Here is a 57,374-nt window from a genome sequence, read left to right as displayed (position 1 = left end):
AGACCCGAGACTTCGTCCAGTGCTTGTTCCGTGGCTGTAAGGCTGAGTTGAAGAATTTAAATTCGCGTTCGTGAAGTTTTTGAATTTCACTGGATAGTCCTGAAAAATTTTTAACTACTGTCTAATAACTCTAACTGGGTTCGAAAAAACTTTTGCTTTTTTCTTAACCGGCTAGTTTTTGTCGAGTAACTATTTCTTCAATTTTGTTAAGTGTTGGTCAGTCTTTTATAGTCACCACAAAATTGAATAGTTATATTTTTTTTGTATGCGGTTGATGCACCAATAGAGGTACTCCCCTTTGAATGCGTTTCGCTGGTCGAATTTTGTTGAAATCTACTAGACTAAAAATTATTATAAAGACTACGTAAGGCGCAACTACTTTTTTAATTATGACTCGACCGTAAAGAGTACCCTAATTAGCTCGTTGAGCGCCTTCTTCTCTTAAGTCTACTTAACTTATTAAATCTCTTCTTAGTTGAAGATGGCGAGTATGGCAATTGTGTGAGATTTAACGTTGTTGATTTGTTAAATAATGTCCTATTGGGTGTTGACGTAGTTAGACGTGACCTAAACTCAGCAGTTAAACTAAACCAACGATTGGTTAATTGATTTCCGAGTCCTTCATAGTAAAGAGATGCATTTCTTGAGTTATTAGAGTTTAACGTTAATGTTTTTTTAGTATAGCTCCATGTTTTGTTAGATCACTCAGAGAGCTTTGTTAAACTGTTGAACCTACGTTATTGTTCTTTTGATTTCCCCGTTAGTAATGACTGAAAAGTTGTTGAATAAAGTTGGTTAGCATACTAATACTAGTCAAACGGATAACCCTATGACAGCAATTGATAGTAACATCGCATGTAAAAAAATGTACGATAAAGGTTTAGTAACTTACGTAATTGATACCGTTACGTTTCCTAATGGTTTTTATTCCAGTCGAATTTTGTAGCAAATCTCTACTGAGGGATGTTACTAAACTTGCTCCAGCACTGTTCAAAATTATGGTACAGAGTTTCAGACGTGATATGTGTTCTCGTAAATGTGCTTAACCAACTTAGTTCTTGGTACCTCGACTTTTTACATTTAGTTTTAGACCTTTTCGACCACCAAGTTAATTTGCTTCGGTTCTTTCTAAGACTTCACCGTTTATTTCGGTTTAGACTTAAATAACGATTATGGTCGGTGCTTAATGCATGGGGTGAATTACGGTAGTATCCCATGACGCTTAATAACCTTCTTCTTTACCTTCTACGGCCGGTACTCTCAATAGACCTACTAGAGTTTTTTTATCTCAGAAGTCGTTTTGTAAACAACAGAGAATAGTTGCTATATAACCTAAATAGCTTCTACCTTCGCCCGTTCTACCTATAAAAAGACCTTCTACAGTTACAGGGGTTATACTAATTCCTAGACCTCCGATATTAACAAGGGAACCATTTATTCTTATACTTAAGTAAGTTTATGCTCTAGCTGGGGGTTCACTCATAGTACGTGTGTCTAGAGCATTTTCATTCCGTTACGGACAATTTAAATTAGTCGTTACGCCGATTTAAATGATTTCTTCCATGCTAATAAAATAGACACTTCGGCTATTACTCATTGCTATTTAGCATGTATGTTAAACGTCACTCACTATGTCCCTAGCCGGATTGTGCACTCGTTAATCCATGTAACAAGTTTCGCAAAAGAGTCCGCCTCAGCAGTTGTTGTGCAGCTAAGCCACCATGACCTAACCCAGAAATAAACTGGTTTTCGAAAAGATTTTATGACCCTCCTCTACAGTGATAACTCTCACTTATACCATTTCCAAGGTGCAAGTGGTAGTACAATGGTTACTAATCGTGGCACCCACAACTCTTTTATAGAGGCCTTTTTGATGGTGTTGACTTACGGTTTCTTTTTCGTCGTCAATTTTGTCAAGAGCACCAACTACTACTAGGACTTTAAGTATTTTATTACCTCTTTTCGGACTTACTTAGTCCATAGGCTCATAACGTGCGCAAGGTACCCCTTCTTACGGAAAGAAACCGTTCTTTTATGGTTGGACTGAACTAATGAGAACTACAATAATACGGGTACTACCTACCTACCCGGTGAAACAGCCGTAATTTTCGACTACGGTTAGAACACTTATAAGGGCACTAAAATCAAAGCTACGACGACCTTTTTCTGGACCCAAAACGAAATCCACGACAACTAATAGAGTTATTTGGCTAACTCGGATCCCGTGATTACCTATTTTAACTCGTGTATAATGGATTCCTACGTGAGTTCAGACATAATTAACACCTACTACTTCGCCTAAGTGCCGTCTAGTACCCTTCTCGGTAGTTTTTTAGGTTCACCTTGCACGACCTTCGATTTTTACCGGCACTACGCAATCGACAAAATCGCCTCGTTTGGGGAAGAGAATAGGAGGACCTAAATAATTACGGTCTCTACCTACCAAAACTACAATATGCGCTTAATGTTTTCGTACTCTTCACCCGAGTTTAAGGGCATTAATAACATTGACGTTTTCTTAACTGAGTCCTTCTTGCGCTAAAAGATTACTTAAGCTCGTTTCAACAAAATGTTTTTTTAAGAATATTAGCGGTTGTTGAATAACGTTGCTATTGCCTAGTCTAACCTGTTTATTAATTTTTAGCAATCCTCTATGACGATACCGCCATTTTTAGAACTAACACCTTCTATTACTTAACTTAGAACTATACAATAGTTCTGCAAACGTTGCATTTCCTATACCTCACTCGACGCGTCACCTACCTCTTTTTCCTCAATAGTACCGTTCTCTACTTGTAGGACTAGAATAAAATTACCTGAATTCGGACGGACAAAATCTACCGATACTTCGCTGCGCTGTTGAGTTTAGTCTAGGTTTATGGGTTAGGTAGGGATAATAACGAAATTGTCGTGTACGCTACCACCCGCTAGCCCTTTTTCGCCATCGTCGTCCAACGCTACTTATGCTTCACTTCGGATAACTCGAAGGGGCGGAAGAACTCTTCTAGCTTGCCAATCATTTTTTTCGACGTCTCATTTTCTCATAAAGTGAGCTATTCCCTTGTCTTAATTACTTAGAGTTATTTTTTCGTTTCGGCTTAGCATTGCATTGAGATTGTGCACTTGCTCTTCGAAATAAACGGTCGAATGCCTCACTCAAAAGGTGTGGAGAACTACATTAACAACCGATACGACTCTAAAATGAACTACTCGAACGTAAGATAGTGGAACTGTCCATGCTCCTACTAGAACTTTTCTAAAATGTTAGTCCTTTTGAGAACGTTGCGGCACAGCTACTTCAAAATTCGAAACCGAGCTAACTCTCTTTTGGTTTTCGCAAATTAAACTTTTGTAAATCATCACTAAACGTTAAATTAAATGAATGTGGTGAGTTAAGTCACTAACCGATAACACTCAACGAAAACCTACTTCTTAAGAGTTACCTCGTTCTTGTCAAATAAATACTATAACTTTTCTAAGAAAACCGACGTTTTAACAAATAACCTATGTAACTGCTTTAGTTATTTAACCGGGTTCACGTTACCTTCCCGAGACTAAATAATCGCGTTAAATTTTTCAGCTTGGACCATTAAGCACTACACTAATAGAGGTAAGGAGGCGAACTGTTCTTTTAATATAAAGTTGGATTTCGCATGTCTCCAAGATAAGAGCAACAACTTCTATTACTTTACCGTTCTCTAAATCATTATGCAGCTGAGTTCGTAATACCCAAATTACGTTGTGGAACGCCTCTACGAAGGTTTCACGAACTGCTTTATCTGTCTCCGTTAAAGCTAAATTATGAAAATAGTTAATAGTGTAGTCCCTATTCACCAAAACTGCAAAATTTTTCTTAATCCCCGGTGTCGGAAATAATAATGGAAGGACACTAACAGTAAAGAGGCGAGTTTCTTTAACTACGTCAACATGCAACAGAGCTTTACCCCCGACTACTAATAGAAGAATTTGGTAAATTAGGACAATAAAAATTTCGTGCGTAGCTTAGAAGGTATCTCTTTTTTTACGACTCCCTATTTCTTTTTGAGATAGAACGGGTTAATTTTCTTCGTTTCTTTTTTAGCCTACTAGATAACAACTCATAACACGGTTCACGATAACGTCTTGCAAACTTTGTCCCGCTTGTTTGTTAACAACTCGCTAAAAGAAGACAGTGTCGGTATAAATAGCTATAACAGTTAAAAAGCTTTAATCGTCTGTTTGACTGAGGTTCACTCAATTAACTCTACAACTTATAGTATAAAAGCCGATACCTACTTGAATGTCTAGTTAAGCCAGAACTTTTTTAATTTTGCTATCCACTAACGATATACCGCCACCGACCACGTGGTTAGTTTTTAGCTAGAGTGCGACTTACACAACGACTGAAACGTACATCACAGGAACTTTTCTATTTCTACCACTTACTTGTCAAAGAAAAAGGGTAAGTAGAAGCGTATCCCTAAGTATGACCTCGACATCACCCACCACAGTATCCTTTCTTTTTTAAACGAATACTAGACACCCCTTTTTGCTAGTTATAGCGCTCGGCATACCTCAGAGTGCCACTCGGCCTAGCTTAAGTACACTCACTTCTTTGAATAGTTGACGACTTTCGAGAAAAACATAAACTTTTTTCTCCCTGATAAAACCAATTTCCTTATCCGTTGTACGGTTGGATAAAAAATCATTTCGCTGACCAATTCAGGACTTAGGCAATAAAAATATTAAAGTACATTAATATTTAATTTCATGATTTTAATTAAATACGTATATTTTATGATGATTAATATACCTGTATTTAATGTTCGAGCGTTCTTCAAGTTAATAAAATTTTCTCATACACTTGTTCATACGAATATATCCTAATTCGTAACGCTAAACATCATATAATTAGCGAAGTGACCAACACAGAATAGTTTATTGGCCAAAACAGTTAGACTTACCGAAATAATTTCGTGTTTGTTGTTTAGGGCGATAAACCTAAGAGCTAGATTGGGGAAAAGAGAAACGAATAACCCCTGTTAGTAAAAAAGTACCTAACCACTTATGACGTCTTAGTGACCAACGTCTATTTTGGCTCCGTGAAGCTATGTTTTCATCGCTAGAGCTTAGTTTTGATTTTATATTTTCACTCGTACTAATAAAATGTGTCGACGGGTTACGAAAAGACAAATCGCTTGTTTAGTTTGTTCGGTAATTATTTTAACTCCTTAGCTTACTTAACCGCCAGTAATATAATTTCAATTTACTAAAATTTCAGTAAGTGCTGTTAAAGCCATTAAAATTACGGTTGTCACAAAATTAAGTCAAACAATTTTTTAATTTTCTATACAATCAATTAGGAAAATACAATGTCCGATGGTACCCTTATTTATGATAACGAGCGCAACTTTCGCTACTTAAACGAAATAATAATGGTTCTAACTTACTTGTTTAATTAATGTTATGGAACAACCTCCGGTAATAACTACGTTGATTAGAACTAGAATATCATCTACCTTAAGTACATTTATAGCCATGGTGACGACCCCGACACTAAATAGGAGCACTACCTCTCCTACTACAAAGTAATTATTCAGTACGTGCTTGCCGTCAGAAAGTACGTTCCTTCTTGTTTTATGGAAAACGATAAATATTAAGTTTGTACCTTCTCCTGAAATGATGGTTAGCTTAACACTACTTACGTAATTTCTTTAGGTATCTTTTAGTCCTCTACTTCGAGATAATAGTTGGAACACACCTCGACTTTTGGCCATCTTAATAACCCCGACTCCAGTACCAAGCAAAACATGTACTTGTCATACCTAATTAGTCAGACCTTTTTAAATACGGCGAATAGCTCTCTAGTTCAAATTGGGTCGTTAATTGTAGCAAGTACAATTATTTACAATGTTTTGTTAATCGCGAAACCGTGGTCCGACCTGTATTCTAAAAACGTAGTCAGTTAAATAGCCAAGTCCTACGTTAACTATTTTTTAATGGACTTAAACATCTCTTTAATGAATTACTTGTATTTTAACGGGGGCTCATAAATTGTAACCTTAAGTTACTCGCGCGAACAAATAGCCTAGTCCTTTTTAGTTATCTCCACAATTTAGTTAACTCGGCAAATCCACATTTCTATAGTTATGTACTAAAAACGTCACCGATAAGAAGAAAAGACATAAACCTTTTAGAGGGTTAGTTACTTTATTTTTAACTCTTTAGAGAATAAAACTTGTACTGATTTCTGTTCTTCTTTAGCTTTTACCAACTTCGATAACAATTTAACCGTGTTTGGAACCTAAATCTCCAAAACCGACTACCTCATTTTTTATTCCTTTAATTTCTAGTTGAGTTTGTTATACCAACATTTATACCTGTTCCTTGCATAAAGAGTTTGGTTGATTCAGGAATACTTAAATACCGAAACAACCTAAGTCCATATTCTACTATTCGCTAAACTTGTCCTGAACGCTTTTTGAGATTCCAACTCCGTTTTTTACAAAAATGACTCCCTCAATTCTATATGATTTACTGGCTTAATTTTTGTAAAAAATTGCTTCTCTAACCTCAAAAAGCATTCAAGACAACTTTACTTTCTCCTCCGAGAAAATGAGGAGGAGATTCTCAAAAGTAAGTAAATTAAATCAGCATTTAGGACCGAAGACCCCGAGTAAACAACTGCAACATGACCCAAGTCATGAACCTCATAATTTTTAAGGTTGAAAGGGATACCGTAACGAATTTCATACTTGCAGAAGTAATTATGACTCAACTCGTTCACGTGAACAAAGACCATAACCTTGGCTATGGAGACGGAACGATAATAACAGTAGACTCCCACCCATTCAAAATCTATCACAAAGAAACTAAGGACTAAACCAAACGTTTTACTGTGGCCAGTAAAGATAAAATAGACGCTTGAAATAGCGTGAAAGATGTATAAGCTGTAACGGGCTGAGATTTTAATCGACTTGAAGAAAAGGTCGCTTTTTAAATAAATTGCAGGGTAGTTTATTTTTCCCGCGATTTAGTAGGAAAAACACTCACGTATCTAAATTTAGCGGAGATATCCAATGAAATAGTTTTAGGGGTGATAAGAATTACCAACAATTATTAAGTTACTCAAAGAAAAAATGTAGCAATAATAGCATAACAAGTCCTTCTAGAGGAAGATCAAAAAAATTTAGAGGAACAAAATTCGGCAGGAAAAATTAATTGCATTTTGGTAATTTGCACCTAACCTTAAAGAGTACTATTGAACTTTAGTGCTCAAGAAACAAACCACACTAACGCATTCTCTATATTTAAAAACCCCTGTATTAGTATTGGAAGGCATAACTTAATTTATTCCGAGTGATATTAATAAATATTATATCTGATAAACAAGATAATACCACGATTTTAATCAGACCGACTCAGCCTTAGGTCCCTACGACGTTAACCGACTCCAGTATCGAGCAAAACATGTACGGGATTCTAAAGAGTAAGTAAATAAAATCACCATTTAGGACGAGAGCCCCAGAGTAAACAGCTGCAACATGACCCAAGTCATGAACCTCATAATTTTTAAGGGTGAAATGAGTTCCGTAGTGAATTTCGCTCTCCCAGTAATTATAAGTGTCATCTAACTCGTTCAAGTGGTCAGAGACCACGACCTTGTCCACAGAGTCTGCTTGAGAATAACCGTAAACTACCACCCATTCAAAATCTATCATGTAGAACCCTAGGACTAAACCAAACGTTTTACTGTGGTCAGTAAAGTTACAATAGGCGCTTGAAATATCGTGGAAGATGTATAAGCCATAAGCGACTGAGATTTTAATTGACTTGAAGAAAAGGTCGCTTTTTAAATAAATTGCAGGGTAGTTTATTTTTTCCACGATTTAGTAGGAAAAACACTCACGTATTTAAATTTAGCGGAGATATTCAATGAAATAGTTTTAGGGGTGATAAGAATTACCAACAATTATTAAGTTAGTCGAAGAAAAAATGTAGCAGTAACAGCATAACAAGTCCTTCGAGGGGGAGATCAAAAAAATTCAGAGGACCAAAATTTGGTAGAAAAAATTAATTTCGTTTTGGTAATTAGTACCTAACCTGAAAAAGTACTATTGAACTCTAGTGCTCAAGAAACAAACCCCACTAACGCATTCTCTATATTTAAAACCCCCTGTATTAGTATTGGAGAGTATAAATTATTTTATTCCGAGTTACATTAATAAATATTATATCTGATAAACAAGGTAATTTCATGCCTTTAGTCAGACCTCCTCAACCTTAGAACCCCACGACCTTAACTAAAGAATATTATACGTTATTTTTTTAGAAATCGGACGCTACCACGAAGTTTGGGGAATCTTAATGATGTAAATTCTGGGTGAGGCTATGAACGTAAAACATACGACATAAACGAAAGCAAATTTTAATTAAGACGCATTAGATTACTAAGATTTTGTACGAATATAAGTCGGACCCGAAGAAGTTTAAACTTTAATAACTCATTGGTGTTTGTTATTACTCTATCGCGTAGCCGGTTTTGGTATATTGGTATTGACGGTATTATGCCTTCGTATTCAAACGATAACCGCTATTCAAGAACCATTTCCGATATCCTTAGAAGTCGTGATCGAACAACATTAAATATCATTTACATAAGCAATATTGCAACTTAGCGTACTTGCCTTGGCACAGCTTAACGTTAAAACTAACTAAGGTAAAGTCTTTTAGGTTTTAGTCAAAAATACAAAAAAGAATAAAGAACGCTCTCTACTTTTTTTATTCGAGGAGCATGATTTAGTTTAACTAAATTAACACCAACACTTTTTTTGTAATAATTTCCATCTAAAAAAACGACCCGATTTCGCTGTGGTATCCGTGTGGTATAAAAGGGGGTTATAAGAAAGTTAAGACTTACTAATGTTTTATAAAGTTACCTACCCAGCACTATTCGTTAAGCTCGTTAACAAAGTTAAAAGTCCAAAAATTAATCAAGTTCAAAAAAAAATACTAAACGAACTAATTTATATATCTATTTATAGGATAGAACATAACAATTAAAATTGCTGCATAAGTTACAGAATTTTAGTTTTTTTGGTACGTATAAATAATGGAATAATAGATGAACGATTCAAAATCCCTTAGCTTTTACGCAAGTAGAGTACAGGGCAAAGGAGATAACCTGAGTTACCTCTATTATAGTAAATTTGATGTACCTAGTTTTGCCGCAAAATTATACCGGTAGAATACTGCGGTATTTGTGTAAAACCATACTCTATGCTACTACCCACATTAATCTCAGAGCTCTAATAAAAAAATATAATATTTGGCCATTTAGTTTGCCCCTAAGTTTCTATAAAAATGTGCCGAGTATTTGAGAAACTTTTAATATTAAACGACCCCGAGCCTCGTAAACGAGGCTCGTTTGTTATGATAAAACGCCGTTAAAGAAAGGTGGTTAAACAAAACCAAAGACAACGGGTCACAGGAAGTGCGTATGCTCGTTGTTTTCGGAGACGAAAAAGTCCTCAACTACTAAAAACTAGATTAAACTACGTGGTTAGGGTAAGCGGACAACATCAGGTGTAAAAAAGATGCGGTAGGGTAAAACGGTAACGTAAGTATAGTCTATAACTAAACAATGAAAAATGTTTTTAATGTGATAAGGTACATAAGTAATAATGCTAGGAATATTTTTAAACAAATTCATTAGATGGTCTCAGCTACTGAGTTCGAATAATTCTTATCTTATTAAGATTTCAAGAAAGGTCCTTAGGTCTTTTAAAAATAACGAACTAAAAACATCAATAAAAAGTTTTGAAAATATCTACATTTTTTTAGACATAGCACCCATGTCATTTCTCTTTAAGCGATATGACGTGGGTCTAACGTATAACTTGTAAATTCAGTTAATATAGGTAGCAAACATGTTAACCAAAAAAAACATAGGTACGCGTAAGAAACAATAGTAAGTCAGTTTAAAATTAAAACAGATTTTTTCTTACGGACTATTTTTTAGACTTTAGGAGAGAACATGGTAGCTTGTTCTAGTTCAACGACAACGAGTCGTTACCCGTTTATGGAAATAGATATTAAGCTTCCTACTATATCGCCAATTATACTGCGTCAATAACGACAGGACAAATCGAAGAACACTGAAGTTTCACGCAGGAATAAATAGGTTTAGCGGACTTAATGTTCGAGGAAGCCTAGTTAATTCATAACGACTAATAAATAGGGTACGGTCGGCATAATAAGAACTGATAGTTCCCAATTCGCCTCTGTCATCTCTTCTTAATAATTCAATAAAAGGACTAGGCCTACTTTTTTTCTTATTCCAAAAAAGGGCGAGTCGGTGAGTATTACATGCAGCGCTATACCTTCCCTTGCAACAGCTTCCCTTCCCTAAAGACAACCCAAATTATCCCGTTAATGGGCCTGAATAATTCTGAGGAGTTCTAAAACCATAATTATAGCGATACCCCCCCCTACCCGTTCTATTAAAAATACCCTTTTTTTATAGTCGGTTACCAACGTCACCGGTAAAAATGAAAGTGGCGTTACTGTCACTAACGAACGAGTACGAACCCGAACTCGTTTGTCGCGGTCGCCGAAGACGTAAACTTAAAAACTACCCTCGGGTTTCCCTACGGTTATTACATGTTGTTCTAGTACTAGTTAAGCCAGTTCCCGTAAGTAATTTTCCCCGAAGACTGTGTATATGTCGACGGCCCAGAAATATAAAATCACTAGGTCACATAGTTCGTTTTGAAAATAACCTTTTTCCTCAAAAAGGTGGCCTATTTATACCTCGTTACGTTCAGTGCTAATGGCTATTTTTAACCGGTATACAGTTTCTTTGAAATCTTTTTGACTCTAGCGAGCGACTACTTCTCGTATTTCTCCTAGATAATCGTAACGACGAGTGGTTTGGTCGTTGACGACATCGCAAATTTCTATGAGGGAATTCAATATAACGTGAACTAAAGCTATCAATAAACTTTGCATAGATAGTTCACAAATAATAACTCTCAGTTCACCTACAACTCTCAGTTGCGGTGGAGAGGTTAAATGTCTGATTAGATAATTATTGATAGTTTTTTAATGTTGTTCCGGTGTAACTATCAATACCCTACAACCTTGTAGTTTAACGTCTTTAATAAGTTAATTTTTTATAAGGTCAACGCATGGTCTTTCGATAACAAGCATAAGTTCTCAACAAATTCAATGTCGAACTCTAACTAGGCTTTAACTTAGTTTGAGTAGTCCTCGAAAACGATTTTTTAGTTATGCTACTAAATGTCCTTCTTTCATTTCAATAGGACCTTTTTAATAACTCATAAGTTTTCGTAAAAGTTGTAGTCAGACAATGGTTGCTCGTTCTTTGCGACGTTAAGAAAGAAGTCGTCGAGCTCTAGGTTTAAGCTCGGGACGTTTTAGGTAAGAGTAGGAGAAATCTTCTCTTCCGACTAAATCCATGTTCGACCCATAACACGCTAATAGGCGAAAGTTAGTCATACCTAAGACAGCTGTTCAATTCTGTTTGTTATCTCGCCCGATTTCATAAATGAGTCTGATAGAGAAACTGTGTCTCACTACTTTAGAGTAAGGGACTTAAGTATAATCCTAATGTTTTTTTAAAGAATGGGAAACGAGTTTAGTTAGAATAACTAATATGCTTTGATCTGAATTTGCTAGACCGATTCGTTAAATTAGTCATACACCTATAAAATCGCGTTTTGCGTCTTTGAGAATTAGAAACCCTTGTGTGAAGAAGTGTCTATTGTTTATAAGAGCAACTGACGAGCTTATTATTACGGCTCGAATCAGAACCTGTACGAAAACATGGCGTCATAGCACTTTCATGTTAGGATTCTGCAAACAAATGACAACTAGAATTGCTAGAACCATGAAACGCAAAATTTGGGATACTTCCCGGACGACTCTTTATACGTTTATTCGTAGGACTAAGAATAACCACGTTGTAGTCATCTGAAGAATGTCGCCCAAGACTACACTAAAGGTACGAGGCTTGAAATTTTTTCGTTGTCTTATTATTGCGGAGTACCCTTCTAAACTCACCATGTCATTCAAACAAAGTTCTACGACATCTTGCTAAATTTCTGCGCTCACGTCATTATTGTTTTTTCGTAGAACTACGATATCTTTTTGGAAGACTACTTCAAAAACTTTCAGGAAAAAAGATAAAGTAGTCACTATTTCGTGATTTTCTGTACTTACCGCATGTTGAACGATGACATACAAACCTTCTCAATTTACGTCTTTTCGGATCACGAAACCATTTTGCGTAGTGCTTATCGTTTCTTAATACCGTTGCATACCTACTTCGTGAAGTATAACTTCTCTGACTCAAGTTTTCCGCATTTCTATTACAACTCGTCTTTTAATAAGTTAATGCGTGTTAGGTGGTAAAACCTCTCAATCAGGCGGTCAAATTTCTTGTACGGCTAGACTATCTGTTTCTCTTCAAAAAAAGGCTTGACGTTTTCAATAGCGTTCTTAAAGGGAAGTAAAAACTTCGGTCATTTCGGCAACTTTTACGAGTCTAACTCGAGTGTTTTGATGCACTCAAGGATCCCGAAGACGTACTAAAACGTTTGTGCTTTCTAGTTCGACAGTGTGAATTCGATAAATTCGATAACCTTGTTTTTATAGATTACGAAGGTCTTGTTCTTGTTTATGTGATACGGAGAGTTTACTCTCTCAGGTGTCGAGAACAAATATTCTGCATAGAACTTTTTTAGTTACTTAGCGTTTATTAACTTCTCTCTTCTTATTTAAAAACACAAAATTTAGTTAATTAACCTTGTAATGGTCTTCTTAGTAAAGTCCAACTTGTATTTCAATTTGTTTGTCTCCTATCAAACATAGTTAATATAAAACTGCATTTTTTACGTTGAAGACATTTACGGTTTTTCGCATATAAACTATTAGGTAATAAACGAAGCTGCTATTTCTTAATACTCGTTAATTCATCGCTCGAATGGAGACTCACGCGGTTTTTTTAAGTATTCGTTAATTGTGCCTGGTTTCAATAAATACTTTTCGAAGAAGTCCGGTTTCAATAAAGTGAACTCAGAAGTTTGTTTAGGTATCTACGTGAAAATTTAGTTGATCGTGGTTATGAACTATCATAATTTCTCGGAGACGTTTCGGTTAATTGTTTCCGTCACAATGTCCTACTTCAAGAATTCGCTTGTTAAGATTCTTTTCCTTGACTATTTTTCAAGTGGAGTCAAAACGAGCTCCTAGACAATTGAGATTTTCTCAAAGCTCTCGTTTTTTAACGAGATTCGTTTCTCTTTTTGATACCGTCGCTTATGCTAGTTAGTTAGCTAGCTAAAATACTTTCTCGGAACCTATAGGCAAACAGTCTAGAAGGGTATTTTGTTGTCCGACTACTGTATTAATCACGACGGGCGTGACTCAAATTTGTAGCAGTGCTACGAGCGGCGAATTAACGGCTATATCGGTACTATCAATCACAGTGAAAAAAACCGAATCCTTAAAAATATCCTTATCCCGCAAATCGACGTCCTTTTTGAGATAAAAAGTCGGCCAAAGAGTTACTCCAACTTTGACTATCTCTCCGTCTAAATTTTTTAGTAACCGAACGATTCCTTAATGGCTTTCTTCCTTCACTTTGAGCAAATGACTTGCGAGGACGTCGAACTCTTCGCCAGTCTCATTTGTTCCGTTCGTGTAATATTTATCATTAATTCACGTTCTCGTGGTCAATGCTTAAATCGACGCACACCAGGACAATGTCTTTTGGTTTGTGGTGGCTATTACGGCTTTAACCTCAATTTTAATATAAGCTACCGTCCTCGATCGCTATGAACAAGCAAACGAGAAGGGGGATATGGACGTCAGGGCGGACCTCATTTAGGACCTAATGGAAGTTTTAATGACGATCCCAATACGTGTATGTTTTGAAGTTTTTGTCCTTGGGTAAAAACACAATTGCATATAAGCTTACGGTTCAGTTGCCTTATTGACAATAGTTCAAAATGGGACGGAAGTCAGCAACTTCATGGCGGTTTTTGCAAATGAGGAACATGAAACTGTAGTGATTTAAACCGAGGTTGGTCCGAGTTTGCACATGCATTTATTACCAGTAAGAAGTTGAGCTTGTTAGAAACCTTCAATTTCGGTTCTATACAAACTATTCTCGGATTCGGGCAAACTAGCCACGGGTTAAAAAAACCCAGGTCCAATAGTTTCGCAGGACATCCTTTCTGGAGAACATGATGGTGCGCTTCTAGTCCCTCGGTACTTAGAAGACAAACAGCGTTATGAACTTTAGGACGTCGGTTCGACATTAGAGGTTGGGGTAAAGGTACGACGGGAAATAGGGTTGACATTAGTATTCCTTCTCTCCAAACATTTAGATTTTTTGATTTTTGAGGTTACGAATCCTACCCTTGTTGAAGCTTCAAAGATTTAGGGACACCTATTGACGATATTTTACGTATACCAAGTTTTAAATCTACCGGAGAGCGATAACAAAAAGGTCGGCCTCGTTCATTACCAGGACACTTGGTACCTGAACGTTAGCGCCGTAATCGTTTCTTTTTATTTTTATCATCAGAATTTGCGTACCACTTCATCAAGAATTATAATAATCTACTTTCCATCTTAAATTTTGAAAAAAGTAGAATTACCTTAGATAAAAATGAATGAAAGCGATGAAAAAGCACTTTTGGGACAACCGTGACTGAATCAGCAATTTTTATAAAGTGTTAAACGTAAAAACTCAAGTCTCGTAAGTAAAGTCTTCTACCGTTTAGTCGCCTTTTTCATTGTGTAAATTCTCTGGGCGATTTTAGTATTGGTTCGTTCGTTAACGAGGAAGTCGTACAGGATAAAATACTCGAACACGTCAGGGACGACGTACACGACGTCGTGGCTTATCACGCGGGGCTCGGTCCCAGCTCGCTTTACTATTTACAAACTCTTACTCCAGCGGTTATTATCGCGGACTATACGGACATTATTAATGCTTATACCGGCAGTTAAGTCCCTATGGGGGTTACGGTACACTACGAAGTTCGCGCTTACCGCACGACTATCTGGCTCCATCTTCTGAATTGTCCTATGAAAATAGTTCCGGTTGTTCGTAGCGATTACGGGTCGAGCTACTATAACGCCATTTTGACGGCTGTTTATGTGGTTAATTTTCATGGTCGGTTACAACTGCTTATTCACGCGCAAAGAGTATTTACCCTTAACGTTTTCGTTGTCAGTGGCCCGGATAATTAACTTAATCGGTAAAACAAGGTGCTTTTATTAGAACTATCGAGACTACCTCATTTTTTTGTTTCGGCCGTTATTCATTTCCACAATTTTGGTCACCGTAATTGGTGGTTTTACGGGTGGCGGATACATTAAAAAACCGTTATTTTATGTACGGTTAGCAATATTCACTGGTCTTATCACAAACGCAATAACCTAGTCTCCCTTACACTGAACGGTGCCAGTGAAGAGGTTACTATTGTTTTTAGGTGTTGTCAACGTCACTGATTGTAGTGTGTATCGCATGATTCATTTTATTGTTTTTCTTAAAATTCTGGATTCTACGGTTATTTGAGTACTACGAATTCATCACTTTCGTGTCGACCTTATTTTTTTTCCTCGTATAGACGTTCCTAATTAAGTCGAGGTACAAATTATTCCAACTCGCAATTCGCAAAACATCGATTTTCGTTATTTTGTTGGGGGTCCGGTTTCTAAGGCGGGCTTTTTCCCTCAAACTTTTTCACTTGTTATTCAAGCGATCGTTCGGTTTTATCCGTATGATCCGGTTGAACCTCGTCCCTCGTAACGACTTAAAAACTACAATATATAGACTAGTAACACTGATAAGGAGAAAGTTACCTAAAATGTGAAAATAAGTTATACTTATTTTACTTAAATAGCTTATATTTAGTAAGATTTTACCTTATTAATACCTTAATTTTGACGAAGCACGAAAGTAACTCCATCAAGCAGTTCCATCAAAAAGATTGCGACGTGTTTGAGAAAAACGATGAGTCAGCTGTCACTCATTTCGTTATTTCGTCGAACTCCTTCTCGAACCATAAGGTGAATAACTTGCTAAATTCTTCGCATCACACGGTTGACGTCGCCCACTTTAACAAATAGCGGCTCCATAATTCGAGGAGCGTCTAGCGCTACTAGAGAAATTCCTTGACCTACTGTAAGCACCAAACTTTGTTCCTGCTAATGCAGAACCTTATCGAGGTCACCCACGGTCGTGAGATAAACGAGGAGAAAAACGAGCAATATTAGTTGCGATAGGACCATAACTTCATCTTGAATACCTTGTACCTCCCCAATTTGAACGCCTTACAAATGCTCGTCCACTTTAGCTAAAACGACCTTGTAATAATTGATAAAGTCTTCTCAAGCTATCAGTTAATTAGGCATCACTTGGCAATCAACGAGAAAACCGTAGCTCAGTAGGAAACCGTTTTGCTGGAAGTTAAAGAAATAATCTCGAATTTCTATGTGGTAAATAAAATAAACCGTCACCAAAACGGAACGTAGCTTATTATGACCTACGCTCAGTAGCCCGTCCAAAGCTCGGGTTCCATCAACGGGTTTCGTCAGTCTAACTAAAATACAACCTTGAACAACGACGCCCGGACCCACAACGAAAAAACGGTTCTTACTAACGAGCACTTTTTAGTTTAGGAGTCTAAAAGAAAGGAAATGACCTTCCTCTACTCAAAGTCACCTTATACCGCTACTGGACCTCTGCACTAAGAATAGAGAGACTACGACGTTTCCGTACCAATCGAGATTATGCGCTTCATCTATCATGGGTAATCAAAAGACGTTTAAAACATTAATCAATCAAGGTAGATGTAATTTTATTTAAAATCCGCGGATTTTAAGAATAAGCATTTATTTAGGTCCAACTTAGACTTTACTGGGTTGGAGTAACAACCTAATAATACCTCATATGCGTACACTGTCAAGACTATTTCTAACTAGCTCACAAAGTTCATACTTTAACTGAACGAGAGCTAATTAACAGTTTCCACCACGATAAGCCTTCTGTAATGGTATGACAGGAGGAAAAGGTTGATTATCAGGAAACAGGAACGTGTCTAGGTAATTAACTTCACGGAGTAGACTACGTCCATGAAAACAAACTCCTAGAAACTGATTAAGTTAAGGGTTTTCGTTTGGCGCTGGTGCTTGTAGAGGTTACTCTCCCACGAAGAAAACATTAAGTGTCTTTGGCAGAAAATCGTCCAGGGGGTACCGTGCTCGTAAAAGTTGTTCGACAAGAAGAAATTATTAAAGGTTACATTCGAACCTAACCTAGTAAACTTCACCCAGTGGACGTTTGCATAATTTTATACAAAACGGTCAGTAACAAAGTCGTTGCAGTGAAAAGTATTCATATCGCGGTTGACCTCGCGGTAAAGGGTTCGGAAATCGGTACCAATAGTATAGACGTAGTTATAGGTTCCAAAAACATTCATTCTCTAGTGGCGGTGGCGCCGGACGAGGCCAGACATGGAGTAGTGACTACATAAATGGTGGTATTAATACTTGTTATACCCGTTGGAGAGATTTTATCAGTAGCCCTCCCCATTATTTAGGTGGATGTGGGTAGTGGCCAAGTTCATATTTTCGCCGATAGAAAGGTACGCAACTTAAGACCTACCAACAAAGTTGTAAAAAACGTGTACTATCTAGCGTTGATAGACCAAAAACAAATTTGCCTGTCGCTATCGTCATCCCGAGTTCGCGTCTCCAATGTGGTCACTGACCGACGGGAAACTTAGCGGTATAACTTACTGGTGTACTTCGTTCACGTCGTCTTCAAGGTGGTACTATACTTACTGCCTGTAAGTGATGGTATCAAAGAGGGCAGCGTACCGCACGACGGTATTAACGGTTAAGTAACCGAAGACTTGGCCTTAATCATTTGCTATGAGACAGGTACGGTATTCCACGAAGAAGTTCGTTCGCGAGACGTCAAAGCTACCCCCGGACTAAATTCATGTTTTCCGAACACACAACTTAGCGTAGTGAAAGTTAACGAAGTTAGTCACGAAAAAACTAAAATCCTACTAATACAGGCCGACTCTATGTTTGTTAAGGCGGATACCGTAGTTCTATTGCAAAAGGAAGTCTCAGGGTATGTATTCATAGAACACGAAACTGCTCGACTTAACCAAGAAATACCATTTTAGGACGTCATCCATTTTTTACAAAAAAAGATTTTAATCAATTAAGAAGTAAACTCGCATCAACATAACTTAGCAATACAGGTAAGTACTCCCAACGAAGGAAAATACAAATATTTCTGAACTTGAACATTTATTTCTTAAAAACGTCTGAGGAAATTGAAGTTTAAGGACAACTCAATAAAACTCTAAATGTAGAAAAGGGTTACAAAAAACTTGTGATATAAGAGGATTTAGGTATAGAAATAGGAAGAGGATCCAGTTAAAAGCGAAATTTTTTTACTTATATTTAACCGAACTAAATAGATTCTCTATCGCGTTTCGGCAACCAAAAATTGAACGTATTTACAGTTTGTCAACTATTCGCAAACTATAGTAGAACTTATACATTCTATTTATCTACTGTATAAAGAAGTCCTTAATTTTCACCAAAACTCGTTAAATTAAAACCAACAGGCTTTTCACTCCATTATTTCATTTTTACTTATTTTTTATACGGGATAAATTATTTACTTTTTTTTCCACCATCTGTAATTCTAAAGAAACAGTTTTTCTACTTCTATAAAGTCTTCTAATTGGGTCTCTCTTGATAGTAGTATCAACCTAATATAACCTTAAGTTAAAAATCAATAGAACGCTAAATATGTCATCTTTTAGGTGGCAGTCGATTTTAATAAAGAGGTAACTACATTAAACTGAATTACTAACGATCTTGGTCAAGTCGTTATAGAAGACCAAATGGATGAGCAAAATAACCACACACCAAAAATTTAAATAATTGGCGAAGCGATTTCAAAAGACGTGCTCCTCAGTACTAATTGGGTCCCCGATAACGTAACCGAGAATAAAGTCCCGGTGTCACAAAACGATTTTTGAACCAATTTACTAATTAACGTCGAAATCGTTACCTCATCCCCTATCGCGAGCTACGACTACGTCCTAGTTAAGGCCGTGTTCTTCAATATAATTATTATAAAGGTAGTGGCCTGAGAAATTCTATCCCATCCCGAAGTGCCTACTCCGTGGTCCATGGCTGCTGCAACCATAAGTCCTAAACTGATTTTAGTAGTAACGAATATAGCTCATACAGAGGTAATAATGCGTCCCTAACAGGACGTAATAACTAATTATATAGTTAAACTGGTTTTACTGTACGACAAAGTCACTATTAGGCGAACGTTAGAAGAAGCTCCCGATATAAGGGAACTTACATAGCACGTAATGGATTAAGAACACGATCAAAAAGGGGAAAAAGTTAACTCAATTGTCTCAATTAGTGACAAAAACGCGGACGTCGTCTCTCGTAAAATCGTTATGGGAGAGGATAAGGCGACCATCTCGGTCAATATTATCGTTGAAACAAAAAATTTAACCTGTACCTTAAAAAACGTACACTTTTTAATCTTTCTCATGTTTTGTTTTAAACATTTTAGTTAACCTCTACTCAAAACACATTTAAGTCCAAAAATTTTAAGTACGTAACTAAATTATAATAAAATAAGAGAAATACATTGGAAACTCAAAGGTCTTGATGTATTACGAAGAAGACGTCTCCACCCAAGTAGCACGAATAGTTTTTTTCATACGAAATTTTTGCTTTCGTAGCACAAACTGCTACAGGAACAACATCTCTGGGCGCGTCCCCTACGTAGTCTTCACTTAACTACCCTGCAAAAATTTGATATTCTACGGTCGTGTAAGTCACGACGGACTAATAGCACTAAAAGACGTTAGAGTATTCGCCAAAGAGGTAACTCCAAGCACTCGCGCTATAACCGAGGTCGCAGATTTTCGTTGGATTTATCACGTCCTAAAAAAACCCATATTATTCTAAATGTCCGGTCGTAATTCCCACAGTAAAGAAACCACAGGAACTATAAGTGGAATTATAAAAATAGCGCATCGTTATTAACGTGGTGCGAAAGTAAAGGTATGAGTGTCCGTTATGGTTCTCCGCTCGCTGGGAATAATGTTCCTTACAACTATAGATAAAAACCTTATAAAGAGTCAACTAAGTATTATAAGCTTGCTAACGTACGACGCCGTATTTTCTTACGTACGAGATTAAGCCTAACCGACTAATGTCCCCTAAATAATACATTAGAGTCATAAAACCTCTGGCATAAGGTCAGTAGTAAAACTTGAGGTTACCTGTCACGTGGTATTGGTGCTGTTAATGATTAAACTCATGTGAGATTTAACTGGCCCATGTTAAGTAGTTCTCTAACATAAAAGACCCAATTAAAAGAAACGGGTCCAAAACGTTACTTCCGCGTCACTTAATGATTAACAAATGACCAGAGTTTTTCTCTCACTATATCTCGACCCGTTTCAAGAAGCGAACAATTTTCAACTATTCCTATGAGGAGTGAAACAAGTATATTAACCAACTATAAGTACTTATCGGTATGTAACAAAAATACGAAAAATTTCGGATGACATACGAGAAGCGATGATGTATGATAATGCTGTAGTAAAAATTACTCCTCCTAAAGTAACTCTAATAAGTTTTTAAACAACTGCGGAAGTCCCCTACGTTTTGAGTAACAAAACGGTTTATTAAAAAATTGATGTAAAACTCAAGATGTTTTTACTTCAACCTAGTAAAACATCTAGCGTAGCTATAATCTAACAACCTCACTAACTCGTATCTTAAGTATTATTAGTAGTCCTCTGACTCGGTCCGTATACCGAAGTTTTTTTCCAGAATAAAGTAAAGCAAAAACAAGGAAAAATCTCTCTCAAACTGAACTAAAATAAAAAAGTCATTACCGCATGTCCGATAACCCATTTCAGACAAAAAGGGAAAATTAGTCTAAATCCGCTAATATTTTAACTACCAGATTAGGATCGCGACGAAGAACTCGGGTCCAATTACATTTTGGTACTGTATGTGGTAGTAGCACAACTATTAATTTAAATAGTTTTTCTCGGTTGTTTAGAAGCACGAGGTTTCGTAATACAAAACTACGTATTCTTCTATTTTAGCCCTAATAAGCTAAGTTACTATATTTTACGACTAGGTGATGTTAATCATCTTTCTAATTTTATTCGTGTCGCTCCCGCATTTAGTAAAATGATTAATCAATTAAGGAAAGAGTTTAGTTTAGTATAAGAGATTTACTTTCGTTGAACCTATATCCCCGTATTTTCGGAGTTTTACATAAGTATTCAAGATATTTTTATTTTTTTATACCTGTTTTACCTTGTACCTTGATGTGAATTACATAGATTTCAGAGTACAAATTTACCGCCTTATTACTACCTTCCTGAGTAAAGAAGGAATATTTCTTTTAAGGTTTATTCGATTTTCAGTGCCTCCTGTGATACTCTTAAACCGTTAGTTCACATCAACCTTAAAATGACGACGAAAGGAATTCAGTCCGGCTGCGAGTTTGCTTGTGATAAGGAGAATGGGGATGATTGTTATAGTGACTAAAAGGCGTTAACCACCGGCGCCAACTCTCACCATTACTACAGGCTCGATAACAAGTAAAGCTATTGACAGTTCACTGTCCGAGGTTTGAAGTCCTCGTTAATTCTTCATTTAATCTACCTCGGTGTTGTGCTAAATTAAAATGGGTCATAAAAGTACCGTTTCTCTTACAATTACTAGCAAATTAGCTATGACATTGGTGGAGGTACTTTTAAAAATATCTCTCAAGAAGCCCCCTCCAGAATTGCGAAAGACCAGCTAATTCACAAAAACTCCTGTTATGACGCTATGATGTACACCTAAAGAAGCTAGGGTAAGAGGTAGTTGTTTTTAATCACCAACTAACCAGAACGTGATAGTCATTACCACTTCTGTTATTACCGAACCACAATAAGTTAAAGAGAATCACGTACTTGTGCAGTCTGAGGTATTTACTTATCCACTAACTATCTTAAAATTCTACCTTTTGGAAGGAAATTTTCTTCGTGAGGTACTCCAAACGTCATACCGGAATTCGTTTATGACGTTTAAAAGACGACTTAATTTGGAATATTCGTTATGCGGGTAGGAGAAGCAGTTCGACTATATGGAGCCGGAAAAAACGTTTTGCACATTAGAGAAATTAATCACAGACCCATGCTGACCAGGGTTATGAACGTTTTTATAGAAGCCTTCTTATAAAAACGTATTAGTACAACTCGACAAGAAATAGTTTTATTAAAAGCAACTTGTTTAAATTATATAGAAAATTGTGGGGGTTAAAAACGTAGGCCCGTACTCGTGCTATTTTTGCTTTACCCGATACGTTTAGCGCCAGATTAAATCGTTATACAAAACACTAATCGACAAAATCAAATGGATCGAGAACGCCATCTTAATAAAAATCTACGGGAACAAAAAAAGCTTATTAGAGAAGAGAACTCACTTATCGGAGAACGGGAAGAAAATTGGTCCTATTCAGTAATGTAAATGGATATCATGGGAGTAAAACTTCGCGTAAATGTCAAAAATTTGAACTACGTTTACCTTACATCAAAAATCTTTATTTTGCGAAGAGGTTTGGCATTACTCTTTTTCGTTTTCATAAATAAAATAGGACAAATTAACATAATGATAGTCTTTCATTTATAACTGACTCGTTGGGCAAATTATTACGTGGACCAGGACACCATATTTGTTGCGATGAAAAATTTTCAACGTCCGCAACTAAAACTGCATGAAATCTCTGATTAAGAAGTAGTAAAAATTATCGCCGATTAAAAAAATTGAGGACTATTTATCGGAATCCCCATTATTCGGTTTGGTCGGTTGAACGGCGTGAAAAAGATTAAAGGACTCGTGTCAGGTGTTGCAACCACGAAAAAAAGGATGTCTTACTAACTAATAGGAATATAACGACAAGTTAAAATTTAGATTCGAGTCCGTACCTCAATCAACTACGAGAATTAACCAGTTCAAGAAGTGAATAGACGTTAAGTAAAGGCCGACTGTCTGAATTCTTGTCCGGGGGATGGAGTAGTGGGTTATGTGATAACATTTCGGAAGAATGAACTAGTTTTATCGATCTTTTATTTGCTACGAACCACCAATTTAAAAATTCTTATCACAGGACCTGGAAAAAATGTATTCCATCCCGTAGTAAACCCAGTTGGTGTCGTTATTATAGTAATAACTAATGGTCCGAAAGACTTCTCCGCTAAAAATACGATGGGTACGAATTATTATTTCCCACGAGCTGAAGCTAATCTCGGCCTTCTGGAGCGCATAGATAGGCACATAGTTTTAGGCGTATTCAAGGTTCGAATATTTATAGGAGATAGGTAGCGTTTTATAGTGAACGTTGACGGTTTAAAGGGGGGGCGGGGTTCGTGAATTAAAGCAAACTTATTACGAGGTTGTTAACCACGAGTCAAAGTAACAAGGGGAAATTTCACCGTTGTAGGTATCCTCATTATACTACAAATAATGTTTTGACGAAATCCAGAAGGACTCGGAACCCTAAATCGTTTGCCCTCAGTATATGTTTTACTTAAAGTAGTAGTCCTAAATTTATTGCGTAAAATTACTCCGCAAAAACTAAAAGATTCAAATTTTTTGATAAAGATAGAACTGATTCGGTTTAAAACTGTACCGCTACCCCCAATTTAACTATAGCGTAATTGAAGAGAGTAAGTTTACTTTTTAGTGCCCTAAAATAGACTCTTACGAATTCTTTAATAATTATACGAGTAAATAACTAAAAAGGTTCGTGTTTAAAAAAAAACATTTTTTAAATAAACAATTAGTTCGGAATTCGAATTCACAAAATGTGACTATTTTTCAGTTCTCCTCTAATTGTACAGTTTGTTTTTTGAGTGACTTGCAAACTTGATACTCGAACTACTCGATCCACAAGGTCGGAATTACTGGCTTGCACAAGTTCATACAAGATTTGATAAACTTAATGGATTTAAATTTTATCTCCGTGATAATATACCACAACGAGACCTACGAGGAAGATACGTCTTTTAACGACTACTCGAACTCCACTCAAAACTAACCGATAATCCAGTTCGTTACCTTTTTTGTGCTGTGATTAGGGTCTTGAGGGCACAATTGTTTTGATTATGCCCTCAATAAAGAAAGAGTTATAAAAATAATTTTAACCGACAGATTCACTCGGAGACCCGTCAAGGACAAACTGGCTATACAAAACAGTATGATTAGACATTAATAGATAAAATAAGTTCCCTATGGTACCGTACCTTAGCAAAGAAATCGTCTCGCACAATGAGATCGTTACTTAGTAAGAAATCGAGACCTCAAAGAGCTTTATTTACACAAGATTAACAAGAATAGCCTGAGAACAATTGAATATGGTGGTACCGCTCACGGGACTTACATCTTGACTCGCTCTGTTCGGGACGTAGTGGACGTCATAACGTAGTTCTGCTTAGCGATATACAAGAATAAGTAATAGTTTCGCTCCTCGGTAATGCAAAGGTCCGTTATCCTTTTATAGAACCTGTCCTTTAGTTCTGATTATAGGCATACTTAGGGAGGGTTCGGATGGGACATCCACTGCCAGTTCGATAACGAACCCACAGAATAAAGTCCCTTTGTTTCTAGCTAAGTTATTACCAGTGACAAATATTACGGTTAACCGTCGGAGACCTTTGAGTCAGGTAGAGCTAAAGCCGATTTACCCTCCTCCTATTCCTATGTTATAGCTTAGGGTTCCGAAGAACCCAGTTACTCAACTTAGTTGTCGTCGTTCGATCACACTTTTATGGAGTTCTTGGAGAAAGTTGAACCCTATAAGATAAGCACGTTAATGAAATAAAAAGATAGGGGTATATGACCTAAAATGTCGAATCTAACAATACCTTTACCAGCCCATCGACCGCCTTCGAACGAACGTAAGGAAATAATTAATCAGAAGGAAATGACCAAATATGACAAAAGCGTAACAAACGTCCTAGATTAAACACCGGTAACTACTACGAGAAATAATGTGGACAATGAAATAATTACAACAATTAGTAATACCCCATATTTTTTTACTCCCGTTTATCAACTACCATCGTAGACGGGTAAATGGAATTAAAAATATTCATTTTGGGCGTTAACATATTTATTGTAGACTTTTAATTTTAATGGGAACTAAATATCAGCAACCTTACACGATAAAAAGTTGTTTTTTCGAAACGAAACTTAACAATTATTATTTCCTTATACTGTTACAGTCTTTTTTATTTTCCTTGTCACTTTACCAAGTTACTTGCGTTTCCAAAACCTAAATAAGTTTCGTTACCGGTCCTCATAAAACATGTAAAATCGAGGTAAGATCCCTTACCAAAATTTTGTGAAGCCCTTCCACTACGCCAAAAAAAATTTGTTCCGTTTCCTGTCTTTCCAGAAAATCGCCTCCTTCACGTTCATCAAATCAAAAAAATACCGGTAGATTTATAACCGCTCGGTTAACTATTAACAATCCTGCAACATCTAAATTTATTCAATTACTTTGGGTTATAACTTAAAGCGCCCGGGACCGGGCGTTAGGAAGGTCATTTTAGGTATAATTAAGACAAAGCTATAATTATGTAACTTTGTCTTGTTACATAATAGTGTACTTAACCACGAATGCGGAGTTAAAGAAGACCGTTTAGTCGTAGTTAGAAACTACTCTTAAGTAAAAAGTAACGTATAAAAAAGTTTTCTATTTGGTGCTAAGGTAGCTAAACTAACAGATAAAGAAGTTTGCAGAGATACAAAAATAACAGGTATTACTGAGGTAAGAAATCCAATGAGATTACATAATTAGCTCGATGTCGCGTTGATTCGAAAATGTATACTTTGTAACTATAATTATGACCGTTTAGTCATTCGGACAAACTACGAACTTAGCGGTTTATTTTAAGCTAACTTTTAGTAAGATCAGATAAGCAAAAGACCTTATTTCACAAACACTTGAAGAATTAGTCGTTAACGACGATAAAATTAAAGGTATATGAAAAAAATTGTTAGCACCTAGCACGAATATTTTAATTCCCTTTGTCCATACGTAACGTAAGGAGACCTTCCGTCGCAACTGAACCAATGCTAATTCAAGTTGCGATGTTGCCGTCTTATTAAATAGAATTCGAAAACACTGCAAGCAAAAGTATATGTATGGCCGAAGTTTTACTGGGCCCTATAATGTCCGCTACTGTTGCAGTACAAAGCTTAACCGAAATTTAAAGGTCCAGTTAGAAAACCAAAGCGGTCCCAATTGTCATTAACATAACGGTAGAAGTACTTGGTAAGGACCGTATCGTGCGTAGTAAAAAACCACACGAAAAACAAGCAGAAGTAGTGGATATCTTTTGAGTACACGATGGAAAGGGTATAAACATTGAAGTTTACACTATTAAAGCGGTAGTACTTTAAGCCCAAAAACACTTTTTCATTTCGCGTATAGTAGGCTACGCCAGTGAAAATAATAAAACCATCAAAAACAACGTACGCGCCCTGAAGGTTAACTCGAACAAAGTACCACTCTTACCCGTTTACTACTTAATTATCTTTAAGGACTTTTCTTTGGTCGATTTTATTAATAAGAACTTTTACGACATCAGTATAAACTTTAGGACATTTGTTATAATACTTACTAAGATTTTGGAGAATCACATAGTAAAAGAAAGTTTTTATCTACGAGATAATAGGCTCGGGAATTCCGAAACCGTTTTTAACTAAGGATACGCTGATAAATCATAAATCCCCTAAAACATTAACTTTCGATCCCATTTGGGAATTCAGTGGCTTACATAAAGTATTACCAAAGTAAAATTTTCTTGAGTATGTCAAATTAAACTTTTTTCGTCAACGTCAATAGTTATTACATGACTTAACTGTCAAAAAAAGTCTAAATATGAATCGGAAATGGAGCAATAGTTAATGAGATATTTTGAAATACGCTGAACAAACACGTGAACTTTTTTTAGTTTGTTCGGCGATTTCGGGAGTTCTTTTACCTTGTTATTCCCTACTTAAAACAGATTATTTTTAAAACGATGTCCACGACACCACGGTTTATTATAATATCTAACGTACGGAACTTAGCTCAAACCCAAATAACTCAGTCAATACCATTAATTTACCATATTTTGAATTCATTTAGTCCAATGTGACTTTATCATAATCCCTTATTTATTAATTTCCATTCCTTACGCGATGTAACCAAAATGGCAATAAAATCACTACTCGAAGTGTACAAAACTTCGCAATCGCCACCGAGGGGAATGTAAGTTTCTTCGAAATCTCTAACGGATAGCATTATTAGGACTTAACGTTCGTCTTTACCTATTTCGTGTCCGCTACGCTCCAATAAAATAGGTTTCGCCGGAAATAGGGTTAGGAGTTGACTGCAATTGACGTCTTTTAAAACCACCAAGTCCGTCGATAAGCCCAATACTTCGTCGTCTTTGATGCCGTAGACACTGGGTCGGGTAAGGAAACCCCGTAGCGGAACTAATAGAATTTTTTCGTTGAATACGTCTAATAGAGCGTAGAAACCGAGTCTAATTCCAAGTCTTTCGCCGTGAAATATAGGAACAGCCGCACTGGATACAACTGCGAAACATACGTCCTGTTACCGTAGTTCATTGATTTTTCGATTAAGTGAACTTACTCGCCTAACACCGACGTTAACTCGCTGCGCAAGTTCGACCTCATCCATGGCTTAACCTAAACGCTAATCGCGTTTCTGCAAATCCACTCCGGGCGTAGGTCCTTTTTTTTCGCTACGCACTACGTGAAAGAGTTGCTCGTTTCGAACGAGCAAATAATCCCCTACCTAATTTTTAACTGTTTGGGAACCACCTATTTCCGAACGGACTGCATCATAATCTAACCCGTCGAGAGAATTTTTTTAACGGAGTTTCAGGCGTTAATTAGGTTTACGTTGACGTTGAAGCGCGATTTGCGCGTTGGTAATGGCGTCAATTTTTTAGTCAAACCGGATTAAATTTATATGTTAATCCTCCAGCAGTAAAAAGACTACTACCCTCATTACGGCGTCATTAAAGGCGCAAACGTCTTCACGGGCAAAAACTAGCTTTAGTTCCTTTTTAAGACTGCCGTCTTCGCGTTATATGCGTTTGACGTGTACGGATAGTTCCTTGTGCTGAACTACACGCTGTTTTATAAATATTACAAAAAAACGTTCGCGTCGTCTCAGTCATGCTTCACTTAAACCAGTGACTTAGAGATAACGGTAATCGAGTATTTAGCTAGTTTGACCGGTCTCTACCCATAGTTTACCCTGCTATATGGATATAGCTTAATAGATGACGTAATTTATGCAATATGCTTCTCCTTGCTGTAATAGTTGTTCGGGTACGGCTAATAGTATTTTGTAATTAAGTCGAATGCCCTGAAAATCCCGAGTTAGGCTGATTCCTCTCATTTACTTTAAAGGTTTTAGTCCTCCAAGAATAGACAATAACGAACAAGAAAATGATCCCAATTCAAACTAAAACACCCCTCCATTCTTATGAGTACGTTGCCTACTTCCTTCAGTTGTTCTTTGGACCCTTTCCCCCGGTGTCCCGCCAGCGAATAAATTTCGTCCACTAAACCGCAACCTCGAAAATTATAAACTTGCGCCCTACGGCGGGGTAAAAGCTCGTATGTAAATATTCTTACCCTTTCAATAACGGGGCCTATTTCACGTAAATTGAGAAAATAATTGGGCTAAATTACCATTTTTTCCCTTCCAAAGGAAATAAGTCCGTTTAGTAAAAAATCTTTCATTGCTTCACTAAGCGCTTGGGGTGAGAAAACTACAGTGCCAAGTTAATCTCATAAATCCTTGATTCTACTTAACCTCAATACGTAGAATACTTCCTGCACATCGCTATCCTCGGCATCAAGAATTCCGTCGGCTCTAGGTCTGACGCCATCGCGTTTCAGTACTTTAGTTTTGAGTTAACTTACATCATCCTTTTTAAGAGGGGTTAGCACTATGTAACCGTGGCTATATACGCGCGATAGGTCCCTAATAATTTAGTTACCGATTTTTAGAACCACTCCTCCAGTGTTTTCCCCTGCATAATCGGTGACAACTTTCATTACTTTCAAATGTTTTGATGTGATAATGTCGTGGTTAATGGCCATGACAACACGTTTTTTTACGATGTTTACCCCTCAATTGAGTTTTATGGTTTGGCTAAATACTCCATCGCTTAAATCGCTTACATACCCGACTAAAGTGAAATATAGCATTTCTACGAGGAGAACACTTCGTTCCTTACCTACAATAACAGTGACCTCTACTTCCTTTTGGATTTCGGAACTCGTGTTAAAGGATATAGAGTGGAAATCCTTAACTTCTGTCAGTTTGCTTAAATCGCGCACGATAAGAAGGGTTACTCCTCGCACAGACCAACGGTCCTTACATGTAATTACCACGCTAATAGTAGTTATTTTTTTGTCAAGGTCACCGACAAGGAGAGAGACGTTAGGTCTTTTACTTACTTTTTCTACACCAAAAACAAGTCGTTCCTCTAATAAAACTCCGTTGAGGACAAGAAAATCCTCTCCTTCTACCCGTTACCCGTCTCCAAGAAAGTCCAGAACTACGACCAGTTGCGATACAGTCATTTTTGTCAAAGATATAATTTCGCCTTAATCCGTTCCTTCCACGGTCAGTACTTCTAATTCCTATGTTCTACGAACTTTTTTAATATGTGAAGAGTGATTCTGTAGCAACCAAGCAGGAAAATAAATGTTATTAATAACGCTAAGAACCACAGATATTAAAGGTTGCGGAAGGTTAACTACGGCATGGACTATAATGATTGCAGGTTCATGTTTAATTATGGGTTCGGAGCCCAATAAGGGGCAAACTTCATCTCGTTGCGTAGTGTAAAGGATAACTTAACCGCTACTCACCAGACGGATTAAATCTAATGTGCGCAAGAAATAGCGCAATACCCAATAGGGTTCAATGACACCATAAATTTCTACCCTGCTTATAAATAAAACGTGCAGTCAACTAGTTACTTGCAAACGTTCTCCAATTTCTATTTGAAGGGCGTCTTCGTCTTTGCTGTAATCCAGGATAGAGATGTCCAAACCCACTCTATAAATACATGTAACACTCCTTATTCAGATTACACGGACTTCGGGTTGCAATATTAAGATGTCTCGAAGCATGCTAAGTTCTAACCGAGTAATTTGGCGTCAATGCATTACACCTTCCGCAACGTCTCCAATTATGTTAACCTCCAATACTTTTCGTTAAAGTGTAATGTGGACTTGGCTCGTTTGACCAAGCAATACCAAACTCAAATTTATCACACCAACTACGCAATGTCGCATTATTACGCTTACATCCCCGTCCTATAAAACTCGCGTTGCCACTCGTCTTAGAGTAAGCTTAAGGTCCCGTCCACTTTTTATATCGACTATAACTTTTATAACATTAGCGGTCAAAACTCCCTTGAGGACAGGCGTAGGCGCTACACCGTTTACAGTAAAATCCCTTTCTCGATGCGTGTCCACGACGTTGGCTTTTGTCGTTCCTTCACCACAATCCGTGCCATAAATACAACTACCCACTTTTGTCGGCGTGTCACAGCCTTGCGCACCGACGGTTCTACTTCCTTTAATTATTTAGTGAAGGGCTACCTCAACTCCGTCAATGACAAATATTGGCTTGGAGTGACCAATTGCGCTGTTAATTGTGCCAGTTCTTTTTAAATGAACTTCCGCGAAACGACCAAACACAGTAAAATAAAAATAAAAACCCTTTATAAGCGCGGCGTAACTAGTGACGATACCAATAAGGGAATAGCTACGATGACTGCTAATGCCCCTACCATTCGTTAGTTTAATCACGGTTAGACTACTCAAATCCTCGGGAACTAAAACCTGATTAGCAACTACCACGGCATTAATAACAACTTTTAACGTACTTTGTAAACCCCCTTGTTGTCGTAGCTGAAGTCGCATGAAATTTGGAACTTCTCGCGGATTTTCACTAGCGGATACGCTGATGACTTCAGTAGTCCGGGTCATAAAAACCACATAAATAATAATGACATCAAATAGAAGGATAGAATTGGGATTGCCCGCAACTCCCTTTTTACAAAAACGGATACCGCCTTTGTCACTAATAGCGTAATTACCGCAGCTACAATAAGCGGAATTGGAAACACGGTCGGCGCCACCGACATAAAGATTTCCCTGCGTAAGTTCTCTTTCTTTTAACCAACCATGTGGCGTAAAGTAATCCCATACGTGCTCAAAACGCTATAACAAAAGTACGTGCTATAACCGATTAATCGCGCCGACAGCAAAACCAACGGTAATCAGAAGACTAACGAAAAGCGAATCCACCACTTAAATAAGGTTCGGAACTACTTCCCCTATAACGGTACGTACGCTACGCATAAGGTCCATGCTCAAATTGGGTTCGATAACGCTACGTTCTAAATCAGCTTGTTTCCTAGTTCGTCAAAGGGCTTCATGTCTAACAAAAAAGGTTTAACCCATGTCGGCTTCAGCGATGTCTAGGTTACGGCGGATTGCACCGACTATGCAAATAATACGATTTTGGAGCATTTCTTACCGGACTAGGTTTTTTTCGTTTTGTTCTAAATCACGTTCTTTAACTTCTCCGAGACGTTGCTTAAGGTCCCTTATTAATACTTAAATGGGTCGGCTAAGTTTACGCGAAATTGCTTGATTAAAGTCCACACGCTTCACTACATCGCCACTTTCATAAACCTCTACTATACTCATGAAATGCGCTTTAACGACTTAGTTAATCAAGCGTCGAATTCTTTTATGGGCCGCGACGACTACACTTTCATCTCGTCCATTCACCAAATGGCGAAGAGTGATAACTTTATTTAGCTCTATATGACCGAGCAATACCTAACGTCCGTCCATGTCAAGTTCTACGATAACAGTAACGTTGTCCACCATTCTTTCCCCCGCTCGAAAAACTTCCTCTATTTGCAAAACTAAATTAGCATGCGAATGGTCTTGGGAACGCATGTTCAAGACTCCATAATTCCGTTTAAAAACAAGGTAACGGTGGTCGTTTTCTACCGCTCGAAGTAAAATATGGAAACTCACTTAATCGATTTTGTCATGCATCACTTTCGGGATTAGTTTAATCGGCCCTCTCACCATTCGCCGCTCACCACCAATGCCGCTTACAGTCTTTAGCGCTAAATTCAAGCAAACATTTACTTCGGTTTGTTGCATAACTTGCATTACAGGTTAATGGATCACCGATAACCTAATTAACCCCTCCCGTCAAACTTGTTAACGTTAGGCGCAGAGTTGCAAATTTCGAACACCATGGGCAATGTAATAATCCATAAAAAAATAATGACAAATACTCAAAGCCATTACAGGCCTTACGTGATAATCAAAAAAGACCATAAGGGGAACGAGATTGACCACCTCATAAACGAAACACAAATGCTCCATAAGGAAACAGGTAAAGACGTCCCCATCCCAAATAACGGAATAGACCCCACCGACAAAATTTACCAGAACACTACTAATGAAAATAATTGTTCAACGCACTCGTCTTGTTTAAGATAAATTTTCTACGCCATAACGTCCCAAGTAACCGTTCCGAATCCGGTCATGACTACTGTCGTGACCAACGAAGAAACCCTAAACATGGGTACCGTAATCGTTGTCCATGGCCAAGTCTTCATGTTTCCGGAAATCGCTGGCACCAATAACCGCCTTAATAAAGAAGATGGAAAAATTGTGATGACCAAAACGGACCAAATATAATACACAAAGTAGTTGCGGTATTTTTCTTATTTACTTAAAGCGATAATTTTCAGTTAGCGTAAGAAAAATCGCACTTAACACAAACGTCAAGGAAATTCCATTAAATATAAATATATGTTTTATAATGGGTACCTTCCATGATACCGGTTATACTAATAAAACCGTCGTGCGTTAGGATGTAACTGAAAAAAATAAAATCCAAACAATAAAAGAGAACGTCTTACCAACTAGGTTAAGTTTGAATACCTTTTTCGGTTTTAATAACTTTAATATAAAAGGACCAAAAACGACAAATTATAACCAGACCGAAAACATAAGTTGAAATATTACGTACAGAAGAAACCGCTAAAATGGCGTGTCAAATAACCGACCGGTGTTTCGGGCAAAGTTTACCTTAACCCTAAACAATCAAACCCTTAACCACATTTACCCTATTAGTCGAAATCTTCATTTCAACGCAAAGCACGACGTTGTTAATATCAAGGACGGCATAAGAATACCCCTCGACGACCACACGTAGAAAAAGTTTACAAATGACGGGTATTAAAGCTTGGTCCATTACGCCCATGACATAAAACCTGACTATAATATTACGGTCGAGAGCGAAAAGATAATGAGCCCGACGTTATAGCTTTAGGCGAATAAGCTATTCGCCTCGGAGCTCGGACTTAGAAGAAGTGTAACGACTTTTTGATTAAGAAGAGACGTATACGAGATAAAAATCACATAATCCACGTAAACTGTTTTGACTATATACATGGTCTTAAAATATTTACAGTATCTATTATACCTCCACACAGTACTCGTTCCATTGTGTTAAATTTTTTCCCTGGGGTTCGTTTCCAAGTAGGTCGTTTCCTAGGAGGTAAGTTTAATTAGCAAGTGTTTTAGGTAAAAATTCAGAAGTTTTACTTCATCTAGCTAATAAATCGCTAAAATTGCTAAAAAAAAGGGGTAGATCTAAATTAACCCCGGTTAAACTTTTTTACCTAGAGCGAGGAAGTTACCTGTAACAACTTCTATTTCTCGTAAAAACACAAGTTAATCTTTACGGACCATACCTACTTTTTCTATAATTTCATCGATATAGACTATTAGATGAGTGATAATCACCGCTTTTTAGGTCAAGCTTTTTTTTACTCCCATTTTTTATATAAAGGGCTCTTTAATCGATACCTTCTATACTCGCGAGATAGAGAAATGGAAGTTCGTAACTACATCGATTTCGCTTTCGTTGGAAATTTTTCCCTTACGAAACCCAACTAAATGGATTTTTTAATCTTAGATTTTGTCCAAGAGCTCTATATTTCTAACTTGTTCGGCTTATCAAATTATTACGGGATACCGAATCGATATCCCGCTATGGAATTAATAATTCTAGGAGTCCGAAAATAGGTTTTTTATGCTTGATTTTGCATGTTCTAGCAGTACGGATCTTATCCCTATTGCTCTTTCCGTTCCTTTAATATTTTAGGATAAGATAAAAGGCGACTCCGTAATATTTTGAGAAATTTAAAAAAGGTATTTCTGTAATGTTTCATCGAGGTTAAGAACTAATTTAGAATAAAAGTCCTGAATGCTTTTTTTTGTTAGAGTGGCAATTTTTTACAAAAATTAAGCGAGTAAATCATATAGATTTTAGGGAGTAATTTTCGTAAAGCTTTCAGGACTAAAATATTCTAATATCGAGGTCGTATTTGGTTACTGTGATTCAATTCGAATAAGAGAGTCTCGGATGCAACGCGAATTGGGTCCAATCTTACTAATTTTTAATAGTAAATTGTTCAACACTAACTGTCAAGTTTTTCAGTTTTAGTGGCTCCCGTCGCGGTTTAAAACGTGAACGAACTTGGTCTCATAGACATTAGTGACGAAGTTATTACAGACATTCGCCACAAAGAAATATCGCAGAGTACCTAAATTCCGCAAAAAGGTTTAAAACAGGTCGTTAACAGACGCCCAACCATACTAAGTTAACTTTAACAGGATCTGGTTAAAGTGACCAATAGAATAAGTTACGTAGAACTATACTTCGTCAGTATGACCTAAATTAGCAAACATGATTTCTATGTTGTCATCTTGGAACAAAATCATTGACTCGTGTATATAAACGATTAAGTAACTAGAGTAACTCTATTGGAACAACCAACGCATTGTAATTATAGAAGTACCTTCTTTAACGAAATCTTGGTTGGTCCACATATAGATGTCAAAGACGTCAATGGAGTTTTTCAAAAAGATTGCTCTTATACCTAACTAAACGAAGTCAAAAAGGAACGTGTCATCTGAGGTTTTTTATCCTAATTCTATTTACCTAACAAGCCAACTTTATTATTACCCTTTTGTTTATTAACGTGTAATACACCACATAAAACGCGTAGACGTTTCTTAAAAAAATTTCAGATTTACGCGATATTATACATAGAAATAAAACTGGACAAAAAGTATCGCTCATTAATTTAACTAATGGTTAGCATACCTCGAAGCAAGGATAGTATGACTTTCAACATCAGTAAGGGTACTAAAACGAGTTACCCAAGATGGAGAAAGACCGAGATACCTCAATCTTCGTCCAATAATAAGCCCCCAACATCTATTAGTACAACCACATAAATAACGCGGATTACTTGCTGTAACAAAACGACCCTCAGTCCTTTTAGAAAAAAATCACTAACTACACTGAAGAGTGGTAGTCGAAAAACTCCTCGCGTCCAGCGTACGCAAATTAAATTGTCGCTCGTAATTTTTTGAAGAGATAAAATGTGTAGTAATAAACCGGCGAGTACTTCCTCTAAAAAAACGACTGAGAGACTAATTAGTTAATGAGTAAGTAAAACGACGGTTTAGAAAAAGTGGACTCAACCTGGTTTACCGCTAGTTCCGTTTTTTGACCTAACTAAAAGTAAAGCATCTCGGTCAACTACATTCATTTCACCGCGTCGTGACAGTAGACTCGCATTCGGTTAACGTTGCGGCTAAGTTTGAGCGAGATCCAACATCATACCGTCTCATAACCGCTAAATTTTTTAACGTGGTACGAGTCTTTAATGATAGAAGATTTACAACAAGATAACTTCGGTATCGTAAACGTCATCCAATACTTTTAAACAGACGCAAATCAGCTGCTAAGTCATTTCATAAGCCACTTAGAGGAAGAGTTACCTCTTATTTCCGCAATAGTCGTTTATTTTGCGCACTTTACCTATTAAGTTTGATTCAAATTTTAACTATTCGATACTTAAGCAAAAGTACGAAATAAGTTAGTAGATTAATAATACTTGTTTAGGTTACGAAGAAAAAAGGTCCCATACGAAAAAGAATAGAACCGAGTTTAATACCATCCGTATTTATAACATAAAAGGTTTATGCACGAGAGAAGCTAAGGTCAGAACCAATATAATTGTGAAGCAAAATGAAACCGCCGGTAGTAAAATAACGGAAACGTGACCAAATGTCGCCGATTTTTATTTGGCTAATCAATAATAAAAAGTGCAAACTTCGTGTCTCTGACCAAAAAATAACCGCGAGTCCGGCAGAGACGTCCTCACAACAAATTAAAGGAATAAAATAGCCCTAATTTAATGTGCCTACGATTACACCGGCCATAATAATGGTCGCAGAACGGACGTTAGTAACGCTAATACAGAACCTAGTAAGAACCACTTTTTTAAAGTCCATTCTTGCGGTAAACACATCCCAAACGGTGTGAACCTAATTAACAATAACGTACACTATTCGAACGACCTTAGGTTCACTTGGTAAGAAAAAACCCCCTACGTGAACAAAATTAAAGAGAGAACGGGCTTCGTTGGATAATATAAAATTCATTTTACGTACGATTAAGCGACGGTCATAAAGATTAAAGAAGCAATGAGTTACGTTAGTTACGATAAAATAATAACGAAACGAACTCAAAATCAAGAACCCCGCTAAATTGATAAGTAGGTAATCTAACCGAATAAAACTAGTAAAATCCAAATTCGAGTCCAGAAAAAATACAAAAAACCTTAAAACCCACAGTCTTTCATCTACCTCATTACCGAAGTAATAGATGACGCCACTACGGTAATCGATGTCATGAATAACGGACCTACGACGAACCACTTGCAAACTGAAAACCTGTCAGATATCCTTACCCTTACCAATAAGACAGATAACGACATATACGTTTTGCGATTCCGTCTATTATCGCGAGATTACCACGTTTCTCACCGAAAATCCGTTCTCATTCAGCTAAAATAAAACGTTGTAGAGGAGTTCGGTGCAATACTAAATGTTACGGGATTTAAAAAATCAAAACTAATGATACGGAGTAAACTAAAACCTTAATTCGTTATTATAACTAAGAGTCGTAAATTTAGTCAATAAACTATTCAATGTGGTCTACGAACGTCTTTTTGAAGGATGAGTTAATAGTTTAACGTCCTCGTCTACACAGCAAGTAGGGAACAAAATATAGCCCCTAGTCTCAGGTCGTTTACGAAAACATGTAAATTGAGACTTTTACGAAGGACCTTCTCTACTACGCTTCTTTTTTTCGTATCCATTCCTCGAAAAACTAAATAACCTATTAAAAAAGTCTTGTCCGGTTTTACTTAATTTATAGTACAATAGACATCTTCAAAATCTAAACCTATTAGTAATAAAATTTCCGATTTCATAACAAAAGGACTTGACCTAAAGATTAAGTCCGATAAGAGTTTACTATTCTCGCCCTAAGATTACTAACGCGTTTTTTTTACCCTCGTAAAGAGAGTACTTAGTCTATATCCCCACTCCCCCATACCGAGATGAAATAGACTTCGGAAACGGTACCCCCGAAATCGAGACTGGTTACAATAATGATTAAGTGTTAGTCAGGTTGGAAGGTTCTGTAACGTACATTCCACACTCCGTGGCTTAGTCCTCTAAAATAAACAGCTAACCAATTTACGGTAATAAATATTGTACCGTCAAGTGTTGTACGAGAAATCAGTCAAGCTACAAAGGTAATTTCTAAACGCCAATTGACGATATTAACGTCCTCTCGTTCATCTATATTTCGCCGTAGTTGGGCGGCATCTTCAGTTTCCACGATGCAAGTGTCTTAATTTCCACATAGTGTCGTTATTGTAAACCCACCGTGTTACACAACATCTGCACATTCCGCATTTAAGTAAGTTATACGAGAACCCTGAATTCCATCTTTTAGTTACCTGAACTTGGACAACCTTTTTTATTCACTGAAACTTACCGCTTAAGGGTTTGTACCCTTTTACGCACACGGACCCTAATAAAAACGGAGTCTTCTTAACTAGGAGTTATACCTATACTTTCAGATACTTGTTCAGTGATTACATCGTTGAAACGGTCCATAACAAGTCCCTAGGATACGCTACGGACTACGTGTAACCCCTATACCTAAGGGATAGCCACCACAACGCCGTAAACTAGGTCTGTTACTTCCACAACAGAGACGACCACCACAACCAAAACTATAAAGAACACCTCATTCTGATAATAGATGACCCGAATTTGCACTTCTTAAACTTGGAATATTCCTTGTTGACCGTCTGCGCGAAAAACGCGTATAAGGACGCCCACATCCTTCATTTTCAGCGTAATTAGATTGCTACTTTGTTTACCTACTATACAACGTACCGCCACGACAAACCCGACAGTTCGTTCCTATACCACTTACCCTGCTAAACCTCGCTTAACTTCTATTACCAGCTCATCTTCCGCGTAATGGACTCGTACAAAGACTTGTACGGTTTTTCGCTGTTTTTTTACTTTACCCATGAAATCCGAGACCGTTAGTAATAAACCTTTAAGTTCTTCATGTATGTCATATAACACTTTTTTGGCGACGGCGTAAACCAAACCGAGTCCCCCTACACCAACATTCATAGGTAACACCAAGAGCCCCAAATCCGGTAGTTTATCCTTGACTAAAGGACGCAAGCTACAATTAAATACGTGTCGTCGTACCATAAGTTGAATAACTAGCGCTTAATCGTACACGCGGTTAAGCGAGTGGTTACCCCCTCGCAATAAATCCACGCTACGCAAGTCCTTAATTAACACGAGACCGTTTAGCTCTTTAGTAATGAGTAAAATACGCACTGCAAAAAGTTTTACTCTACGGTCCTTGGGTTTATTTTGAGTAGATACTACATAGGGTATTATGGACGTTCCTTCTTTGTGTAGTCCATCTCCCGTTCTGCTACGCAAATATACAAGTAGCGTTTCCTCGTTGAGCTCGAAAACCGGGCCCCGTGGGAGTTAATTGTTTTCGAAAATCGGTACATCCAGTTGGCCAGTAATAACCGCCGTCGTACCCTTGTCGCAGAATACAAGAACATCCTCGTCGTTCACGACTTCTATTTAGAAAACCAAGACGAACAGTACCACGTCCTGCACGCTACTCAGCTGTAGTTCGTTGATTTGATACCGCTCCATCGCTTTAGCAACTCGCTAATCGTGTTGTTCCGTAAAATTAAGCGTCATCGAGGATAGCACCACAACGTCTTCTTCGAGGGCTCCGGATATTCTTACAACTAAAGCAACAACTGAGCCGCGTTCGTAGGCCCAATTGGGTTTTTCAGCGTTTCGAATTCGGGTAACATACACAGTTTCCTATTAGATCGATAGGGTACCGTTAAACGTAGCACATAATTTTCCTAATTCATGATAAAAGTTACTTTCTCGTCCAATTACACTGTACTCGTGGAGACAATAGAATGTAGGCCAACGCGGTAAATTCAACCTAATATGACAAAAACGAAACGCGTCCTCTTCATTTTTATTACAACTAGAAACCCTACCCGTTGTAATGTGTTCTGATAACCAATATCTGTTACACGGACAGTTTCACCAAGAACTTGTTTTTTTTCCTTAACTACTCGGGCTTGAAAACGAGAGATATCTTTCGCTCGGAGTACTCAATAGACGTTGGGCTTAGTAACTACTTGACCTCTACGAGGACCCTAATTTCGCGTTAGACGTACTAAAAATAGTTTAGTGTGTTGTTCTGGGAGTTGATTTAGGGGAACAAACGGTTAAATACCCGGAATTTGGTGGTGCTAAAGGGAGATAAAAACTTCGTGACCAATTACGCTAAAGGACAGTCGTTTATAGCGACCTACGACCTAACGTTTAAGTTTTAGCGAACTGACTTAAAGATTCGTATTCTGATTTCCTTTTTCTCGTTCACAAGATACGTAAAGGCGTTCGCCTACGTCAACGGTTAACGTGACAAAGACTTAACTTTTTTTATCCGATATCGTGGGTATTTTCACTTTGCGACTAGGCTGAACGCCGTCGCTAGCAACTACTATTTAGTTCAAAATCAAGAAACCTTTTATTTAGTTTACTCCTCCATTAATCGAAAAATACAGCGAAATTTCCTTATCCCGCAACCTGACGCCTCATACAAAATAATGCGCCGAACCCCGCTTAGCTATAAAAAGGTCCGCTACTATAACCGCGTGTCTTGTTAAATGTAGTTAATGAGGTAGAACTATTCTTTGGGCTAATATTTTTTTATCCCCTTTAATGACGTTTTACCGTGGGGATACGTCCTGATCAAATAAAGGTAAATAATAATTTTTTCAATGTACTTTTTTCTCGTGATTTTATTAACAAGTTCGAGTTTTTAGTTAAGCTATTTTCCGAAACAAAACACTATTAAGAACATATTTTAATACTCGAATCAAACACTTTGGAAAGTGTATTCCTTACACAGCTTACCTAGTAGATAGGAGTTTAAGTTCACGACTTGGATATCGGAGCCTATTTCAGAGATTACATAATTTTACCTAAGACAATTAATGACGTTAGTAGACAAAATACTAGAATTAAACCCCCTGGATATTTTGGATAGTCGAACAAGGAGGAAATGGCGTCGTTAAAGTTAGACGAAGCCCTGTCTAGCACTACTGGCGGCTACTATATCAGCGTCCGTTTCGTCCCAAAGTTGCACGTCTGGAGTACCTAATACCTTCAGAAATACCATACCCAAGAATAAAACCTCTCCTAATATGCCGTTTTATAAATCATTCGGAACCAGCTTAATATCTCCTATTTTATCGTGTTGTTGCAAAGCCGTTTTGAAAGGACTTAGACCGTCTTCCTCTCGTTATGCAACACGCGGTCCGTTACGTCGCTCTAGATGTTGTTTGCCTAGACTCAGTTGTTTGGTCATACAACAGCGTTGGTCAACGACTACGTTATAACGTTGACGCCTTAGTTTAAAGTGTTTGGGACGAATTAGTACTACGGCTTCGTCCAACCTGGTTTCGCATGTCAAACTTACTCGTTTGACGGAATGTTTGGCGACTGAAAGAATAAATAAGAAGCGAGTGATGCTAACGAGTATCTGGTCCTGTTTTATCAAGTATATGGTTATTAACCGGGATACTTGGATGATACCCATTATGCGGATGTCGCGTATGAAAAATAACCTGAACCCATAGCAAAACAAAACATAAAAACCCAAAACCGCGCCATGAAATATAAATAGTAGCTATAAACTCATGAGGACTACTAAGTAAATTTTGTGGTCACAAAAACCCCAAACTCGGTGACTGTGGTTCAGTCGCGTTCCATCCCGTTATAAAACAACAGCAACGTGACCAAAACGATTAAGTTTAGCGACATCCACGGTAATACCGCGTAATAATGTGTCTCGCATGACCAAAAATACCTTATTTATAATTACTAATAAATGGGAAATTAAAGAATGCACTACATGTGTAGGTTTGTGGATATCAGACCTAGCGAGAAAGTACCCACTCACGACGACAAAAATACCGTGGCGAATAATCATTTTTTCTTCGCTTTGCTGTTCCAAAAAAACAGCTAGACGACAAAACCCAGTGAAATAAATAACAACCACCTCGGTAACAGCCATTAATAAACCCCTAATACCCCATACACTTACTTAGGACCAAAACCTAACCGTTAGTTCCAAACAGAATGGATGTCGAACCGGCTAATACCGTTTAACCTAAAACACATCCGGAAAAGGAAACCTCGAAATAACAAAAAGCACCATACACCGGATGGACCTCACCGAATTTTTGCCGTTGGTAACTCAAAACCTGACCTGCATAAGCAAATCTCGTAGAAAAAACCCGTTCATGTTATTTGCAACGACATGACATAACGAAACCTTACTAGGGTAATTGGCCCTAACTTTTTAGCAAGTGTTAGTGTCTAAAAACCGCCACCACCCATCAAGTAGAAACCCATCTCGTCAGTAAACTCAAAAAACGACGTACGCGGTGACGAATAGAGAATTACCCTTGTCCTAATTAAAGCGCAAGAAACCGTCTTGCTTGGTACATAAAACTTTGTTAAGACCATAAAAACCCTCCATAGTAGCCATGTCCAGTAGTGACCATAACCTGTCCGTGAGGCCTAAATACCCACGGGAATCCTAGATACAAAAGTAAATAACTTCATAACGGAAATCACGAGGAGTAATAACTACGATAACTTGTAGTAGTTAACTAATTCGCTGTTGCCCGCAAATGAATATTAGACCGAATAGAGATATAGAACCCGCGGAGGAAAACCTTAAAACAACCACGTCCTCAAAAGCCACCTCCGTGTGAGTTACGCGGTGAACATTTAATAATACTCGTACCCTGTAAAGAATGAAATTTGGTACGTGTATGCCGTAATAAACCACGTAAACCAAACGAACCGGAACCAAACTAAATAAAAACGGATGCGATACGGCGGCCTCTAGCAGTGGGTACCTCACTAGCAAATCCTTAAACCCGGAAAACCAATATATTGGACCCCGAACAGAATACCTAGCACAACTTAAAGAAAGGACAACCAACCCGCGTCAACTACCTACACATACTCGTACCAAAACGAGTAAGTTCTTCGGAACTTAAAATATTATGTTGTCATGAGACCGTTACCAATGCTAATGGACCTCTACATTATAAACGAGATCCACGTAATAAATACCGGATACTAAAATAATTTTTTGATCCAGGAAAAAAAGGTGCAACCCGACCGCGCTTCTTAAATCTTGTTGTCGGACAAGCACTATAAATTCCTCATTAAATTAAATCCCCCTACGGACTCAAAAATGTTAACCAGTAAGTTGAATAGGAAACGTGCTCAAAGAACTTTATCAAGTCCGTGTAGTTTACTGAGTACTAAAACTACACGCTTGTTATAGGAAAACACTACGCAGAACTATAGTTCATAATTTACTCGACCATTATGTGAGGAACGAGTTCACTGAGAGATTCAGGTCGTTCCCGTAAACAAAAAAGAGGTGTATTAAAAAGTTCTGCCAGGCCGTTCGTCGGGTGGTGGCCCATGGGGGCGCGCTAGCGGGAGCGACCCGCGCGAAGGGGCGGGTGCGGTATTATTGATATTGTTCGTTTTAGCTTTGGTTCTGGTCTTAGTTAAACATTCCCCTTGTTAAAGAAAAGTAAATTGTTGAGTTTGCAGGACGACTTACTTGAGAGCAATAGATTATGCGAGAGATGTGGGCTTGTTACTTAAACCCGCAGTATTGGCCAGTAGACGGCGACGTGTATTGGTTAGTGAAAAACGGTTTTATTCAGTGCCAACAGGGTTAATAGGTTTCATAGTTTCAATAGCTACATCCGGACTATGCGACGCTAATTCACGACGTCTAATTTTACGAACGGAACGCATTAAAGGAAAACCGTCCAATAAAGAAAAGATTTAGGAAGTTAGTGCCTCTGTGGTACCAGAAGTAGTAACTATTACCGATTACGTTACCGTAACATTATCCGAACATCGAGAAGACGTCTTTGAAGTAGGAGTTAAGGGAACCCTTTGACGAGTAATTTGACAGAATTCCGAAGAGGAACAAAATTCAAGAGTGTTATTCCTTCATAGTAGAGGGTGTACCCAAACAGAGGCCGTGGTTCACGGCGAGCTTTACGACAAGGATATTACCAAGAAGGCCTCATTAGATGCCGAAAACTAACTTAGTTCTCGTTACTACCTAAGCGAAAATAGTACTGAAGACGAAATAAAACGAGTGGGTATTCGTGTATTCAATTCTCAACAAAACGACGAGCGACTCAGTCGAGTCGACTACGATGAAGCAACTCACAAAAACTTCAATTACTTTCTCAACTATTTAGAAAAAGGCATTTTTTCCGCCCAAATTTAGGAAGACTTATCTAAACGTTCGCTCGTTTATGAACAAGACGATGTCTTTCGAGTAATTACGAAAGTTATAGTAGCTGTATTAGGAACAAGCTTAGCAAAAAATGATAAACGAGAAGAAAACTTACGTAGTAAAGTGGAACGCACTGATAATTTCCACCGTATCGTATAGTGTTTTCTTAGCTTCACCCGTAATTAACATGAACCTTTACCGATAAAGCGCGGTCGCTGATTTATTTCCTTAACGTTAAGGAAGTATTGTTTATCTGTTGTATTTGTGCAACTAGAATCGATATAGTATATCCGAGGAAAAATCAGCTTCGTCTAGTATATTTTATATAACATTTAGTCACTCAATAGAGATTAATAAGAACAAACGTAAGCAAAAAACAGGCCGTGTTTCATTACTTTTAATGTTTTAGTGAATAAATTATTTTATAATTCCAACTAATAAATATTAACTAAAGTTAAAATAATTCGCCAACAATTTTACTTGTAACGTTTTTATAAAGTCATATATTTCTTATTAGAGCTATTAGCAAATTTTTAAGGTATACAGAGTGTTTCAATGTGACTACGACGCTTTCTTCTCGAGAAACGACCTTAGGATTAACGAAACGTTTTACGACTTTTCCATGATTGTTGTCGGGTTTAATAACTACAAAAGTTACGCTACTTAGGTCGTTTTGCGCGGTTATACTTTAAGGGATGAGCTTTTCCAAGTCAGCGTAAAGAATGTCTACTATCATTATAATCACTCGTCCCTTATGAACTCGACGAACTTACCCGACTTTTTTTGGTAAGCCCAATACCTGGAGCTAAACTTAACCAACTACAATTATGGGGAGGATCTGTAAAGTTTTGTCAAGTCCTTTACTCTCTATCAAAATTTACAGTTAGTTTATCACTATACCGGTCCTCTGACAAATTACTTAATTTTTTACGTTCTATATCTGAATCTATATAAGGTGGAAAACTATCATAATTAGGTAAATAACTACGTCATTTCGAATGACTTTTACTTGAAAGCCTTGAATAATCTTATGTTATGTAGGAACGATCTATACTTCTAAAACTACGATAAGTCGGTTTTAAGCTTGTGAACCACCGACTTAAATTAGTTTATTTCAGGGGGAGTAATCAGCTATAACGTGCAAAATAGTTCAGTTACTAAAATAATGTAGGGAAAGGGCTACCATTACCCTCTTGGAAATGAAATCCATAAGAATTAGTCGACGAGAACTTCTTATTTAACCCGTAAACAAACCTAAATCTAGGCGCCTAATGAGACAACAGGACACTTCTCTAGCGGTTTTTCTATTTTTGCTTAAATTAGTTCGACTTTGTTAAACTCGACCTTCTTAGTAATCTGGGATTGTTACGTCTTGACTTCAGTCTGTATCATTATCTATTGAAATTAGGTGTCCTTAAACTTCTATTTAATGAGTTCCTTGCTCCATCGTTGTTAGTTTTTCTCACCGTTCGTGAAGTTTTCAGGGACCACTTGATACAGTTTCTTTCACTTAGTAACAGTCTGAAAGATCGTGCTCATTTCGTTAATTTTTTTTGCAATGTTGAAGTAAAAATACATTGTTGGTTGAGGTATCCTCTTCTCTAAATACCGAGTCTTTACATAGCGAAGAAGGTGATAAAACTAAGAATATTTAAAGGTTTAAGGACCCTTTGTGAGTCTTTTAAACCCGTTCTATGAATACCGTATCTGTAATTATGTGTTCTGCTCGTTTTGCTACGCGAAGTTGAACATATCCATTATCCGAAACAACTAAGTTATAATTCCTACAACCCTCGGGACTCAAGTTATGAAATTCGTTTGATGAATCACTGAATTTATAGTTCTGAGGGGCCATGTTTTTCTGTCCTTTTTGGAAATCACCCACACGTACATGATTGGTACCTAAAATGACCTTAGTTAAATAATTCTGATCCGATATGTCACCTAAGCACTCAATATTCGGTTATAGTGTTAAGATCGAAGGCGACGCGACGTAGGATTTCGATTTTAGAATATTATAAACGCCTGAGTTAGTACAATAATAACTAATATAATAATTGACTTAGTGCTTGGTCGAATCCTTGTAACAGTGATATCTGGCCTACATACAGGAGAAATAAAAGAGGACTATGTCGATTAACTTAGTAAACACCCCATGACGGATTTTATAAAAAAACTATCTCTATACTTCCTGTGGGAAGGTGAAGAGGTTTAGGATGAGGAAGTACTCATTCGACTTTGGGACGAAAAAATTCTTTTATAAGTTAAAAAAGTTTAAAGTAATAACCATGAGAACAATTTCATTTCTCGTTGTAATACCCATTATTGATATTTTTAAAGTTAAATTAGTATAATAATCGTAGTATTAAATTTCGATATCGTATCGGGTAATACAAAATCTGTTTCGCGTTCGCTTACTCCGCTTCCTCACATGTATTATCATGTATGGTTTGATATTTTCCTCTAATGGTAGGTGGAACTATTCCAGATACAAAGAAGTAAACCGAAAGTAAAAGTGGTGCTACTATTACGTTAAAGGTTTGTCTAACTAACCAAAAAAATAGGGTTTTTCCTACTATCAGTTACCGTTTTGTCGCAAAATTAAACGGTAAAAGGACAAGGAATATTTATAACTTTGGTTGCGGTGGCGAAAAGACTATGTTTTCTTTTCGTCGAGACATTAACGGAAACGCTTCGTTTCGTATTTCACGATTTCTTGACCAATGTTTAGGGTGGCAAAATAAATAACAGAAAACTAAAAGGCCCCCATAAAAAAGTAAAAATAAGTAGTAAAGCATATAACACGAGGTCAACGTCTCTGTAATAACCGAACTAAAATATGATAAAAGCTGCGGGAACGAGTTTTAAAATTTTTTTGTTTTTTTTAGTTATCCAATCAAATTTATAAAGTGTCCAGATTACAAAACCATATGAAAAATTAATTGGGGTATAATTTAACAAAGTTTTACATGTAATTTAGGTCAGTTAATCAAAAAAGCGGTAGCCTAGAGTGAGTCAAATACCTTTCAGGAAAACATAGGACCTATCTTGTAGAACGTCACCAAGCGGGACTAAATAATGGGGGTAGACTATTTTTTCTACTTAATTTACTACATAACGTCGTAAACCCGGTAGTTGTACTTAATCTTGAAAATCTTAAAAAACTTTTTGTTCCTAATAGGCAACGTTTAAACGTAGTTGTTCGGTTAAGTATGCTCCGTTGCAATTGCCGATACTTATTACCGCAGCTACACTAAATAGTCCGAGTAAACGTTAGCGGAGGTAAAGTCCCCATACGGCTAAAAAATTATTTTTGTCGTCCGGTTTCAGCTAAACCACTTATGTAAATACTCCAAACCCTATGGTTTGAACGAGCAAGACACTTTGGACCAAAAGACGACGTTAATACAACGATGCGCCTTTACGAGCTTCTGTACGTCCCGACATCTTGTCTTATGTAGTGGCAGCAAAATCCTTTATTCCTCGTTTCTGCAAAAGCGTGACGTCTAATAAAAATAAAAATAGTCTTAAACTTTGTTGTCAAAAATAACCGCGTTGTCTTAAAACTAGGACGACGTACGGGACTAGGACGCCGTAGATTTTCGACCCCTTCTACCTCATGAATACGACTCCTCAATAATCAGTTACGTCTAGTAAACTAAGTCCAACGTTGGTAATGCTGTCCTGTTTAGTTTTTCGACATAGTCCGTCCATAATTCTGTTACTGACGTAATCGAGTACGTCTAACAAGGACCCAGTTTCCTTAATTTGGCCTCGCAAAACGCGCAAACGTTCGTGTTCGATTTTAAGTTTTTTTTTCATCGCCGTTCCTATAAGGAAATATAGTTTACTGTCGAGTGCAGGGTCCTGTTTTCGTGCCAAACCGCGAAAATGGACGGCCTAGTAGTGTCCTACATAAAAAACTATAACTTCCAAAAGGGGAACTTCTTCCCCCCAACCTCATAGAAACCCCCTAACGAATAAAACTACTTTTTCCAGTTGCGGTCATATTTCTAAAAACCCGAGTATTAAGCCGCGTTCTCTTTCTTTCAAAAGTTCGAAAATATTTCACCCAAATAGTCGCAACCGTTCTTCTAGGCTTTTACGTATAAATAGTAATACGGTTGATACTTCAAAGACGTACAGCTGCTGAGTACCCCGCTATGCCGCACACGCTTCTACTCCACCTAGTCGAAAATGCATTACTTCATAAACAACTAAATATATTTTAGCAATTTCGGAGAAATTAATAACCGCTCGGCGCAATGAGGTAATTTTTATATCTCGTAAATATATCTCGATTTGCACTATGACTTCATCCTAGACCTCCACTAAGTCAGCAGCAAATGCTTGTAACCGCTCTTTTAGGTCTGCCTCTTTTAACCGTTTACAGTTTTTATAATTTACTATAAGCGCGAATATTATAACTACTAACATTAAGGTGAGTCCTTGACCAACTAACCAACTCTCACGCCGTTTTTCTTGTTCCATAATCAATAAATCCATTTTTCCTTGGACAACTTGAACTCCATTTCCTTCTTAATTCACTCGCATAAGTTAATGCTCTAGCTAATGACCGTTTGCGGCTTACAAATTTTCGTCTTCCATTGAATGTTAATCGGTTTTATTTAAACTAAAACCGTACCAGTTAACTCAAGGTATCTGCACTTCGGTTTGGCCACAAAACCGCATACAAACTTGCAGACCCAAATTGACCTCTTCTTGATGAACTACTATAACTAACAAACCGGATAACGGCTGCTTGGGGATTCGGTGGTATATTCGAAAGTGGGTTCAGTGCATTATACCGAATACTCATAAAAAAACTAGGCCTCGTCCTTAAATTTCCTCCTCGGTTCGTTATAAAGTAAAATCCAGTCCTTTGTCTTCTCCCATTCTGCGAGTGGCGGTTAATAATACTTTTTCTGTCATTAGACCTTGTACCCTAATAACAGAACGTTTACTTTTTACTTGGGCTACTCGGATAATGAAACTAAGGATTACTTATACAGCTAGGAGTAAGCTAAGGACTACGTTAACGGTTCGTTCGACGAAATAAACTCGTTCCGAATGATCTTGTATGACGCTATAACCTAAAAGATTTGTTCAGAATAGGCGCTTAATTTCTAGTAGGAGTTCCTAATCGATATCGTGGTTCAGTATTAGGGGTTCTCGCTAATTGACTTTAATAAGCACGACAATAGTTAAATTTATTATCAATAGATTGTGAAGTTCCAGGAGGACCACGACCTTTTTGGATGTGACCCTTTGTAGACTAGCGGCTCGAGTAAGTTTCTCCTTTTTTTTATCCGTAGAGTAGTTTATCAGTATTTCGTTAGTTATTGAACAATAACTCATGACGCCTAATGACGGAACTTTTTCCTTATTTTCCCGTAAAACGAACGTGTGCATTATGTCTACTCCTTCAACTGTGAAATTTATAACGCCAAGACCTCTTATTTCTTTAACAACTAAAATAAGTTGGACCCACACAACAGCCATGATGCCGAACCCCCAAATCGTCTCTTCTTAATCGGCTACGAAAACTAATAGAAAAATAACTACTCCGTCCTGTCCAATCACAACGTTTAAATTAACGGTACTCAGTACGTTGAGTGTTATAATATAATTACCCGCTAGTTTACGTCAACCCTGTTGGAAGGGTCCCTTCGGTAGGACTTCTTTCACCAAATAGGTATAATCTCATGAACAATGTGTGTTGGGGTTGTTAAGGTCTAAGATACCCTCAAAAAGACCCATGATGGATATCTTACGTAGGACGCCATTTAGTTAAATAGTCACTTCGATAAATACTCCCTTTTAACCTTTGACGGAGACTTTTACTCGTAGCTAATTATTCGTAAGGGGTTCCTATAGTCCCGCACGATTTATTCCTCCGCCCTTAATAAGGACATGGACAGTAAGTACTCCCTTTATGGGTTCGGTCACTACTCCTCCAGGTCGTCTAACATAATAACTGGTTCCTTGAAAACCCGTCTTGTAAATTCCTTTTTTTACCAAGCGTTTTTCATTAGTCAACCCTCCTATAGGACAAACAACGAGGTATGTTAGTAGTCCACTTATTTAACTTCTATCGTGAGCCACTTGTCCGATTTCATCCTTCGCAACTATTTAAAGTTCCCGTCCTTCGTGGTTAACAAAAAAACTCGTACACACGCTCATTACGCCTACTTAGAGGAGCTCCTGAATTAAAAGAAAAACTATTTTTGTCTTATTTGCAACGGTAGAGCGCCCGAGTCACAAACCGTTAACAACAGATAAGCGGAAAGAACGAACTACGCTAAGGTTGCTTGTAGCTCGTTTAACGCTACTACTTACATAAAACAGTTAACCATTCTTTTATCATCCGCCACCCTTACTTAACATTTGTGCGGGATTAGTTTATGTTGAAGGCAGTTATAACGCTGTTTCTTCATATGAACAAGACAAAAAAACAAGATAACTTTGAAAACACGATAATTTATTCATACTTAGTCCTGAAGATTTATTGAAGTTGATGGTTTTTAGTTACCCAATCCAACTTCAATAAATCTTCAGGACACTCGCAATACTACGAGTAAAATTTCCGTGAGACACTTATTTAAAAACTCGGTCCTGCAATAACAAAAGTCTACTTTATTTCTATCACCCCTATACAACTTAGTCGTATATTTTCTTTGACTATAAGTAATTATTTGTTTTAGTTTCACACAAATAGGATAGTACGTTTTTAAGTCACAGAACAATATTCAGGAATAATAACGATAAAAAATAAAAATAAAACACATGACGGGGACCACCAGTAACGGTAATTTGAATTACCATAACAGAGACCACCATACCCTCATAAAATTTCACCACTTTTTATTGGTCCTTGTATTAGATTATCTGTAAGAATTACTTGGAGAACGTTAGTAACCTTACTTAACGGTTAAAGGACCACAACTAAGCCTACATCTTCTACAACTCCGTAAAATACGCTACGACGAGTTCCCCGAAAGCGGATAATTTCTTTACGGTTCTCTAGCAACCCTACAACTACTCATAATACTAGGACTAGCACTCTTTCGGCTATTTTATTAACCAGCATTTCCTCCAAAAGAATTATTAGGAGTCAATAAGCTACGTAGAAAAAAATTTTATAGACGTTAGCTTCGGTTTGTTTACCTAGGGGTTGTAGCTGAAAAAAATCTTCATCGCTAAGCACGAAATTTAGTACGGTTGTAAGGTGACCTAAGTAATTTATTAAGTTTACGTCGACATAAGACACCAACAAGTTGAGTCCTAATGTCGGTTGAGTTAATATTTCTGTTATAACTTAAATTACGCATATGGGTCTAACCACGTCGGTCGTCACGACGTCGTCCTTCTGAAAGCGTGAAAGAGTTAAACTTTCCTGGGTCGTAGCGTCACCTATGTCGGACAAGAAGAAGTAAAAGACGAGAAATGGAGCGCCGTTTGAGTAACTCTTACTTCGTTACAAGATATCGTTAACAGCCACCTCAAGTAGAATTAGAAACGGGACTTTTAAAATATCCAAACTGATTTCGTTTATACAATAGACGCGTCCTAGTTACGGCGTCAAAACTATTCTTACGCCTACCCAAACAGGCTTCGCTTCCCACACCGCAACAATAACATTTTGCGAATTCACTACGCGCGTTTCTAGTTCTATGTTAGGTACGCCATGAGTTTTCATAACAGTACTTAGTCCTACCACTACTACCCTGCTAAGACCAACGAGGTTTATAATTCAGTGTTTAACGGGAAGTGGTGCTTCACTACCGTGTTCGAGTAAATTGAGGTTCACTATAACTAATATAACTTCGCGTACCTTGGCCATGTTAGCAACCACTAAGTCAACTCAAATTACGTTAGGTTGTCTAGGTATTTCCCGTAGTATGAGTTCTATTAGGAGACTAACAACCACGTCATTTTTCATTATATCCAGTGTCATAACGTAGTAGTCCCCAACGTAGTGACTAATTCCGTTAACCGCGTAATTTGGTACTTTGTTAAGGTCGGTTAAATGTAATGTGCTTTGGCTTGTTTTGGTATCTAGGACTCCCATATGGACGTGAAAATGGGCATCTTGGTTAACGAAAATTCTTCGTTTTTTTATTTTTCTCCGTACACGTCTAGAGATTGAAGCCTAAATCACCTTGGTTACAGTCACGGTAGTAACTTCTTCGTTGAGTACTAAGGAACGGTAGGCGTAGTAATCTACTACCCGTTCGTTTTACAAAACAACACAGTCGTTTCTCACTCATAAGTAATTCCGTTTACAACCGTGCAATACGTAATATAGAAGCTCTCTGCGGCTGCTCAAACGTGCTATAAACAAAATGTGAGTAGTTGACAGCGCTAGTAAAATTTATAGCAACACGGTAACAATGAGCTCTATTTCTTTGGAACTAGGTTTTCTAACTCAGACTGTTAATACTTAATGTGTTCTAGTGACATTTTTTTCTCTATGTTTTTTATCGAAGACTACGTAAAGTCTAAGTACTCCGCAAAGAACGTCCTAAATTATATTTTTAGCTAGGTCTATTACAAGGTAAATTATTTCGTCTAAATGGCGAAATAATAAAACTATCTTTCGGGATAACCGTACTCGGGTCTTTGTTCTTACCCAATTTATGAAATACGGACGTTGGGTTTCTTGATGTTTATCTTTGCTAATTTCTCTTTGAACGGCGAGTTTATGTTAGAGAAAATTTTTTTCTTGTGTAACTCCTTGTAGTCCTAAAGCCGAAAAATCCCAAGTTGGTCCTCAGTAATTGGCTTGAGCTCGTCTCACAAATACTCGAAAAGAGGATATTTTACAGTTAAGGGCGAAAAGATTGAAACCTATTCAACCGGTCTGTGTATGTTGTTTAGGCCTACGGTCTCGGTCAAATAGCTGTTGGGTGACAGTTACATGAGTCATTACTTGGATAACGCTAGTAACCTTACTCAACGGCAAAAGGGTTTCGTCTTTGATAGCTACGTAAAAATTGGAATAATCTCGCGCCGCTTTCACCATACCGACTATAAGGAAATCTCGCTACCCTATTACTCTTTATAATACTAGGCCTACAATTACGAAATCCAGCTGAGATATAGTTTGTTGACCCGAATTAACTTTTATATTTTTTAAAACTACGCCTAAAGAAATTATAGTCGGGTTGCACTTCGGTTCGAGTACAGTGGTGTTAATGCCCACAAAGACCTCTGCTCGATAGTACGAAACCTTCTACGTTTGAATAGAGATCGACGCTAATTTCTGTCATTTTGGCCTCAAAAACAACCAACACCATGCTTACTCATAGGTGCTAATAATCGGCCAGAACCACATCCAAACCTGCTAGATTTGTAAATAAAACGTTGACCTTTACAAAATTTACGCTATGGACCGGCCCACCGAATACGTAAACTAAAGGTACCTGGTTATGTCCGTTAACTATGGCGGACAAGAAGTAGCTACTGGCGGTAAGTACTACGTACAAACTCAAACGTTTTACCACTAACACTATACCGCGAACGTCCACCTCACTTATAGAATGACCGAGGGCTAAGGTTATAATGGGAAAGTTTCCGGTCTTACAATAGGGGGCTTTCGGCGACGTTCTGTAAGTCACTCCTACGCCTACCAATACGCGCATCACTCCCTACGCCACAGTAGCAAAATTTTGCCAATTCGTTGCGAGAATTTCTGTTACTATTATAAGAACGCCATTAGTTTCCTTGAAGGTAATTATCACTACCATTCTCGCCCCCTAAATGACAAGGATTACCATAACGAGTTCTTCTCCATTAAGCGTCGCGGGAACGCTTTAGTGTTAATAGTGGTTTTCTATAACTAATGTAACTTCGTGTACCATGCCCATGCGGTAACCGGCTAGGTTAGCTTCACTTATGGGACTGATTTTAAAAATCACTTAAGGTATCGTGTCTTTTAGGGGAAATATAGTCGAGCCATTTTTGCTTATATCCGGTAAGACTTTCGCGAAGACCTCATCGACCTCACTAATTCCGACAAAATTCAGATGTGCGAGTATTTTATAAGTTTGTGGAGTTGAAATTTTTTAATTTAGGACTTTAACTCAATTTTTTATGACAGTAAGGTAACTTATGTTACCTAACCCAATTCCTTCTACCCAACGCTACACGGCCGCACTCAAGTAAACCTAAATCGCCACGCTTGCGTGTATAGCATGACGTTCTTGGCGGACATTTTTATTATCTCCGTGCATGTGACGGCGTTCTCAGGAATAATCACTAAAGACGATTTTCATTTTGGCGCGAACTTAATGAAAATCGTTCGATAGTTTTCATAAACCGTTTATGCGTTCTTCTCAAACGCCTATATACGAAATGGCGTCGTTACACAGCTTCAGTAAAGAATAAAGCTCAGCGATAATTTCGTGCGTGCCGCTTTCTTCGCCGACGTTAATAACCTTTCTTACTTATGTGTGAGAGAGTTTATTTTTTTCTTTTTTCGTTAGGTCATAGGAACGTTGTAGGTTAGAGTAACCGCGTTAATGTCCGACGAATAGTTCGTCCAATATAATAAGTAACCCGGCTAAAAATAGCCAGTGATTTATACGTCAAATATTTTCAATTTGAGGGAAATATGCTTAAACGAGCTCTTCTTGTAACCAAACTTTGTTTTCTATTTGATTTTCTATGCGAAAACGGAGTTCTGACCACAAAAGTTGACGTTACCGTCGGAGTTGGGACACGAGCCTGATTAGCATTTTACGTCCCCTTATTAACCGAAGATTAACCGCGTGTTGTCGACCGAGGTGCAGAGTAACGAGTCCCAAATCTATAAGACGACCTCCTCCTCTTAGGAGGTAACCTTGTTAACCTACCCTAATAAAAACGGCATCCAGACCTGCGAGGAAGTTGTCGTCTATAGCTCAGGTCATAGCTAAAAGTTTTTTTATGGTAGTTTTTCGAGAACCGCGAGCAATTTCTCGAACTATTTTTTCGGGAATTTAACGTTAATTAACACGAATGATGCTTACGTTAATGGCTTGAGCGTCGTCCGGGCGACTTAGACCCCCTATCGGGTGACTAACCTAAAACGGCTTGTGACCACAATCTCGACGGTGTTAATTTATGACAAAACTAACTATGCCTTTTTTGTCTTCTACTTTTAATGCGACCCGTTTAACATCTACTTTAGTTCGTATTAAAACTTCTTACGATACTTGTATAACAGCGAATAGCGCTTCCCTTTGCAAAATATCGCGCTAACGTTTTTCGGTTTAACAACCTATTCTTTTCTAGCGAGATACCTTTCCCCGCAATAGATTAATGGCCTCCAACACCGCCAAATCCAGACCAGTGTCGCGTTCGAAACGAAAGTCGTCCACGTTCTCTCCAATAGGAATGAAGCGCTTTACAGCTATTTGGACGTCATTTTCTTCGTTAATTTTTTTAAGTTATATTAATATGGTCAGCTTAATAAGCAGGACATTCAAACCTACAATCACTGTTTCTTGTTCATGCAGTAAATGAAGAACTCAACTTACGTCTACCTAACAATTTTCCATAATAAGTACGTCGTCCGCATCGCCAATTTCGAGGGAATAACCTTGTATTATCACTCCTACATCTAATAAATAAAAGACGGTTCCACGTTCCGCCTACCATAAACGTACTCAATTGATTTTTGAAGCTAGACCTAAAGAAACAACAGATAAGAAGCTAAAGGAGTCATAAACCGTCGTTATTTCTCAGTCAAATGTCACCATGATTATCAAAGCATCTACGAAACTAACGTCTTGCAGCCGCAAACCCTAACCATCCTTGACGTTAACTAACCCCCGGAACCCCGCTCCAGCCATACCGGGTTTTTGCTAGAGTTCTGGTTCCCAATTTTGTCAGAAACTATTCATTACTCGTTCCTGTATGGAAATAATTTTGAAACTAATTACTAGTCAATTCGGTACGTCATTAATATAGGGGACTAATAGAGTTTAAATACGAACTCAAACAAGGATTCGGACGCGGACAAAAGGTGTTTGTAAATCGACTATGAGACGTACGCCGTCTCGTTAAACGGTTATTCTTAAATAGAAATACCGAATTACTAATAAACTTTTAATTACGTCTCTTAGCTAAGTTCTGGACATTTCTAAACCACACAAGATAAACATTTCTTTAGGAACTCGATTGGCTTCACCTGCTCAACCTACTTCTACTCCCTATAAAACTTGAACCAAAACTGAGTAACTACTAATGACTTGACCGTTGGTTCGAATTTCTTTTCGATCGAGGATGGGAATTTTATTGACGCTGTTATCCAAAACTAATAGGTAGTTAATTATTCGACCGAGTCAAATATCTCAGCCTTAACCCCTTTGTTAATCAATAATTTGTTCGAGGGGTTGGTCACCATCTTTTTTGGCTACTACGTTAACGATAATATCCGTACTCAACATGGAAAGGATCACGAGGACTAGAACTACGGAAACTTTGCAATGAACTTCTTCCATTTTCACCCTATTTACTATATGGGTACCTCGCAACCCTATTGGCTTTTATAATACTAGGACTATACCTACGTGGTCCCTTTAGAATACAGTTATTTGATCCCAATTAACTTTTGTAATTTACAAAACTGCGTTTAAAGAAACCATAATCAGGAGCACTCCGTTTTAACTACCTCGGAGTTGTTGCTTAGAAAAATCTCACGAGGATATTCCGATATCTTTTACGTTTAATAAACGGACCCCGTAATGCACCGTCAAATTGCCCCCAAAAACGTCCACAGCCAGGTTTACTTATGATACGCGTTGACCTCTTCAGCCCAAAAAGATTGCTCCTTGAATCACAAATAAGCTATTGCCCGTTACATAGCTTAGACTAAGGTCCTGCGCATCGTATATGCAAACTAAACTTTCCGGGTAGTTAGTCACACCTATGCCGGACAAGAAGTAGTAATCATCGCTAAGTAATACGTACAGTTTCAAATTTTTTGTCCCTTTAACTAATACGCGAACGACCACCACAGTTACACAACGATAACGGACTTCGTTTGTAATGAAATACGTTTCGGTTTCGAAATCGAGGACTACCAGTTACATTTTGAAAACTACTTGCACGTCTACCTATACGTTCTCGTCTTCCGACACCGCATGACAATAACTTTTCCAATGGACTACGCAATGCGCTATTTCTATGGTAAAATCGCCAATAATTTCGAAGTCGTCATTTATCACTGCCTGCGAGACGGCCTAACTGACAAGGATTACCGTTTTCGGTCCTTCTTCAGTACTATTTTCGA

General features: G+C 37.6%; 4 protein-coding genes. All 4 read right to left on the bottom strand.

The features are described from left to right. Positions 1-30,780: 30,780 nt before the first annotated feature. Complete coding sequence (locus DGG96_RS03660) at positions 30,781-31,185, bottom strand: hypothetical protein (protein ID WP_110141619.1); 405 nt, start codon at positions 31,183-31,185, stop codon at positions 30,781-30,783. 7,419 nt (positions 31,186-38,604) lie between these two features. Continuing rightward, on the bottom strand, positions 38,605-38,817 hold the full coding sequence (locus DGG96_RS03655) for a hypothetical protein (protein WP_110141618.1): 213 nt from the start codon (positions 38,815-38,817) through the stop codon (positions 38,605-38,607). Between the two features lie 2,704 nt (positions 38,818-41,521). Continuing rightward, positions 41,522-41,821, bottom strand: a complete 300-nt coding sequence (locus DGG96_RS03650) for a hypothetical protein (protein ID WP_110141617.1) — start codon at positions 41,819-41,821, stop codon at positions 41,522-41,524. Between the two features lie 6,594 nt (positions 41,822-48,415). Continuing rightward, positions 48,416-48,601 carry a hypothetical protein gene (locus DGG96_RS20750; RefSeq protein ID WP_110141615.1) on the bottom strand — a complete coding sequence of 62 codons (186 nt, stop codon included), beginning with the start codon at positions 48,599-48,601 and terminating at the stop codon, positions 48,416-48,418. Between the last annotated feature and the right edge of the window lie 8,773 nt (positions 48,602-57,374).

The sequence above is a fragment of the Legionella qingyii genome (assembly GCF_003184185.1).
This window is presented reverse-complemented; position numbering and strand designations above follow the sequence as displayed.

Coding starts and splice junctions, on each gene's coding strand:
- DGG96_RS03660 (WP_110141619.1), bottom strand. CDS start 31,185: ATGACCCGGACTACTGAAGTCATCAGCGTATCCGCTAGTGAAAATCCG.
- DGG96_RS03655 (WP_110141618.1), bottom strand. CDS start 38,817: ATGAATGTTGGTGTAGGGGGACTCGGTTTGGTTTACGCCGTCGCCAAA.
- DGG96_RS03650 (WP_110141617.1), bottom strand. CDS start 41,821: ATGGCTGTTACCGAGGTGGTTGTTATTTATTTCACTGGGTTTTGTCGT.
- DGG96_RS20750 (WP_110141615.1), bottom strand. CDS start 48,601: ATGGATTTATTGATTATGGAACAAGAAAAACGGCGTGAGAGTTGGTTA.